This is a genomic window from Staphylococcus sp. HMSC068C09, assembly GCF_001813735.1.
Taxonomy (GTDB): domain Bacteria; phylum Bacillota; class Bacilli; order Staphylococcales; family Staphylococcaceae; genus Staphylococcus; species Staphylococcus hominis.
Genome location: NZ_KV813764.1, coordinates 61,947 through 113,336, shown reverse-complemented (window position 1 = coordinate 113,336; position 51,390 = coordinate 61,947). Strand labels below are relative to the sequence as shown.

Genomic DNA, 51,390 nt, shown 5'->3' with positions numbered 1-51,390 from the left:
TTTTCGCAAATAGGTTTTACTGATGGTCTTACTTTCATTTTTATACCTCCCTATATTATGGAGTGACGATTATTTATAACGATACGTAATTCTACCGCGTGATAAATCATACGGAGACATTTCTACTGTTACTTTGTCGCCAGGTAGAATACGAATATAATTCATTCTAATTTTACCACTTACATGTGCTAAAATTTCATGACCATTTTCTAATTCTACTTTAAACATAGCATTTGGTAAAGTATCAAGTACTGTACCTTCTAATTCTATTACATCTTGTTTCGCCATTGATTAACTTCCCCCTTTTTACAATAGTAAGGTAATCGTCAATAGACAACTTCAACGATACGAATCTAATATAGTGAATAGTTATTATAAGTTTAACAAAATGCGGGAATTATGATCGTCATACGACACTCAAAAAATAAATTCTTGCCAGAGAAACCTAATCAAAGTTCACATAAATCTAGATCGCACATTAGTTGACCTATTTTAATTGATCTAAGATATCAATGACATCTTTGGTTACTTCGTCAATATCTTTCGCACCATCAATGTTTTTCAATACGCCTTTTTCATCGTAATACTCTAAAATTGGCTTAGATTGTTTAACATTAACGCTTAAACGATTAGATACTGTTTCTGGATTATCATCTTTACGTTGATAAAGTTTTCCACCATCGATATCACAAACACCATCAACCTTTGGAGGATTAAATACAAGATGATAAGTTGTACCACATTTCTCACAGATACGACGACCTGTAAGACGATTCATTAGTTCTTCCTCAGGAACTTCAATATTGATAACAGCATCAATATTTCTGTCAAGCTCAGACATAATGTTGTTTAATGCCTCAGCTTGCTCAATTGTTCTAGGGAATCCATCTAATAAGAAACCTTTTTTTGCATCGTCTTCAGAAATTCTTTCTTTAACGATACCTACAGTAACTTCATCAGGGACTAATTCTCCACGATCCATGTATGATTTAGCTTCTTTTCCTAAATCAGTTTCATCTTTAATCGCTTTTCTGAACATGTCACCAGTAGATATATGTGGTATTGGGAATTTCTTAACAATTTCACTCGCTTGAGTACCTTTACCAGCTCCAGGTAAACCCATTAAAATGATATTCATAAATTGCCCTCCTACAAATTATCTACCACCAAAGCCTTTATATTCTTTTTGACTCACTTGTGCTTCAAGTGATTTCATAGTTTCAATTGCTACACCAATAACGATTAATAAACTTGTACCACCAATTTGAATTGATTGAGGTAAATTCATAAATTTTGTCGCTATAATTGGAAGAATAGCAATAACTGCTAAGAAAATAGAGCCTACAAAAGTTAAGCGATAAAGTACTTTAGTAATATATTTTTTTGTTTGTTCCCCAGGTCTAATTCCTGGTACATAACTACCTTGTTTTTTCAAGTTGTCAGCCATTTTTTCAGGATTAACTTGAACAAAGGCATAGAAATATGCAAATGCAATAATTAATATAACATAAACAATCATACCATAAGTGTTTGAAGGGTTAGCATATTCTGCAATACTTTGCGCCCAATCAGCTTTAGGGAAGAACAATGTTAATGTTCTTGGCAATAAGAAGAATGCCATCGCAAAGATGACTGGAATAACCCCTGCAGAGTTTACTTTTAAAGGTAGATATGTTGCTTGTGATCCTAAACGTTGTGCAGATTGTTTTTTAGCATACTGAATTGGAATTTTACGTTTCGCTTCCAATACATAAATCGCTCCAATTGTTAATAAAATTAATCCAACAATTAAACCGATGACTTTTAACCATGCTAACGTTGTATCGTCATTACCAACAAATGCTTGTTGCACAAATTGGATAATTGATGATGGCAACGTTGATAAAATACCTGCAAAGATAATGATTGAAATACCATTACCTACACCAAATTGTGTAATTTGATCACCAAGCCAAATTAAAAATGCAGTTCCAGTTGTTAAAACTACAGCAATCAATAAATAACTCATGACAGATTGATGAATAATCAATTTACCGCCTAAATAGTTATTAAATTGAAATGCCATACCAATTGACTGTATAAATGCCAATATGATAGCGAAATAACGTGTTACATTGCTAAGCTTTCTTTTACCTACTTCACCTTGTTTAGCCCATTCAGTAAATTTAGGGACAATGTCCATTTGTAATAATTGCATTACGATAGAAGCAGTGATGTACGGCATTATACCCATAGCAAAGATAGAAAAGTTCTTTAAGGCTCCGCCACCAAACGTATTAAGAAGAGCAGCGACACCTTGATCAGAACCTTGCTGTTCAAAAGGCTCAGGATTAACTCCAGGAGCCGGAATATAAGTTCCTATTTTGAATATTACTAACATTGCTAATGTGAAGAAAATCTTGTTTCGAACTTCTTTAGTTTTAAAGAAGCTCATAAACGTTTGAAACATTAGATCACCTCGTGTGCTCCACCTTTAGCATCGATAGCTTCAACCGCTGAAGCTGAGAATTTGTGAGCTTTCACTGTCAATTTTTTATCAAGTGAACCATTACCTAGTACTTTAATACCAGATTTTTCATTCTTAACCACACCAGTTTCAACTAATAAAGCTGGAGTTACTTCAGTACCATCTTCAAATTGATTAAGTTGGTCTAAGTTAACAATAGCATATTCTTTACGATTAATGTTAGTGAAACCTCGTTTTGGTAAACGACGGAATAAAGGTAATTGTCCACCTTCAAATCCTGGTCTTACGCTACCACCTGAACGTGCTTTTTGACCTTTTTGACCGCGACCACTAGTTTTACCATTACCTGTACCAGCACCACGACCTACACGATTACGTACACGACGTGAACCTTCAGCTGATTTTAACTCATGTAATTTCATTATTTAGGCACCTCCTTAATTATTTTTCTTCAACTGTTAATAAGTGTTTAACTTTGTTGATTTGCCCACGAATTGCAGGGTTATCTTCAACAACTACTGAACTATTAGTCTTTTTAAGACCTAACGCTTCAACAGTTTTACGTTGTGTTTCAGGACGACCAATAACACTACGAGTGAGGGTAATTTGTAATTTAGCCATTATTTATTTTCCCTCCTTAATTATATAATTCTTCTACTGATTTGCCACGTAATTTCGCAACATCTTCAGCGTTTTTAAGGTTTTGTAAACCATTTAATGTCGCACGTACCATGTTGATAGGTGTATTTGAACCTAATGATTTACTTAAGATATCAGTGATACCTGCTAATTCTAATACGGCACGTACTGGACCACCAGCGATAACTCCTGTACCAGGTGCAGCTGGTTTCATAAATACGCTACCAGAACCATAACGGCCAGTGATAGTGTGAGGAGTTGTTCCTTCTACACGTGGAACTACTACTAAATCTTTTTTAGCTGCTTCTACAGCTTTTTTAATAGCTTCTGGTACCTCTTGAGCTTTACCAGTACCGAAACCTACACGACCATTTTTATCTCCTACTACTACTAATGCAGTGAAACGGAAACGACGTCCACCTTTAACAACTTTAGCAACACGATTAATTGTAACAACGCGTTCTTCAAATTCTTTCGTTTCTTCTTCTCTACGAGCCATGTATTTGTCCCTCCTTTAAATTAAAATTCTAATCCGTTTTCTCTCGCAGCTTCAGCTAACGCTTTAACGCGACCATGATATAAATAGCCACCACGATCAAATACGATTTCTTTGATACCTTTATCTGAAGCTTTTTTAGCGATTACTTCACCAACTTTAGTTGATAAATCAACTTTAGAAGTAGAATCACTAGCGATATCTTTATCTTGAGATGAAGCTTGTACTAAAGTTTCACCTTTAACATCATCAATAATTTGTGCATAAATATGTTTGTTTGAACGGTATACATTTAAACGTGGTTTTTCAGCTGTACCTGATAATTTAGTACGCACACGAGCATGTCTTTTCAAACGCACTTTGTTTTTATCAATTTTACTGATCATTGTATTACTCCTTTCTTTAGAGAGTTATCTATTATTTACCAGTTTTACCTTCTTTACGGCGAACATATTCACCTTGGTAACGGATACCTTTTCCTTTATAAGGTTCTGGAGGTCTTACTGAACGAATATTAGAAGCGATAGCTCCAACTTGTTCTTTAGATACACCAGATACTGTAACAGTTGTATTTTTCTCTACTGCGAAAGTAATGCCATCTTCAGCTTTAATTTCAACAGGATGAGAGTAACCAACGTTTAATACTAAGTCATTACCTTGCATTTGAGCACGGTAACCTACACCAACAAGTTCAAGAGTTTTAACAAAACCTTGAGAAACACCTTGTACCATATTATTTAATAACGCACGAGTTGTACCGTGAACTGTTCTATCTTCTTTAGAATCAGTAGGTCTTACAACTTCTAGAGTGTTTTCATCTTGTTTAAAAGTCATTCTTTCATCAAAAGTTCTAGTTAATTCACCTTTAGGACCTTTTACAGTAGCTGTTTGTCCGTCAAAAGTTACTGTAACGTCACTAGGGATGTCAATAATTTTCTTACCAACACGACTCATGTTATGGCACCTCCTTATTTATTATTACCAAACGTATGCGATGATTTCTCCACCAACGTTACGTTTTCTAGCTTCTTTATCAGTGATAACACCTTCAGAAGTTGAAACTAATGCGATACCTAAACCATTTAATACTTTAGGCACTTCGTTCGCTTTAGCATATACACGTAAACCTGGTTTTGAGATACGTTTTAATCCTGTGATAACACGTTCATTGTTTTGACCATATTTTAAGAATAAACGAATAACACCTTGTTTATCATCTTCAACGTATTCTACGTTTTTAATGAAACCTTCATTTTTTAAGATTTCAGCAATTTGTTTTTTAATATTTGATGCAGGTAATTCTAATTTCTCGTGACGCACCATGTTTGCGTTTCTTACACGAGTAAGCATATCTGCGATTGGATCTGTCATAGTCATTTATTGTTGCCTCCTTTCAAACTCTTTTATCTTACCAGCTAGCTTTACGTACGCCAGGAATTTGGCCTTTATAAGCTAATTCACGAAAACAAATACGGCATAATTTAAATTTACGATATACAGAATGTGGACGACCACAGCGTTCACAACGAGTATATTCACGTACTGCATATTTTTGTTTTTTCTGTTGCTTAGCAACCATAGAAGTTTTAGCCACTTAATTAGCCTCCTTTTAGAGTTTATTTACGAAATGGCATACCGAAGTTTGTTAACAATTCACGAGCTTCCTCGTCAGTGTTAGCAGTTGTTACGATAACAATATCCATTCCTCTTACTTTACTTACTTTATCATAATCGATTTCTGGGAAAATTAATTGTTCTTTAATTCCTAAAGTGTAGTTACCACGACCATCGAAAGCTGTTTTAGAAACACCTTGGAAGTCACGTACACGAGGTAATGAAACTGCGATTAATTTATCTAAGAATTCATACATTCTTTCTCCGCGAAGTGTTACTTTTGCACCGATTGGCATACCTTCACGTAAACGGAATGTTGCAACTGATTTTTTTGCTTTAGTGATTAATGGTTTTTGTCCAGTGATTAATTCTAACTCTTCAACAGCATTATCTAACACTTTAGAGTTTTGAACTGCATCACCAACACCCATATTTACAACGATTTTTTCGATTTTTGGTACTTCCATTACTGAACTATAGTTGAATTTTTTAACTAAGTTTTGAGTAACTTCAGTATTATATCTTTCTTTTAAACGGTTCAAAGTGGATCCTCCTTTCAACTAGTTATTAATTATTAGATTTGATTTCTTCGCCAGATTTTTTAGCGATACGAACTTTTTTACCATCTACAAATTTGTAACCAACACGAGTAGGTTCATTTGTTTTAGGATCTAATAATTGTACGTTAGAAACATGGATTGCTGCCTCTGTTTCTAAGATTCCACCTTCAGGATTTAATTGAGTTGGTTTTTGGTGTTTTTTAATAACGTTAACACCTTCCACAACGACGCGGTCTTTTTTAGGTTCAGTAGCGATTACTTTACCTTCTTTACCTTTATCTTTACCTGCGATAACTTTAACGTTGTCACCTTTTTTGATATGCATGTGGGCACCTCCTTAAATATTATGGTTTTAATAAATTATAGTACTTCTGGTGCTAATGATACGATTTTCATGAAGTTACCTTCACGTAATTCACGAGCAACAGGACCAAAGATACGAGTACCACGTGGGCCTTTGTCATCACGAATAATGACACATGCATTTTCATCAAATTTGATATAAGAACCATCGTTACGACGTACGCCTGATTTAGTTCTAACAACAACAGCTTTCACAACGTCGCCTTTTTTAACAACGCCACCTGGTGTTGCATTTTTAACAGTACATACGATGATATCGCCAATGTTCGCTGTTTTGCGACCAGATCCACCTAATACTTTGATTGTAAGTACTTCACGAGCACCAGAGTTGTCTGCTACTTTTAAACGCGTTTCTTGTTGGATCATTAGTTAAACCTCCCTTATCTCTAATCTTGTATTAAATAATTACTGATTCTTCAACAATTTCTACTAAACGGAAACGTTTTGATGCTGATAAAGGACGAGTTTCTTGAATTCTAACAATATCTCCTAATTTAGCTGAATTGTTTTCATCATGAGTTTTATATTTTTTAGAGTATTTTACTCGTTTACCGTATAATTTGTGTGTTTTGTAAGTTTCAACAAGTACAGTAATTGTTTTGTCCATTTTATCAGAAACAACTTTACCTACATAAACTTTACGATCGTTTCTTTCACTCACTTTTGTAACCTCCTCTTTCCTATACTTTATTGATTAGCTTTACTTTGTTCAATTTCTCTTTCACGAGCAACAGTTTTTAGACGTGCAATTGTTTTTCTAACTGTACGAATACGTGCAGTTTCTTCTAATTGACCTGTAGCTAACTGAAAGCGTAGGTTAAAAAGCTCTTCTTTTGAAGATTTGATTTGTTCTTCGATTTCTGAAGTGGTTAAGTCTCTAATTTCCTTAGCTTTCATTTGTTTCACCACCCAATTCTTCACGTTTTACAAACTTAGTTTTTACTGGAAGTTTGTGACTTGCTAAACGTAATGCTTCACGAGCTACATCTTCAGATACACCAGCGATTTCAAATAAAATACGACCTGGTTTTACAACTGCGATCCAGCCTTCAACAGCACCTTTACCAGCACCCATACGTACTTCTAAAGGTTTTTTAGTGTAAGGCGTATGTGGGAAGATTTTAATCCAAACTTTCCCGCCACGTTTCATGTAACGTGTCATAGCGATACGAGCAGATTCGATTTGACGAGATGTGATCCAAGAAGTTGTTGTAGCTTGTAAACCATACTCACCAAATGTTACAAAGTTACCGCCTTTAGAACGACCAGTTGTTTTTGGACGATGTTGACGACGATATTTAACACGTTTTGGTAGTAACATTATTATTTTCCTCCTTCACTAGTATTCTTAGTAGGAAGAACTTCACCACGATAAATCCATACTTTAACACCTAATTTACCATAAGTAGTGTCTGCTTCAGCATGTGCATAATCAATGTCAGCACGTAAAGTATGAAGTGGAACAGTTCCTTCTGAATATTGTTCAGCACGAGCGATGTCAGCTCCGCCTAAACGACCTGATACTTGAGTTTTGATACCTTTTGCACCAAGTTTCATAGCTCTTGTAATAGCTTGTTTTTGTACACGACGGAATGAAGCACGATTTTCTAATTGACGTGCGATATTTTCTGCTACTAAACGAGCATCCATATCAACTTTTTTAATTTCCACAACGTTGATGTGTACTTTTTTATCAGTTAAGTTATTTAATTTATTACGAAGTTTTTCAATTTCTGAACCGCCTTTACCAATTACCATACCAGGTTTACCAGTGTGGATTGCGATGTTAATACGGTTAGCAGCACGTTCAATGTCAACGTGAGAAACTGACGCTTCTTTTAATTCGTTATCAATGAATTTACGGATTCTTAAATCTTCGTGTAATAAAGAAGCGAAATCTTTTTCAGCGTACCATTTAGCTTCCCAATCACGGATAACTCCAACACGAAGTCCGATAGGATTAATTTTTTGACCCACAGTATTCCCTCCTTAAATAGTTATTAAGCTTCTTTAGCTTCTTCTTTACCGTCACTTACGACGATTGTAATGTGGCTTGTACGTTTGTTGATTGCACTTGCACGACCTTGTGCACGTGGACGGAAACGTTTTAAAGTTGGTCCTTCATTTGCATATGCTTCTTTAACAACTAATTCATCTGTATTCATGTCATAGTTATGTTCAGCATTTGCTAAAGCGGACATTAATACTTTTTCAATTACTGGTGATGAAGCTTTATTAGTTAATTTTAAAATAGCAATAGCTTCTCCAGCATTTTTACCTCTAATTAAGTCAAGAACTAATCTTACTTTACGAGGTGCGATTCTGATTGTTCTAGCAACCGCTTTTGCTTCCATTAGGATATCCTCCTCTACTTATATATATTATTATCTACTAGTTTTTTTATCGTCAGCTGCATGTCCTTTAAATGTACGAGTTGGAGCAAATTCACCTAATTTGTGACCAACCATATCTTCAGTTACATAAACAGGTACATGTTTACGACCATCATATACTGCAAAAGTATGACCGATGAAATTTGGGAAAATTGTAGAACGACGTGACCATGTTTTGATTACTTGTTTCTTTTCACTTCCGTCTTGAGCTTCTACTTTTTTCATTAAATGATCATCAACGAAAGGTCCTTTTTTAATACTACGAGCCATTTGGGCGCCTCCCTTCTTATTGTGTGCGTGCAGCTGTTAAGCCGCACACTCAAATAAGTTGTTATTATTTTCTCTTACGTCCACGAACGATAAGTTTATCAGATGATTTTTTACCGCGACGTGTTTTCTTACCAAGCGTTGGTTTACCCCATGGTGACATTGGAGATGGTCTACCGATAGGAGCACGACCTTCACCACCACCGTGTGGGTGATCGTTAGGGTTCATTACAGAACCACGAACTGTTGGACGGATACCTTTCCATCTTGAACGACCAGCTTTACCAGCGTTAACAAGTTCATGTTGTAAGTTACCAACTTGACCGATTGTAGCACGGCAAGTAGATAAAATCATACGTACCTCACCAGAACGTAATCTGATTAATACATATTTACCTTCTTTACCAAGTACTTGTGAACTTGCACCTGCTGAACGAGCAATTTGTCCACCTTTACCAGGTTTTAATTCGATATTATGAATTACAGTACCAACTGGAATATTTTGTAATGGTAAAGCATTACCAACTTTGATATCTGCTTCAGCACCACTTTCAACTGTTTGGCCTACTTGTAATCCTTTTGGTGCGATAATGTAACGTTTTTCACCATCAGCATATACTAATAAAGCAATGTTAGCTGAACGGTTTGGATCATATTGGATTGAATCAACTTTAGCAGTGATTCCGTCTTTATTACGTTTGAAGTCAATTACACGATATTGACGTTTATGTCCTCCACCATGGTGACGAACTGTTAATTTACCTTGATTGTTACGACCCGCTTTTTTCGGTAGCGGTTGTAATAATGACTTTTCAGGTGTAGTCTTCGTGATTTCAGCGAAGTCTAACGTAGTCATATTACGACGACCATTTGTAATTGGCTTATACTTTTTAAGAGCCATTGTCGCTTACCTCCTTAATGGTAATATTATTTTATTTTAGTTGAATAAGTCGATTGAACCTTCTTTAAGTTTTACAATCGCTTTTCTTCTTTTATTTGTATAGCCTTGATAACGGCCCATACGTTTTTTCTTTGGTTTGTAGTTGATGATATTTACACTTTCAACTTTAACGTCGAAAATTTCTTCAACTGCAATTTTAACTTGAGTTTTGTTAGCACGAGTATCTACGTCAAAAGTATATTTATCTTCAGCCATTGCTTCAGAAGATTTTTCAGTGATTACGGGGCGCTTAAGAACATCTCTAGCTTCCATTATCCGAGCACCTCCTCAACTTTTTTCGCAGCTGATTCAGTAATGATTACACTGTCAGCGCTAGTGATATCTAATACGTTTAATCCTTGAGCAGTACTTACTTGTACACCAGGAATATTACGTGCAGATAATTCAACATTTACATCTTCGTTTTCTGTTACTACTAACACTTTTTTAGGTTGTTCAAGTGTAGTTAAAACATTTTTAAATTCTTTTGTTTTTGGTGCATCAAAACCAAAAGTATCAACGATTGTAAAGTTGTTTTCTTGAACTTTGAAAGATAATGCAGAACGTAATGCTAAACGACGCATTTTCTTAGGCATTTTGTATGAATAGCTTCTTGGAGTTGGTCCGAAAACGATACCACCACCACGCCATTGTGGAGCACGGATTGTACCTTGACGTGCACGTCCTGTACCTTTTTGTCTCCATGGTTTACGTCCACCACCACGAACAGCTGAACGATTTTTCACTGCGTGTGTACCTTGACGTAAAGAAGCACGTTGTAAATTGATTGCTTCGAAAAGAACACTGTTGTTTGGTTCGATTGCGAAAACTGAATCGCTTAATTCAACTGAACCAGATTTTGATCCGTCTACTTTTAATACATCATAATTAGCCATTATGCTTTTTCCTCCTTTCGCTACTTATTATTTATTACCTTTTTTAATTGAAGATTTAATTTCTACAAAACCTTTTTTAGGTCCAGGTACATTACCTTTTACTAAAATAACATTGTTATCAGTATCAACTTGAACAACTTCTAAGTTTTGAACTGTAACTGTGTTACCGCCCATACGTCCAGGCATTTTTTGACCTTTAAATACTCTTGAAGCATCTGAAGCCATACCTACTGAACCTGGTGCTCTGTGGAAATGAGAACCGTGAGCCATTGGTCCACGACCTTGACCATGACGTTTAATTGCACCTTGGAAACCTTTACCTTTTGAAGTTCCTGTAACATCAATAATGTCTCCAGCTTCAAAAGTATCTACTGTGACTTCTTGACCTACTTCGTATTCATCAACATTAACGTTTCTGAATTCACGAATGAAGCGCTTAGGTGCTGCGCCAGCTTTTTTAGCGTGACCTTCAGCTGGTTTATTTGCATATTTATTTGATTTAGCATCTTTTTTATATGCTTGTTTGTCTGCAAAACCTACTTGGATAGCATTGTAGCCATCAACTTCTTCAGTTTTCTTTTGTAATACTACGTTTTGATTTGCTTCTACTACTGTAACAGGGATTAATTCACCGTTTTCTCCGAATACTTGTGTCATCCCAATTTTTCTTCCTAAGATTCCTTTGGTCATCGAAAGTCCACCTCCTAAATTGATCTATTATAATTTAATTTCGATGTCTACACCAGATGGTAAGTTTAAGCCCATTAAAGCATCAACTGTTTTTGGTGTTGGGTTAACAATGTCGATTAAACGTTTGTGTGTACGTTGTTCGAATTGTTCACGAGAATCTTTATACTTGTGCACCGCACGAATAATTGTATAAACAGATTTTTCTGTTGGTAACGGAATTGGTCCAGATACATCTGCACCAGAACGTTTAGCAGTTTCAACAATCTTTTCTGCTGATTGATCAATTACACGGTGATCATAAGCTTTTAATCTGATTCTGATTTTTTGTTTTGCCATAATTTTCCCTCCTTGTTCGTCTACATTGAAGTGATAGACTTCTCCACGAAAACTATCTCACACAACGCCATGGCAAAGCGGCCGGGTGTGTCAGTAACCTTTCGCTTCATCGCTTTCTTCAAGTCCAACATTAAATATGTTACAAGAAAAACACTGATAAATCAAGGTTTTTCTTTAACTTTTTTTATTTACGTCTAACACATACTTAAGTATTGTACTGGAAATTTTTATGTAGTTCAACCATTTTGAGTAAATTTTTTCCCTTTTTTCTATAAACCTTTATAATAGATATAGAGAGTAATGAATTTTGAAATTATAGCTATACATTTTTAATGCTAATTTATTTTAAAATTCATGAACTTTATCGGAGGTGAATATAATATAAATGAAAAGAAATGTGAAACTTACTTTAGCAATTATTAGTATCTTCTTAATAGCTAGTGAATTTTTCTATGGTATTCCTTTTTTAGGAGGCTCAGTTATTCTTGGCTTTGGTTGGCAACCTTTATTATTAAATGCTTTACTTTATCTTATTTTAGGAATCATTCTATTAGTAGATTCTCAAAACACAATTAAGCCAATGGCAATGATTCCATTTATTGGATTAATTGGATCATTTGTTGCTTTTCTACCTATTATTGGTATGTTTACGCATTGGATACTATTTTTCTTAATGGTATTCTTTATATTTGTTGTACTCAACGCCCCAACTTACATTCCTAATAAAGATTCTAAAGTTATTTATACACAATACAAAAAAGATGATAAAAATAATTAATAATTTCAATATTAAAAAGACACATTTAATTCAAAAATTAAATGTGTCTTTTTATGTCTAACCGTGTACAAACACGAAGTATAAAATAAATAATACCATTAATACATACATGATAGGATGAACTTCTTTATGTTTTTTAGTAATTAACATTGTTATTGGATAGAAGATAAACCCACATGCAATACCTGTAGCAATTGAATATGATAAAGGCATCATAATGATTGTAATGAATGCTGGTACTGCTACTTCAAATTTTTTCCAATTAATTTCAGCAAAGTTTGCCGCCATTAAAATACCAACTACAACTAACGCTGGTGTTGTTACTGCACTTGTAACGACTTCGATTAGCGGACTAAAGAATAATGCTAATAAGAAACAAAAACCAGTTATGATACTTGCAAAACCTGTACGTGCTCCTACTGCAACACCAGAAGTAGATTCAATATAAGAGGTTGTTGTTGTTGTACCAAAAATAGCTCCAACAATTGTAGCAAGCGAGTCTGCAAATAATGCTCTTCCAGCCCTTGGTAATTTATTGTCTTTCATTATACCTGCTTGGGTTGCTACTGCTACTAAAGTACCTGCAGTATCAAAGAAATCAATAAAGAAGAACGTTAAAATAACAATAAGAAATTGGATTGTAAATAATTGGCCTGGATCTTTAAATGCTTCAAAAGCTGCTCCAAATGTAGGTGTAATACTTGGAATTTTACCTACAATACCTGATGGTGTATGAATTTGACCCGTAATCATCCCTACAATTGCAGTTATAATCATACCAATAAAGATTGAACCTGGAACCTTTCTAGCATATAAAATGATTGTTATAGCAATCCCAAATATAGCTAAAAGTACTGATGGTTTAGTTAAATGACCTAATGTTACAAGCGTTGAATCATTTTTTACAATAATACCTGCACTTTGTAAACCTACAAAAGTAATAAATAGCCCTATACCTGCCGAAACCGCCATTTTCATTTCATAGGGTATTGCATTAATAATTATTTCCCTCAATCCAGTTGCTGTTAATATCGCAAAGAATATACCTGAAAACAGCACACCTGTTAAACCGATTTGCCAAGGAATTCCCATTGTTAAAACAACTGTAAATGCAAAGAACGCATTTAACCCCATCCCTGGGGCAAGCGCAATCGGATATCTTGCAATCAGTCCCATGAATAAAGATCCTACAAAGGCTGCTAATGCTGTCGCTACAAAAATGGCACCTTGATCCATTTTCATATCACCAGATATACCTTTAACACCTGCTAAACTTAAGACTTGAGGATTCACGGCTAATATATAAGCCATTGATAAGAAAGTTGTGATACCACCGATGATTTCTTTTTTGTAGTTAGTACCATACTCGTCGAATTGGAAGTATTTTTTCACAGCTTTAAACTCCTTTTTTTGAAATACTTTAATAGTTTAATATTACTTACTTAAAAAAACAATACTAAAAACGAACTTTTATCGACTTATTTCATTATAAGTTCGATTTTAGTTAAAATTTTAAGTTCTTTAATGCATCTTTAAAAGGATTATTATCCAATTCATCATGATTATTCATATATTTTTTCATATCTTTTTTAGAAACTTTACCATTATTTTTATTTTTCAATCGTTGATCCATTTGTGCTTGGGTTTCAGTATGACCGCATACACATCGGTAGACCGCTTCTTTTCCTCTTCCAAACAATGTCATTTTCTTTTTACAGTTAGGACAACGTGCATTCGTTTTACGTTGAATATTCTTTTTAGTATGACAGCTAGGATCTTGACACACTAGCATTTGTCCGTTTTTAGTTTTTACTTTTATCATAAATTTACCGCAATTGGGACATTCAGTAGAAGTTAAATTATCATGTTTATATTTTTGATCACTATGTTTGATTTCCCCAACAATTTCTTTAGTAAAATCTTTCATCTCATTAATAAATTGTTTAGCGTTATATTTACCTTTCTCAATAGAAAGTAATTTTTCTTCCCATTCTGCAGTCATTAAAGGAGAAGTCAGCGCTTTAGGAGAAAGCTCTAATATTTGTTTTCCTTTAGATGTCACTTTTAATTTCCCATCTTTTGATTCTATTGCATTAATATTGAATAGTTTTTCAATAATATCTGCACGCGTCGCTACTGTTCCAATTCCTCCCGTCTTATGAAGGGTATTAGCGTACTTTTTGTCATTCAATTGAATATAATTTTGTGGGTTTTCCATCGCCTTAAGTAAGCTACCTTCATTGAAATATTCAGGTGGTGTTGTTTCATGTTCGTTTACTTTGACTTGTTGTACATGATAGGTCTCTTCCTTGCTAAAAGTGATAGCCTTATTAGCAGTTGAATCATTGTTACTAAGTGCTTTAAATCCTAATTTACGTGTGACGTTTTTGGCATGTTTAAATTGATATTCTCCCACTTTTAAAAAAACCTGTGTCGCTTCATACTGATAAGGATCCATTAATGTTTCTAAAAATCGTTGTGCAACCATTAAATATAGTTTTGTTTCTCTGTTAGTTAATGTATCAAAGTTGGGTCTAATTTCAGTTGGGATAATCGCATGATGGTCTGACACTTTTTGATTATTAAAAATATGCATCTTAGTTGTAAATGACTTAGTCAATAACTGACGAGCATGTGATTTATAATCAGTCGCTAATAAGGCTTGGAGACGTTCTTGTATGGTATCTGTCATATCGTTAGACAAGTAGTTAGAATCTGTTCTTGGATATGTTAATAGTTTATGACGTTCATAAAGACTCTGTAAGGTATTTAAAGTTTCTTTGGGTCCCATTTTAAATCGCTGGTATGATGCTTGTTGTAAATCAGTTAAATTATATAAAGGTTTTGCGTAAGATTTTTTTTGCTTAATTGAAACATCTTCAATCTGACCTGATTGTCCTTCTATTTTTTTAGATAATTTTTGTATTTCTTCTTTATTAGTAAATCTTTGATTCGTTTGAATATCAAATATAGCGTCATTTACATTTAAAGAAAGTGTGTAATACTTTTGAGGTTTAAAATGATTAATTTCTTGTTGTCGATGATAAACCAGTTGAATCGTTGGTGTTTGTACTCTTCCTAATGAAAGTTGAGCATCATATTTAGTTGTCAGTGCTCTAGTAGCATTAATACCCACTATCCAGTCCGCTTCACTTCGTGCAAGAGCTGCTTGATACAAGTGATTATATTCACGTCCATCTTTTAAATGTTTAAAGCCTTGTTGTATTGCTTTTTTAGTCACCGAACTAATCCATAAACGTTTAATTGGCTTTTTATTTTTTACTTTATCTAAGATGAGACGTGCTACCAGTTCTCCTTCACGTCCAGCATCTGTAGCAATAATAATGTCTTTCACATCTTTATTTAATATTAAAGATTTTACAATTTTAAATTGTTTACTTGTCTTACCTATGACCACAGTATGCATTTGCTTAGGTAATATAGGTAAATCTTCTAATTTCCATTCTTTATATGTTTTGTCATAATGTTCTGGTTGAGCATTTGTTACTAAATGACCTAAAGCCCATGTCACTATATAGCGCTGATTTGCAATATATCCATTATGTTTTTCTTTAATATTTAGTGCTTCTGCAATATCTCTCGCTACTGAGGGTTTTTCCGCTAGAATTAATGATTTCATTCAAATTTCCTTTCGCATTCTTACTTTTTATTTTCATACGTTTAATATTGTAACATGTATAGCAATAGTGTTACTTTTCATCTCAACTTATTAATTTAAAGTAAAACCCCTATATTAAATTCAGCTTACTAAAATACTTAGGCTATACATTTTTATAATATTAGTCTTTTATATTTTATAAAAAAATGAGCAATTGCGTTTTATATCAATCACAAATAATATAAAATATTCACCAAGTGTTATGGAAAGGAAAGCACTTATTTTTGAAAAGGAGAGTGAGTAATAAATGCAGATTATTAACATATTAATCGCCTTATTACCTGCATTATTTTGGGGAAGTCTCGTATTAATCAATGTATTTGTAGGAGGAGGTCCATACAATCAAATTAGAGGTACAACGTTAGGTACATTGGTTATTGGTTTAATCTTACTTCTTACAGGTCATGCACAATTTGATAACCCTACTGTCATCATTGTAGGGTTAATTTCTGGTGCAATGTGGGCATTCGGTCAAGGAACTCAATTACAATCTGTTAACCTTGTCGGCGTATCTAAAACAATGCCTATTTCTACTGGTTTACAATTAGTAGGTACAACTTTATTTAGTGCTATCTTTTTAGGTGAATGGAGTACTGGATTACAAGTTACTTTAGGACTTATTGCAATGGTTTTATTAGTAACAGGGATTGCCCTTACATCACTAAAAGGAAAAAATGAGCGTTCTACAAAAGATCCTAATTTTAGTAAAGCAATGGTGATTCTAGTTGTAGGTACATTAGGTTATGTAGGTTATGTAGTAATCGGGAATATATTTGGCGTAAATGGTACTGATGCCTTATTCTTCCAATCAGTTGGTATGGCTATTGGTGGATTTTTACTTTCAATGAGACATGAAACAAATATTAAATCTACCACACTTAATATTATTCCAGGGATTGTTTGGGGAATAGGTAACTTATTTATGTTCTATTCTCAACCTAAAGTTGGTGTAGCAACAAGTTTCTCATTATCACAATTATTAGTTATAGTTTCTACTCTTGGTGGTATATTCTTATTAGGTGAGAAAAAAGATCGACGCCAAATGATTGGGATTTGGTCAGGTATTGCGTTGATTATTATCGCAGCAATTATATTAGGAAACTTAAAATAGGTATATTGAGGAGGTCATACAATGTTTTCTGAATTAGAAAATAAAGTTGTTGTTATTACTGGCTCTGGCAGTGGCATAGGAAAAGCAATGGCGGAAGTTTTTGGTAAAGAAAAAGCGAAAGTAGTCTTAAATTATAGATCAGAAAGTCATATGAAAGAACTTGATGCCCTTCAAGAAACAATCCAAAAATCTGGCGGTGACTCAATTACGGTGCAAGCCGATGTTTCAGTCGAAGAAGATGTGAAACGATTAGTAGAAACGGCTGTTAAAGAATTTGGAACAATTGATATCATGATTAATAATGCTGGTTTTGAAAAAGCCACTCCAAGTCATGAAATGTCTATGGCTGAATGGCAAAAAGTTCTTGATATTAACTTAACAGGTGCATTTATTGGTTCACGTGAAGCGGTAAAACAATTTTTAAAAGAAGATAAGAAAGGTATTATTATTAATACTTCAAGCGTGCATGATACCATTCCTTGGCCAAATTACGTTAACTATGCTGCAAGTAAAGGCGGTCTTAAGTTAATGATGGAAACAATGTCAATGGAATATGCCCAACACGGTATTCGTATTAATAATATCTCTCCAGGTGCCGTTGTGACTGAGCATACAAAAGAAAAATTCTCTGATCCAAAAACACGTGCCGAAACATTAGAAATGATTCCAGCTAGAGAAATCGGTGATGCAAAAGATGTAGCAAACGGTGCATTGTTCTTAGCTTCTAATTTAGCTAGTTATGTTCATGGAACAACATTATATGTTGATGGTGGTATGATGAACTATCCTGCATTTATGGGTGGAAAAGGGTGATCATACTATAAAGTAAAAAAGCAAGCGATGATTAAAAATCGCTTGCTTTTTTCATATATATATAGTTTTTATACAAAGATAGCTTGATAAATATATATAATAATAATACTTATCACAATAGAAATATTAGTAACCATTCCAACTAATGGCAATGTTTTATATTTAAACTGAATTGAATATGGAATAATTGCTACACCCACAGGAAGTAACCATGTAATTAATAACGTTGTTTTAATCATATCATCCGATGTTGGTAAGAAAAAGTGGACTAATAAACCAGCAATACATCCAAGTCCGTAATGGACAATTAAATATTTCACTGCAATTGGTAAAAATTGTTTTTCAATTCTGAAGCTCAACATAATTCCAAGTAAAATCATTGATAATGGCATGTTCGCTTTAGAAATAATGGTAAAAAAGTCAATTGAAGCTTTTGGTAAATGAATATTAGCCATATTAAGTATAAACATTACAATATAAGTAACGAGTGGTACTGAAGAAATTAACTTTTTCCCTAAAAATTTGAAATTAAATTGATCGCTTCCTTCACTGTAATAACTACCTACAAAGTAAGTGACTCCAAACATAATAATTGCCCCACCGATATCGGCCATACCAAAATAAATCATACCATTTTTAGGCCAAATTGTTTCTACAAGTGGATAAGCAAATAAACCAATGTTTAATGACGCTGCCATCATACCTACTGAACCCTTGACATGATTATCATATTTTCTAAATAATGCAACCATAATTACTTTGGCTAATATGCCATAGATGAGCATCATAATTGGTAAAATAGAAAATGATAAATCAAGATTCGCACTATTTAAATTGACAATAACTAAAGAAGGTAATGTGACATTCAATACAAGCGTAGACAATACTTGACTATCTGCAGATTTAATAAAGTTAATACGTTTAAGTAAGTAACCTAATGCAATTAACAAAATAATGATTATAAATTGCTCAGTCACAATTCATCCCTTCTTCCCTAATATTCCATTACAACTAATTACTCTAACACAATTAACAGTATTTTTAGAAGTTACTTGTTTCATGCTATAATCATTACTAATCATATTAATAAATAAGGAGTTCGACTAGACATGGACTTAGAATCACAATTAGCTGAGCTTAAATACGATTATATTCGTTTACAAAATGATTTAGAGAAAAAAGAATCACTAAATCAACAGATTGATCCTTTAGTAAAACAATTAGAAGAAATTGAAAAAGAAATTTCAGATATACGTTCAAAATTACGTCAGAAATAATTTTGAACGTATATCTAGGCATTAAAGTTCATGAATGCTATGATATTAGTCGTAATAGAAAGGATGTCATCAAGTGAAAATATACTTAATTTTATTACCCATATTGTATCTTATTGTGAGTTATATCAGTATTTTTAAAATGAAATCAATGTTCGTACATATTTTACGTATTATTATGGGAATATTATTATTATTTGTAGTAGCTATCACTACGATCCAATTTCCTAGTGAAAATTGGTGGGTATTTGTTGTATTGCTTCTTCTTGTAGGAAATGTAGAAGTTACAGCTTTTAAAGCACTTAAAAACGATTATAAAGGTGTTTCAATTTTAAATATTATATCTATTATTATTTTTGTAATATATATTATTTTAACTTTTACTATGTATTAATAAAAAAGCAATTGAACGTATGTGCATACGTCTCAATTGCTTTTTTTGACTTATCCTAAATTTATCTTTATTTACGTGTAAGTTTGTTTTTTAAAGTAAAGAGTATTTCATAGATAACTGGCACTACGATTAAGGTTAGTAGTGTTGATGATACTAATCCACCTATGACTGTAGCGGCCATTCCTTTAGAAATTAGAATTGAACTATTTTGCCCAAATAATAATGGTAATAATGCACCGATTGTTGCAACTGCAGTCATCAAAATAGGTCTAATTCGGGTTCCACCCGCTTCAATTAAAGCTTCTTTCATTAACATACCTTGTTGTTCATTTGAAATCACTCTATCAATTAATACAATTGCATTTGTAACAACAATACCAATTAACATCAACATACCAATTAAACTTGGTACTGAAATGGTTTCTCCGGTAATCAATAATGCAAATACTATACCAATAGCTGTAAATGGTAATGAGAATAGAATTGTAAATGGTGCTAAACCACCTTTGAATGTGATAACCAACACAAGATACACAATAACAATAGCAATAAGCATTGCAAAAGCGAGTTGGCTCATAGCTGTATTAATATCATCTGTTGCACCACCAACATTAAACTTAACGTTATTAGGTTTATCAATTGTATTGATTTCACGCATCACTTTACTAGAAGTTCCACCAACATCAGAAGCGGTAATTTTACCTGAAATTGTTGTAGCATAATCGCCATCTTCTTGAACAAGTTTACTTGGTGTTGTTGTTTTGTTTAGACGTGCAATATCTTTTAATTTAACAGTTTCTCCACTTGGTGCATGTAAGTCGATGTTTTCTAGTTTATTTTGAGACCAATTTGTTTGTTTATTCTGTTTTACTTTTACATCTATATTATTACCATTTTCTTTAACAGTTGTAATTGTTTTTTCTGGTAAGTTCTCATTTAAATTCAATGCTAATTGTGCAGCTGAAATACCTTTATCTGTTGCTTTATTTTGATCTACTTTGATTTCATATTGATCATAGGTTTGTGATAAATCTGAATTGACATCTGCTACACCTTTAATGGATTTCATTTTATTTTCAACTTTAGTTACTGTACTTCTAATTGCATCAGTAGAAGGTCCTTTAACAGTTACGTCCACTGAATTGTTTCCAGCTCCTGTACCTAAGTCTTGATTTTTCCATTCACCTGGGTCTTTCATTTTAGAAAGATGTGTAACCACTTTATCTGGTTCTTCCTCAAAGTGAGGCGTATTCGAATCATATTCCACCATAATAGCCATACTATTCGTGCTTCCCGTTGGATCTGCTGGAGAAGGTCCACCTACAGAAAATTGAACTGTTTTAACTTTATCTTTACTTTGAAGGTATTTTTGAGCTTTTTCAGCATGTTTAAGTACTGCTTCTTCAGTTTCTCCTGGTTTAGGTGTATAAGTTAACGCTAAAAACTTATCTTCCCCTGTAGAAATATAACTTGTTCCTAATTTAGCTGCACCAATTCCTATACTCACAATTAATATAACAATACTAATAATAAGAACAAGCCATTTATGATTAAGTGACCAACCAAGTACTCGTTTATATCCCTTACTAATCCCTCCTAATTTATTTTCTTCATTAACATTGCCCTTTATGTTTATTCCATTTTTAAAGAATGTTGAGGCAAGGGCTGGCACAACAGTAATAGAAACAAGAAGCGAAGCCAGTAAACTAAATGTGATAGCTAACGCAAATGGTCGGAACATTTCACCTACTGAGCCGGAAACAAAAGCTAGCGGTAAGAAAACTATAATTGTAACAATCGTAGAAGATAAAATAGGTTTAAATACCTCTCTCGTTGCACTAATAACTAAATTGTTCCCTTTTAATTGTTCACTTGGATCTGATAATCGTCGATAGATATTTTCTACTACAACAATAGAATCATCTATGACCCGACCAATCGCAATCGTCAATGCACCTAAAGTTAAAATATTAAGTGATACATTACTTAATTTCAGTGCAATAAGTGCAATCAAAATAGATAACGGAATTGAAACGATAGATATCGCTGTTGTTTTAATATTTCTTAAGAATAATAAAATAACAATAATTGCGACGATGGTACCTAATGCCGCTTTTTCAATCATAGTATATAATGAATCTTCAATTGGTTTAGCTGTGTCCATTGTTTTTGTAGCTTTGATATCACTATTATTCTTAACAAACTCGTCTATTTTCTTTTGCGTTGCTCTAGCCACTTGAACTGTATTTGCATCTTGTGCTTTCATTACTTGTACGTTCACTGCGTCTTTACCATTTGTTTTTGAAATAGAATCTCGTTCATCGCCCACAGTGATGTTAGCTAAATCTTTAAGTGGCACGCTTGGCATTTGACCATTTGTTCCTTTTAAAGAGCTATTCGTTTGCGATTGACTTGCACTAGATGATTGACTACCCTCTTGGCCAGTACTACTAATACTATTATCGTTAGAATCACTTGATTGTCCTTGGCCTGCTATAGAAAGCGGGATTTTTAAATCTTTTAATGCACTGACTGATTTAAATTGACCATCCACAACGAGAGATTTTTCATTATTTCCAAATTGGAATAAACCGAGTGGTGTTTCTCTTGTCGCTGTCTTAATGTAATTTTCAACATCATCCGCAGATAACCTTACTTTATCCAATTCTTTTTGTTTAAATTTTAAAGTAACTTGACGGGTAGTTTGTCCATTCAGTTGTGCACTTTGAACACCATCAACAGTTTGAAGTTTAGGTATTAATTGTTCATTAATTTCTTTTGTCGTAGTTCTTAAGTCATTACTTTTATTTGTAAATGAGTAAGCTACAATAGGAAAAGCATCGATGGAATTACGTATTAATTCTGGTTCACTTACTCCATCCTTAAAATCGATTTTGTCTATTTCTTTTTTCAGTACTTCTTCAGCTTTATCCATGTCAGTTCCGTTGTTATATTCAACTTTCACAATTGAAGCATTAGATATCGATTGTGTTTCTACACTTTTTACATAAGCGAGTGATCTGACTTGTTTATCAATTTTCGAGCTAATTTCATCTTGTGTCGTTTGAGGTGTAGCGCCTGGCATCGTCGTTTGGACAGAAATAATTGGGTTTTCAACATCAGGTAATAATTCTAATTTAAGTTTAGCACTTGAATATATGCCACCTATAATGACTAAAAGAACCATTAAGAAAATAGCAAACTTATTACCTAATGAAAATTGAAGCATTTTTTTAATCATTTAATTACTTCTCCTATAATAAGTTATTAATATTGGTAAAAAAATCTGAACGTTTCTTTATAGAATCGTTCAGATTAAATACTGTATCTACAATACTGTAAATTAATTATTTACGTTTTAATTTGCGAGAGAGTTTAATTTTGGCTTTTGTAAGTCTTGGTTTAACTTGTTCGATTAATTGATATAACGGCTGATTTAAGACATAATCAAACTCACCAATTTTTTCACTTAAATAAGTGCCCCATACACGTTTAAAAGCCCATAATCCATAGTGTTCAGAATCTTTTGATGGATTATTATCTGTGCCACCAAAGTCATACGTTGTTGCACCATGATCTCTTGCGTATTTCATCATTTCATATTGCATATGATGGTTCGGTAAGAAATCACGATAATCATTTGAAGAAGCTCCATATAAGTAATATGATTTTTTACCTGCAAACATAAGTAATGCGCCTGATAAATATACGCCTTCTGGATGTTCTTGATTTAATCTTTCTAAATCTTCTTTTAATTCAGTTGTCTTAGAAATCTTATTTTTTACATCATTTAATTTGTTAGCTGTTTTTTTATCATTTGGACGTGCTTCTGACTTCGCTTCTAGTTTAGTTTTTTCTGCTTCTTGAGCTTCTAGATCTTTATTCGTTTCATCAAGCACTTGTTGTGGCTCTAATTTCACTAAGAATAATTCTGCATCCCCATCTTCATGTAATGAGTCATAAATATTCTCAAAATAGCTAATATCACGTGTTAAGAAGCCATCACGTTCACCCGTAATTTGCATTAATTTCGCAAATGTTTTAAGCCCTTCACGATTTGAGTGTTCAACTTTAGTACCTCGTTTAAGCGCTAATCTAACTTTAGAACGATTACGACGTTCAAAGTTTTGAATAATTTCATCATCAGTTTTATCAATAGGTGTAATCATTGTCATACGAGGTTGAATATAGTCTTTTGATAATCCTTCTTTAAACCCTTTATGTTTAAATCCAAGCATTCTTAAATTTTTAAGTGCTTCTGTGCCATGTTCTACTTCAACATCTGGATCAATCTTAATCGCATACGCTTTTTCTTCTTTAGCGATTTTTTTGGTTTCATTTAAAAGTGCTCTCAGTACATCTCTATCATTATAATCGGCTACGAATCCACGTGATACATAGCATAATGTAAATGGTAACTTCGGTATCTTTTTAAATAATAACTGTCCTACACCTTTAATTTCACCATTTTCACCTACTGCCACACGTTTTGAATACCATCCAGTTAAGCGCTTTGTCTCTGCCCACTTTGTCAGTTGCAATAAATCACCATTCGGATGAGTTTTTACAAATTCGTCATGTTCCTGATTTGTGATATTCATCTTTTCCATGCTATATAAAACTCCTTTATCTTTGCATTACTTATCATTATACATTGTAGATTTGAGAGTGTCGACAAACTCATAATAGAAGTTGAATTTTCTTCAAAAAGCTATTCTTTTTGTTATACTTAATGAATGAAAAACACTACTATTTTTTATTAAAGAGGTTTTTAAAATTGAGAAATATAATTTTACTTATATTTATTGTATGTAATGCTATTGCAATAATTTATACAATGGCTCATCCTTTAACTATAAATTTTTTTAGTCTGAGAGTGATGTTTGTCGCTTTATCACTTGTACTTACCATTTTATTTATATTATTAAAAACAAATCGTTTTTCTTTAATACTAAGCTTAATCTCTCTAGTACTAGTTTTTATTCATATTGCTTTTATCGCACATAGTACTTATACCTATCTATTTAATTAGTTCCTTCATTAGGTTCGAAACGATATTTGGCTCCTTTAATAATAATTGAATAAGGAGTCGTAGTTTCATTATCTTTAAAAACAATGGTATTGTATCCAGATTGAGCCGCATCTTGAATCCGATAAACGATAGTATCTCCCTCTAATTTTAAGTCAGTGTAGTTCTCATTTTCTTCTATAATGTCCATATTAAACCAGCTTTGCCACTTAGTTAAGGTTTTAGAGCGTTTAGAACTATCTATAATAATTTTATCAATTTTAAATTGTTTCTGAAAAAACGAATCTAAATTTTGCATATGATCGACTTTATTTTTATTCCACTCAATAAAAAAAGGAGGCCTTACCATATAGTCGGGATCAGCGATGTAGAGTAACTTCCATCTTATCTTTTCACCCTTTTTATTTTCTCTGTCCATATTTATAGGACCAATCGTATCAATATGACGTTCGTTTAAAGATTGTTTTACTCTCTCTATATCTTCCGTTCTAAATGCCATTGTTTTAAATCCTTGCTTAAAATCATCTTGAACAATTTTCGTTGCAAAAGCGACTCTACCCTCTTCAGTTTTAGCTTCTTTCTTTAACTTTTCAACATCTTCAACATCTAAAAGTTCGATGTAATTTTCATTTATATAAGTTAAACGATTGAAAGTGCCATATTGATGATGCTTGCCTCCAGAATGAATTTTTAATAACTCACCTGGATATTTAAATCCTTTTAATTGATCGACGTAATGAATCATATGATCAAATTTCAACTTCATGTATCAATATCCCCTTTACTAATTTAAACTTAATTGTATTTTAACAAATTTCACTATACTTTACTCTATAACTTATATTTAGTGTTGAAAAACGAATGAAATCGGCGTATAATATTTTTCGTCATCAATTAGTTAGCCTTGCTAACTATTTTCGAGGGAGATAATTCAAAATGCCCACAAATGAATTTTTCAATAGTTTTATTGGTATTTATCGTCCTTATATTAAACGTACTCAACCTATATTAGATCAGTTTGGTCTACATACAGGTCAGTGGTTAGTGCTTAAAGATATTGCTACATATGATCAAACGACTTTAGTTCAAATATCTAAACGTCGTTTTATTGAAAAACCAACTGCGCGTAAAATTATTAAAGTACTATTTGAAAAAGATTTACTTTTGGTTACTTCAGGTACTGACAAACGTGAAAAGCTATTAAGTTTATCTGAAAAAGGACAGCAATTATTTGAGGACATTAATGCTTGTATTACACCTATTCAAGAAGATTTAATCCATCAATCTAATATATCTAATGATGATTTGGATCACGTCATAGCAATTATGAAAAAATTACATACCACATTATCGAAGGGGGATCTTCATGAATCAGACTAGTACTACTAAACAACCTATTTTTACTAAAAGTTTTACAATCAATTTTATGATTAATTTCTTTGTTTATTTGTGTATGTACTTATTATTAGTTATCATCGCTGATTATTCTAAAACATTCTATCATGTGTCAGACAGCTTATCTGGACTTGTTGTAGGACTATTTATTATCGGATCATTGATTGGACGTTTTGGAACGGGAAAGTATGTCAATCGTTTTGGTCCTAAAAAGATTTTAATTGCTGGTTTAATTTTTCTAATCATTACTCAGTTACTTTATTTTATCTCTGGATCGATAACCATCTTGATGTTAGTACGACTCCTAAATGGAATTGCTACAGCTATCGCAACGACAGCTACAGGTACAATTGCTGCACATGTTACCCCTGTAGAACGTAAAAGTGAAGGCATTAGCTTATTTTCACTAAGTCTTGTTCTTGGATCAGCCATTGGTCCTTTCTTTGGAATTTTATTATTGAAATCATTCTCAATTAATTTACTATTTCTTATCTGTCTTATACTAGGAATTGCAAGTTTAATTGTTTCAGTCTTTATTAAAATTGACTTTAATCCTACTAAAAATGCAATTGATAGAAAAGTAGCCCAAGCTTCTGGTTTCAACATTCATAATTTCATTGCTAAAGAAGCTGTACCAGTAGCAATTGTGATGATGATTATAGGGTTGAACTATGCTTCAATCCTAACATTCTTAAAATCTTTTGCTGAGCAACGTCATTTGTTAGAAGCATCTAGTTATTTCTTTATTTTCTATGCGATCGCTTCATTAATCACTCGACCTATTGCTGGTAGGATGATTGATGCAAAAAATGAAAATGTTGTGGTTTATCCAGCATTTCTTGCCTTAATTATCACATTTGTTTTATTAGTATTTAGCTATAATGGTTGGGTATTATTACTTGCTGGCGTGTTCTTAGGTATTGGCTATGGAAATCTCTCTTCTTCTATGCAAGCCATTGCAATTAAAGTGTCACCTTCAAGTAAATATGGAATTGCAACTTCAACTTACTTTATTGGATTAGATATTGGTATTGGTTTTGGTCCATCGTTGCTTGGATTATTTACAAGTGCAATCACGTATACTCAAGTTTATTTCATTATGGCTATTGTAGCCGCTTTATGTACGGTACTTTATTTAATTGTTCATGGTAGAAAAGTGAATGGTAATACGTATTAATCTTTCATTTAATATATAAAAAGAAGCACCCCTATGACTCGTTATAGAATATTAGAGGTGCTCTTTTTATTTAATTAATTTGCAATACTAATAGCTTCAATTTCATTTTTCATTTTATCTAATACTTTTTGTTGCGACGCATTAAAGAAATAAAATACTTGTCGTTCATCTGTTTCAGAACGTAATTTAGAAATTAATTCTTTCTTGTAAATTTTGCGGATGATGACGTCAATTTTACTTGTATCCCATAACATTTCAAAATGTAATGTATCGCGTAACTCTTTTCCGCTAATTTTTTTACCTTCATACACTTTAAATAAAACAACAAATTCCTCAATAGAAATTTTATACGTCATTTTCAACCAATGCTTCAATTGACTAAGTTCTCTTTCCGCTTCAATAAAGCGAGTCACTTTATTATTCATAGTACATGCCTCCAAAGTTGATTCTAAGTTGTATAAATACATAATATAATAAAATTGCTTAATTTAATTATATAACATATGCACAATTTAATCTATTACAAATATTAATTTATATCTGTTTAGTGATTAATATAAATTACTTTGAAATTATTAAAATTAATTAAAAATACTATCAAATTAAAATACAGAAGTAAGTGATATCACATATGATTATCACTTGCTTCTGTATAGATTAACCACCAATATAATTCATATTAATTTTCTTTCGTTGTCGATTTCTTACTGTTTGTTCTGTTCGTTCATCTGAATAACGATCATCACGTGCTTGCCATAATGAAATGAGCGTGTCTTTTAATTTTTGATGTGTAGCACCACTACGCAATAATGATTTAATATCAAAACCATCAATCACACTAAATAAACATCCATAAAATTTCCCATCAGATGATAATCTTGCTCTTGTACAAGTAGAACAAAATGAAGCTGAAACACTTGTGATTAGACCAAACTGTGCACCATTATCTTTATGTCTATAATATGTGGCAACTTCACCAAAATATTTAGGTGGAAGAGGTTCTATATCAAACTCTTCTTCAATAGTAGATAGCATTTCTTCTTTCGTAACAACTTTACTAAAATTCCAACCATTATCATTACCTACATCCATAAATTCAATGAATCTTATTTGAATATGTTTATCTTTAAAATATTCAATCATAGGTAGGATTTGATCATCATTAATTCCTTTTTGTATCACTACATTTACTTTTACATGAAATCCAATAGATATTGCATAATCAATTTGTTGCAAGATGGTAGAAGCTTTAATGTTACGGTTATTGATTGCTTGAAATACTTCATCATCAATTGCATCTAAACTTACATTAATTCTACGCAATCCTGCATCATACAACTTTTGACCATGTTTTTTTAAAAGTAAACCATTAGTGGTCATACCAATATCTTCAATACCTTCAATATGATTAAGTTTTTCAATTAATTTATATAAATCACGTCGTAATAAAGGTTCTCCACCAGTGATTCTTAATTTTTTCACGCCTAATTCAGCATAAACTTTGGCAATTGTTGTAATTTCATCAAATGTAAGTAATTCCTCTTTAGGTAAAAAAACAAAATCATCACCAAATATTTCTTTTGGCATACAATAATCACATCTGAAATTACAACGATCTGTTACAGAAATTCGTAGATCTCTTATAGGACGTCCTAATTTATCTTTAATTTGGATCGTCATTAACGTGTCCCCCTTTAATCATTAATCTGATGAAGTAAAGTATTCAAATCATCTTGATAATTAATATTTTTAGACCAATTTTTTAAAGGCTGAACCTCTTTAGTATCTAGAAAACATGTTATCACATTTTTATATACATGCTGTAAACTATAATCATTAGAATTGAGTGCTTTTTCAATATTCGAAATGACTCCTCGACTATAAAAAGCAATGGTCGGTATAGGTTTATCATCGTCTGAATAAGCTATAATATCGGCTTGATGTTCCATACGCTGTGAAATTGTAAATTGATATAGTTGACTTATTGCTTCTTTAGTAATCATAGGAGTATCTACAGAGACCACAAAAAATAATTCTTCATTATTATAATGTTTCATAACTGTGTAGATTCCTGATAACGGGCCTTTATCTGCATGTGTTTCTTCATCTACCATAATATGTTTATACTCAAATTCATTCTTAAGTTGTTTGTTTGTACTTATAATAATATCGTCAAATAAATTCGTTTCTGTTAATGTGTTAATAATTCGTTTATAGAACATTTCCCCGTGAATACAAGCAAATGCTTTAGGACTACCAAAACGTTTAGAGTGTCCCCCAGCTAGAATAATTGCTTTCATATTTAACCACCACTAACTGGAGGTATTAACGCAACAACATCATCTTGCTTTACAATATCATTAAGTTGAACAAATTCTTCATTTACAGCTACTTGAAATTTTTTATCACGAATGGATGGGTGACGTTCAAATAATAATTCTTTAAACGTTTCTACTGTAATATCTTCTATTAAATCAATGTCTTCTGAATTCATTTCTAATATTTCTTTTATTTCTGCAAAATATAATACTCTCATTTAAGCCTCTCCTTTAGTTGCTTGACTATAATCTCCTCTTTGATGTCCTTGCCATTCTGCACCGTCTTCCCAAATTTCTTTTTTCCAAATTGGCACAACTTCTTTAATTCTTTCAATCGCATACTCATTTGCACGATAGGCATCTTTACGATGTGGCGAAGAGACAGCAATCAATACTGCAATATCAGAGATTTGTAGGGGACCAATACGATGTACAATCGTTGTTATCGTTCCTGGCCAACGCTGTGTAATTTCTTCTCCAATTTGTTCTAGTTTTTTTTGAGCCATTGGAACATAAGCTTCATACTCAAGATATTCTGTTTTCACCCCTTTAGTCCATTCGCGAACATGACCTGTAAATACAACAACAGCTCCTTGATGTTCATTTAAAGTAAATGTTCTATATTGTTCGGGCTCAATTGGATTCGTCACGATTTCAAATTGTTTCATTTTTATGTTCATCCTTTCGTTTCATCCATTTTAGTAACCATTGCTCATAGTTTTTTAAAGCATTCTCATTATTATAATTATAAAAATATTGAACATGTGTAAGAAGTCTCAGTTCTTCTAATTCTTCTTGGGTTTTATATACCACTATTTTGTCATAATCCTCATTTTTAAACCCTTCAACTAAAATAACGTCATAACTAATAGTTACACTTTCTTTTATCAGTTGTTCAAGCGACGGCTGATTTCTACGTGTTACTGTTTGTTGATAAGCAGATCCTTGAACAATACTCTGATCTGCACCAGCTTCAAAATGTTTCATATGATCCACATTAGATGATTGAAGTGTAATATCATCTTTTTCATGTCCGTGATGTTTAATCGTCACAATGTGATAGCCTTGAGATTTTAAAAATGTAATAGATTGTTGTAACAACGTTGTTTTACCCGAATCTTTAAAACCAACTATTTGTAAAATCATAATGATAGTTCCTCTTCGAAAACATTCGATTCAGTTAAAATAACATCTACCGTATGGCCGGCTTTAAATCCTCTTGTACCCCCTGGCAGCATAATCATTGCATTACTATGTGCTATTGCTACCACAGCACCCGATTTATTAAATCCGGATGGAACCACAGTCGCACAATTATGAGTAAAAGATGCAGTTGCTCGAATAAATCTTGTAAATGGATTGGCTTTCGCAAAATCTTCCATTAATGTTGCTTTCACAACTTGAGGGTAAACTGCTTTGGCTTGCATCATATGTTGCACTGCTGGTTTAACAAATAATTCAAAACCAGTAAAACAAGCCGATGGATTCCCTGATAAACCAAATAAATACGTCTTATTTGCAACTGCCACAGTTGTCACACTTCCAGGACGCATCGCAATTTTATTAAATAACACTTCTGCTTGAATTGCTTTGTATATCTTTGGTAAAAAGTCATAATCTCCTACCGAAACGCCTCCAGTAGTAATGACAATATCATGATCTTTCATTGCTTTAGTGATGACTTGAATACTACTTTCTAAGTCATCTTGTTGTATACTATAAGGCTCTATCGTTAATCTCATTTTATCAGCTAACGCTTGTATCATCGGACCATTAGAATTTCTAATTTTTCCTGGTTGTAATTCTTCGTCTACATTCAATAATTCGCTTCCAGTAGCAATAACTGCAATACTTGGTTTTAAAAATACAGGCACTTCTGTATAACCATAGGTCGCTAGTACTGCAATAGCTCCAGGATTAATGACTTGTCCTTTTTTTAAAACGATATCTCCTGTTTTAGTTTCTTCTCCTTTTAGCGACACATTTTCATTCTCTTCAAAAGGTTTTCTAATCGTAAATGTATCTCCATTTTCCACAGTTTGTTCAAACATCACTACTGCATCTGCACCCTCAGGAATTTGAGCGCCTGTCATAATACGAACTGCTTCATTTTCTCCAACTGTTTTATGAGATACTGTGCCTGCACCAATATGATCTATCACTTTAAACGTTTTACGATTTTTTGAAAAGGCACCAGCCGAATCTTCACTTCTTATAGCAAAACCATCATACGGCGATTTATTGAAACGTGGTATATCATAAGTTGCTACAATGTCTTCTGCTAAGACATATCCTAAACTGTCCTCTAATGATATATTATTTTGTTGAGTATATATATCTTGTTTTACAATACGTTCAATTGCTTCTTTAATAGGTATTGGTTTTCTTTTTTCAACTACCATTTTATCAACTCCAATTACACGATAAATTCATGCTATACTATTTTATAAACTCAGTAAGATAATGATGTACTCATTAAAAATAAATGTTTATAACTTTATTTATATGTTATGATTTTTTAGATATTTCTATAGGAGGCTATTTATGTCAAATTTTACACATATCAATCATCAAGGTAATGCAAAAATGGTTGATGTTTCTAATAAAAGTATTACAAAACGTATCGCTAAAGCGCATTCAAGCATCACAGTGAATGAGACGATTTACCGTCAAATTATAGACAATACAAATAAAAAGGGTAATGTACTTAATACTGCTCAAATTGCAGGTATAATGGCTGCTAAAAATACATCGACTATTATTCCTATGTGTCATCCATTGCCCTTAACTGGAATAGATATTGAATTCTCTTGGAATCAAGCAAACACACCACGCCACTATCAATTAAGCATTACTGCTACGGTTTCTACTACAGGTAAGACTGGTGTTGAAATGGAAGCTTTAACAGCTGCTTCAGTTACAGCTCTCACAGTATATGATATGACAAAAGCAGCTGATAAAGGAATGATCATTGGTGACACATACCTTGAATCAAAATCTGGAGGTAAATCTGGAGATTATCACCGTCAATTAGATTAATCTTTATGATTTTCTTCTATTATGATAGTCATAAGCAGCATTTTCAATTAGGGAAACCTATGATTTACAATGCTTTTTATGACTATTTTATTTATGGAGTTCATAAACCATATGATTTAATTCCGGAATAATGAGTTTAGTCATTGCTAACTTTACTGCCCCAGTTGATCCTGGCAACGTAAAGATTAATTTACTCATAACTGTTCCCGCTAATGCTCTTGAGAGAAGCGCTTTTGTTCCTACATCTTCCGTATAACTTAAATATCTAAAAAGTTCGCCGAATCCTTCAATTTCTTTATCTAAAAGTGGTTTTACAGCTTCTATAGTCACATCACGTTGTGCTATACCAGTGCCTCCAGTCGTTATAATGACATCAATATCTGATGCTAACCATTCGTCAATTTGAGATTGGATGTCTTCCTTGTCATCTTTAATGATATGATAGTGTTCTTCTGTCACTTCTATATTCAGTTCTTTCAAACACTTTTGAACTAATTGACCGCCTTTATCTGTTTCTTTATTTCGTGTATCAGAAATTGTTAACACTGCACATTGAATTGTTTTTTTAACTTCTTTGTTATCATGCTGATGCATCATCATTCTCTCCTTATCCAAATAGTTGATTGATTAAATGTATTGCTTCAGATTTCTTAGTTGTACCATGAATCAACATTCGCCCACCCTCAAAATATACAATTCTATGTTTTTTAAATTCAAATACTAACATATATTGGTTTTCATGGTAACGAATATCGAGTGCTGTAAGAAAATCAACTAATACTTTTTTTGTAATGTCTTTATTTTCATATTGAACTGTATCTCTACCACACAAAGTTGCATATGAAGTCGAATGAGCATATAAATATGGAAAGCTAGCATTCTTACCACAAGTTGGGCAATCATCACGACGCATTTTACTATAACCAAAAGAACAATGTGTATTCTCCCAAATATCTCCATATGTCAGCTTTGTGGGAATCTGTTTACCAATCAATATCTTTAAAGCATCCCGTAATTGAAAACTTGTGGTCATCGTTACGGCTGGCTGAATCACACCGACAGTATCACATGTCAGATTTATAACTGGTAACTGAGGCATTAAACAATTAAAGCAAGGTGTTTGACCTGGAATAAATGCAGTTTCTACATAGGTACTTTGAACTACTCCACCATAAATCCAAGGAATGCGATATCTATAGGAAAAATCATTGATTAATTGTCTTGTTTCAAAATTATCCGTTGCATCAATAATCAAATCTACACTCGTTGCATATTGCTCTAAAAATTGGGCATCTACATGTTCAATATAAATATTCATTTTTATATCAGAACGAATATGTCTTAAGTGATCTTGTGCAGCAACCACTTTTGGCAACATACGATCTGCATCACTTTCTGTAAACAATGTCTGTCTTTGTAAATTACTATATTCAATATAGTCTCTATCCACAATAGTCAACTCTTGAATACCAGCACGAACAAGTCCTTCAGCTACATGGGTACCCAAAGCGCCCATTCCAACAATCAATACATGTTTCTGATTAATGGTTTGTTGTCCATGTTCTCCAATATCTTTAAATAAAATTTGTCTTGAATAACGTTCTTGAGTCATTATTTGAAACCTCTCTCAACATTCTCTCTTCTTTTTATTATAACGAAATAGGAGTAGGACAGAAATCTAAAACGTTCTAAACTTCGATATCCTACTCCTATTTATTTAATTTGAATAATTTCATCTGCTAATACTTCTGCTTCATAATTAGAGTGCGTTACAAAAATAATAGGTATACACCATTCCTCATGAATTTGCTTAACTAGATGGATGCCTTCATCTCTAGAAATATCATCTAAACTTGAAAAAGGTTCATCAAGTAAAATTAAATTGGGTTTCGTGCTTAAAGTTCGCGCGAGTGCTACACGTTGGGCTTCCCCACCAGACAGTGTCGGCGGAAATTGATTTATTAAATGGCTAATATTTAAACGTTGAATAAGCTCATCAATATGTTTAGACTGTTTAGTCATAAATGTAATATTCTGAAGAACCGTCATGTTAGGAAAAAGTTGATAATCTTGAAATAAATAGCCAATTTGGCGTTGTTGAATCTTTACATTAATATGGTTTTCAGTATCCACTAATAGATGATTATCAATATTGATATAAGCCTCATCTGGTTGTCTTAATCCCGCAATGATATTTAATATTGTCGTTTTTCCAATACCGGAGGGACCTTGTATTGCATATATTTTAGCTTTTGTATCTTCAATGTTAATATGAATCAACGTTTGCTTTAACTGATGTTGTAATTTAACTTGTAACATCTAGTCTACCTCCTGAACTTTATCACGATTCGCAAAATTCAACATACTAATGACTGTAATAGAAAATGCAACGAGTACAAGTACCCATAACCATGCCTGATTCTCTTTTCCTTGTTCTACTAAAAAATAGATTTCCAGTGGCAGAGTATTGGTTTTATTTGGAATATATCCTGCAACCATCAATGTTGCACCAAATTCTCCAATAGCTCTCGCAAAACTCATCATAATACCCGCAATAATTGAGCGTTTAGATAATGGTAGAATTAAACGATAGAAGATTTTACGTTCACTTGCTCCCATTGTTCGTGCAGTATTTAACATTTTAGGATTAATACTTCGAAATCCTTGAATAGTATGTTGGTACATCAGTGGAAAACTAACAATGACAGATGCAATTACTGCACCTGTCATTGTAAATACTACGGGTAAGTGAAGTACATTTTGAAAGAATTGGCCCACAAATGTTCTAGGTGAAAAAACAATAATAAGTATAAACCCTAGTACTGTCGGTGGTAAAACAATAGGTAATAATATTAAGCTTTCAAGAAATTGAGTTGCATGCCCTTTTCTTTTATATAACGTTCTACAAATAAAAATTCCTAATATAGAGACAATTATCGTACTGATAAATCCTACTTTAATAGAAATCCATAGAGGTGTTAAATCAGGCATATGTCATCCCCCTATACTTTAAAGTGATATTCTTTTAAAATATCTTTCGCTTTTTTAGATTTTAAAAATTCTATCCATTCTTTAGCAAATTTGTTATCTGATGTTGCTCCCGCTTCATAAGTGATAGGTTTTTTCAAATCCGCTTTTTTAATCTCATTTACTTTATCTGTTCTTTCATTATTCGTATATAAATCGGTCTCATATACAAATCCCATTTGAGTATTACCTTTTTCAACGTAATTTAATACTTGTTTAACGTCTTTGGCATATACAATTTTATCTTTTACATCACTATATAAATGTTGATTATCTAAATATTGTTTCGCATATTTACCTGCTGGTACAGTTTTCACTTCACCAATAGCTAATTTTTCGTTGTCTTTTAAATCTTTTACTGAAGCTTGATCACTGTTTTTATCACCAATCAATACTAACTGATTATGTGCGTATTTATATGTATTATGAGCTTGATTATGTTTTTTCAACATATCTACATCTTTCGTATTTGCAGACATAAAGACATCAGTTGGCGCACCTTTTTCAATTTGTTGTCTTAATGCCCCTGATCCACCATAATTAAATGTTACATTTACATTTTTATGTGTTTTTTCAAACTCTTTCTTTAATGCTTTACTTACATCACTTAAACTTGCTGCTGCTGAAACTTTCAATTCAGTTTTAGGATTATCACTATTATTTGACTTTGAAGATTGCTTGCTATTGTCATTATCTTTTGAATTTGAACAACCTGCTATAATGATAATGAAAGTCCCTAACACCGCTAATAATCGTTTTACAGTCATTTATTTTTATGCCCCCTATTCAATCAAATATTATACGCTTTTTATATCTTTTGAACAGTTTTACCGTATTTTATATTTATTTCTAAATTTTAAAATATAAAGTTTTATATAATCATTCAATATTGAAATACTTTTTGTGAATATAATGATACAGTATAAAGTAGTTATAACCAAAGGGGAGACATTCATGGATAAAGATGCCGTTCAAAATCAACCAATTATTAGGTATGAAGATGAGCAACTCATCGAAACTGAAGACAGCTATGTAACCGAATTTCCATTAACCATTATGGTAAATGGAAAAGAATTTGCTACAGTAATCTGCAGTCCGACACATTTAGAAGAGTTAGTCATAGGATTTTTAGCATCTGAAGGAGCCATTTATAAAAAAGAAGAAATTAAACATTTACAAATTGATGATAGTAAAGGGTTTGCTCATGTAGAATTAACTAAGTCATTAAGCGACCGTTTTGAGTATTCTACAAAGCGCATGGTTGCTTCATGTTGTGGAAAAAGTCGAGAATTTTATTTTCAAAATGATGCAGCAATTGCTAAAACGTCTATGTCTAATATCATTCTCACTCCAAGACAAATTTTAAATATGATGACAGGTTTACAAAGTGCAAGTACCTTATTTAAACAAACAGGTGGCTTGCATAACGCAGCAATTAGTGATGGTGAGGCATTTTTTGAACATCGTCAAGATATAGGTAGACATAATGCCTTAGATAAACTTTACGGTTTTTGTCTTACTCATCAAATTCCTGTTAGAAATAAAGTACTTATTTTTAGTGGACGCATATCATCTGAAATTTTACTAAAAGCAGCTAAAATCGGTGTCGGTGTTATATTATCGAAATCTGCACCTACCACATTGGCAATAACACTGGCACATGACTTAAATATTACTGCTATTGGTTTTATTAGAGGTGATTCTTTTAACATTTATAGTCATCCAGAACGTATAAAAGGAGTGAAATAGAATTTATTATAAATTCATTTTTCACTCCCTACTTTTATTTATATCGCATCTTCTTTAACTATCTGATATTGAAAGCTTTGAAAAATATAGCCTTGCTTTATATACATGTCTTTTGCTGTATCATCCCCATCTGCCACTAATATGACTGGTCGAGAACCGGCTAAATGGCCTACATAGGACTGCATCGTAGTACCTATTCCTTTATGACGATAGTCTTCTAAAACGCCGAACCCATCAATTTCAACAGTTTCATCTGTAACTATAACATCCAAAATCCCCACAGGTTTATGAAGATAATATGCAACTATACGAGTGACGTCATCTATTTGATTTAATATTGCTTCTCTCGTTCGTTCTTCACTTTCTTTAACAAACGCTTCGCCATACGGTTTTGAAAATTCATTGTAAACACTTAGATAATCTTCCATATTAAATGAAGTTACAGGTTCAATATCTACCTGAATATTGCTCTCAAATTGTTTTAATGTAGCACTGTCTATCGCATACAATTCAAGTAGTTTTAATTGAAATCCTTCATTGCGTATCGCTTCTAACCATGTAGAATGAAGTAATTGGTTTTCTGGAAATGTAAAAGATAAATGAGAAGAATGTTGTTTTTTATGCAAAATTCGTTGTTTCTCCATATCTGCATACCACTGATTAATTGAAGGTAACGTTTTGTACTGCCACTTATTCATGTGATATGTAATTGGATCAGAAGGTGTTAAATATATAATATTCAACTCATTTTCTAAGTATATTTTTCCATTTTCTTTAATCTGCTTCATTGTTATGTGTGTCATAGCAACCATCACCTTACTATGTATATTTTGTACTATTATATCAAATTCTTAAAACGTGAATGGTTAAGTAATGTTGTACCAATCAAGCTTGCAATAATCGCTTTAATGATATCTCCTGGAACAAATGTAAATGACAATAAGAATGCTTTACTTATAGGCATATGTATAATGAACCCCATAATGATTGTTCCTACAATATCTAATAATAAAACACCAAATACAAGCATACCAATAAATAATGTAAAGAAATTAATATGATTTTTAAAACGATCTCTTACTAAACCTATAAGATATGCCACTACTGGATATAAGAATAAAAATCCTGCTGAAGGACCTGCAAACACACCTATTCCGCCACGTCCACCTGATAATAATGGTAAACCTGTGGCTGCTAATAATAAGAAGATAATAACACTGAGTGCGCCATATTTACGTCCTAATATAACTCCTGCTAAAAAGATACCTATATTTTGTAATACAATTGGTACAGGCATAAATGGTAATGGTATTCCGGGTACTAGGCCTAAAATACAAATAACCGCTGTCATTAAAGCTGTATATACTAAATTTTTTGTACTCATTTGATTTCCTCCTTTTATGAAGAAAATTATACCACTTATGTAAACTGTTTTATATAAAAAGTTTACATTTGAAGTTAATGAGATACTTTTTTAGCTAAAGACGTGATATAGTTGAAGAATTCGTCATGATTGACATGATTAACGACACGCACTATACGTCCATCATCACTCTTATATGTACGTCCTTGACTTGGTCCTTTTGTATATACATCTACTTTAAGTTCTATAGAATCTGTTAAGCTTTCTTTACCAATTTGAGCAGTCGTCAATACATCCCATAAAAAATAAGTAGAGTTTGTGACAAAATGAGTAAGAGGAGGTACAGCTGCATAACTGATTCCTAAAAAATCAACTCCTATAAACTGACGTTGATTTGCCCACATTTGACGAATAGCTGGCGTCAATGGTACTTGATTAGTGCTTTCTAACGCTACCATTTCTATCTTGATAGACGTATCAAATATTGTTTTAACAGCTTCAGGATCCCAAAAAGCATTCCATTCAGCTGTGCCATCATGTTCGGGTTCTTCCACATTTCCCTTTTCTAAAAATGTTCCTCCCATCCAAACTAACTTTTCAATATTGTTTACTATTGCTTTATCATGTTTGATTGCTTTGGCTAAATCGGTTAACGGACCAGTAAACAATAAAGTCACCTTTTCTTTACTATTATTTAATACATTAATAATATCCTCATAAGCTTCAAATGTACTCGTTACAGAACGTTTATCAATCCATTTCTCATTTAAAATAGGAAGCGCATCCATAAAAAAGGCATGCATTCTCCAGTCTTTCGGAAAAGGGTTAACTCCTCTTTCATATGAAGGAGCTACATCAATAGATAAATTTGAAAAACGATTTATAATTTTACATGAAGCACTTAGAGAAGGTTCTAAATAACAATCTGCACCGATTGTACTTACACCTACTAATTCAACATTATCCATTTGTAGTAATAAGAATAGTGATATTAAATCATCAACGCCGCCATCATGATTAAAATATATTTTAGTCATTAAATCCCTCCAAAAATATGTAAAAAAGCTATGACTACATTATACGTAATCATAGCTTTCTTTAAACATATTATACATAAAAAATTCATTCTACATTAAATCAAGTATAGATTTTGCAATATTCATATATGCTGCATCTTCCATAGGAGGATTATGTAGGCCCGCACGCATATTACGATAATAGCGTTGTAATGGACGATCCATTTCTAAACTTTTCGCCCCTACTATTCGCATAGCAAGATCCACTACTTCTAATCCTTGATTCATGACTAAAATTTTACTTGCAGATGTTTCATTCCAAATATTAAGTGTTTCATTATATTGATTGTAACCTCTAGCTGTGCTCCATAAAAAATGACGAGCAGATAATAAGAGTGATTCCATTTTTCCAACATTTTGTTGTACAGTAGGTAGCGTAGCAATTGTTCCATCAATACTATTAGGGGAATGCGTTTTGGCAAACTCAATAGCATAATCTCTCGCTGCTTGGGCAATACCTAAATATACACTTGGTATATGTAAAATCCATCCATTGGGTTGCGGTTTATGTTTCGTTTCTACAAAGTTTTCAAATGGAACTATAACATCATTTAATACTAAATCATGACTTTCCGTTGCACGCATCCCTAACATATTCCAATTATCTGCAATTTCTAAACCTTTACTCTCTCTAGGAATTAAAAAGAAGCCTACTTCTTGAATATCTTCTACAAATGCAGCAACAATATAATGTGTCAATGCTTTACTCATAGATGTAAATGTTTTCACACCATTTAATTTATATCCGTCTTTAGTTTTTATTGCATGCGTAGCAGGTCTTCCACCACGAGTAGGACTACCAGTATCCGCTTCACTTACTGCTCTATTTACAAGTGCGCCATTTTTTACTTCTTTTGCAAATTGATCAAGCATAGTTTGACTCCACATATGCTGTTGATATAATTGCCCTACAACGCTTAGATGCCAACCTATAGATAGTGCTGTAGCGCCATCTATAGCTCCAAGATACGATTGTAAAACGACCATATCTTCTATGGTTGCACCTTCTCCACCATATGATTTAGGTAAAGTTAACACACTATAACCTTCCTCTACAAGCCATTTTATATTGTCAAATGGGAATTTAGAGTCAATATCTTCTTTTGCTGCTCTTTGTTTAAATGTATCTTCAATTGTTTTAAATTTTTCAATCCATTTTCTTTGAATATCACTACTTATTAAAAATGAATCTAACATGACTATCACCTATTCGATATTTGATATATTTAATCATAGTTTAACACTCGGTTTTAATAATATAAAGCATCTCATTCACATAGTATAATAGAATTAAAAAAGAGTGGACAGACATTCTGTCTCACTCATTTACCCCATCATCATTCTATTGTATATATTTCTCTAATTCAGCAATTAAAGCATTAATTCTCCCGCGTTGCTCTTTTGTTACATAAACAATAACTGTTCTTTCATCTTGTATACTACGTTTTTTTGATAATAATTGTAAATCTTTTAATTTTTGTAATGCTTTAGTTAAGTAATAAGGTTTGAATTCTGAATACGTTGCAATTTCTTTTGAAGTAATTTCATCTTTTTTACTTTTAACAATATAATTTAAAATATAAATTTCTTCATAATTCAGATTATATTTTTTCTTAGTGTCTTTAAAAAACTTTTTCACTTGAAATGTTGCGTTAACTAAATCATTGATGTCTTTAATTTGTCCCATATTCTAAACCACTCCTCTGATGTACATCTAGTTGCTACAAGGTTCATGTATACTAACTACTACAACACTAAACATTTCTTATGCTATAAAAATTATTTTATAACATTTAAGTATAATATTTCAATATTTTTATGAAATTAAAATGATATTATATATTAAAATCTCATTTGCCAAATTAAATTATACATAATTATTTCATGCGTTATACACCTAAAATAACTAGTAATGTATGAGAATAAGCCTTTCTTACATCACTAGTTATTTTTATTTTTTGAAACAAATTATAATGTTAATTCCTTTTTTATCATTTTACTACAATGACTCAAGATATCATGAATTTCTTTCTTTTTTGACATATTTAACTTTATACATACTCTACGTTCATCTAGATCATCTCTTTTTTTCAAAATATAACCACTTTGTTGTAATCGTTTAATTACTAAATTTATATTTATAGACTGACAACGCGAAAAATAGTTTATCGATTTCAACGAGATATCATTTTGATTCAACCAAATAATGCCTAAAACAAGCAAATCATTTAAACTTAACTGATAGTGCTTAATATTTTTTTCAATCTTACTTAAAACTTTATAAATAGTAATTAGATATGTTAACTTGCAATAATTCATATTCTTGATTGATGTTTTAAGATAGTTATTTTCAAGTAATTCTCCAATTTCTAATAATAAATGATTCATTTTTCTTTCATACATTTCTACAGGCAAGATTCTTAATCTTCGTTGATCATTTGCATCATAAGATTTAAAAATCCAATTTTCGTGATACAAATGGCTCACAAGATAAAGTAAAGTTCGTTTAGATAAATACGTTTTTTTCATTAGTGTTTCAATATCCATACCTTGATGGCTCGTTTTATGATAATCAATAATAGCATATAGTACATTTAAGTGTTCAATATTTAGGTTTTTAGAATATTTTAAAAGTTCATCGACTGCTTTATAAAATAAAAGATAAAATAATAGTACATCCATATCATTTTTTGTCATGATGGTTGCCACCTCGCAATTTATACAACAATTCTAGAAGACAGACTTTAGTATTGCGATACAATTTTAAAGTGTTTTAAGTTTATCTCTATATCATACATATACTTACTTCATATTAAGTATGAGTAAAGGTCTAAATACTTTATCTTTTTACTTATTATTGGACTTAATCCTATTTTAGGTATGATAGTTACTTTTGGCCTCAGCTATAAGTAACTGTGCTTCATAATCTAAAGATATTTCAACCGTTTCGGTAGTCTTATATATTGGAGCAAATTGTTTTTTTCGTGCTTGACCTGGAGTCATCCCATATTTCTTACTAAATAATGCAATAAATCTCGGAAAATGATTAAATCCATGTTTATAAGCAATATCTTGAATAAATTCACTGCTATCTAAAATATCAAGTAAACATAATTTCAAACGAATATCATTAATATATTGAGCAATATTATGATAAGGTGTATGAAATTTAATCACTTGACTTAACTCTTTGTTAGACATATCAAGTGAATTCGCTAATGCTTGTTTATTAATCTTTTCATGATGATGTTCAATAATATATTCATGAACTTCATCTACAAGTGGATTGTCTAGTTTATAGTTTTGACGATGTTTTCTTTGAATGTAACCTAATTCTACACATAAATGTTTAACTAATTTATCCCTTATGTGTGGAAGTCGAGGTTTTCGACTTTCAAATTCAAGAAGATTAATAATAAATGATTCTAATTGTTTTCGTTCAATAGAAGAAAATTTATATCCTTTTTGTCTGATATAATCGTCTGCAAATCTTAAATAATCTGTGAATGAAATTTCAATTATTGCAATAACAGAGTTCGTTTCGCCTTCTATCGAATATAAATCATTTAACATAATAAATACGAGATCTCTTTTTTTCATATTATATGTATCTAAGTCTAAATTTATTTTTCCAGAACCCTTTAACCAATATATAAGTTTGATATTGGATTCTTTTTGTTTTATTATTCTCGTATTTTTTAAAAGCTTTACCGAAAAATTATCTATCATACGTCTTTCCTCTCGTTTGTAATATAAAGACTAGATATAAGCGATGACATTTCTCCCCTTTATTCACCACTTAATTCTATTGAATTATCGCTTCGATACTTGTGTATGCGTATCGGAGATCTATCTTCATATACAATTTTATGTTTTATTTCGGTATTAGCAGTAGCAATATTTTGACTTATTTTATCACTTTATTATCTTATAGTATGATTTTATTATTTTTCAATATAAACTTACTTTATTTATATATAAAGAGGACATATAAAATGATTTTTTAGTATTTGTTTAATCAAGGAATCATTCAATAGGCTAAATTATTTTTCTATTATTTTACAAAAAGATTACAAGAAAATGAATGTTTTTTTCATATTCTTCTGTAAACACTGTCATAGTGGCTTTTTTTATATTAAAAAATATTACTAAGAATTAAATTTACAACCTTTTATATTATCGAAAAATTACAAATCATTAACATTCCCCACAAACTGTAATTTTTTTGATAAAGTATTTCTTGTCGTTAAGTAAAATGATTTAAAGACTAAGTTAACAAATGACTATTAAATATAAAATAATATTAATTTAATTCTCAGGAGGAAATTTATAATGAAAAAAATCGCTACAGCTACAATCGCTACTGCAGGAGTTGCCGCAATTGCTATCGCCGGACAAGGACATGAAGCTCATGCAGCTGAACAAGGATATAATCCAAATGATCCTACTTCATATAGCTACTCTTACACTATCGATCAACAAGGTAACTACCATTACACTTGGAAAGGTAACTGGAGCCCAGATCGTTTAAATCATTCTAACTATAATTACAATTATAACTACAATACATATAATAATTATTCTAATACAAATTCAACTTATAGTTATAACAACTATCATACTAATAACTCAAATCAAGTTGCTAGTAATCCAACACAATCTTACACAACAAATAATCAACACACTGGTGGTTTAGGTTCTGCTTCTACTTCTAATAATAATGTAAAAGTAACTACTGTAACTGCACCGTCATCAACAGGTGTTTCAATTTCTAACTCTGTTAGCTCAGGTAGAAACTACTATACTTCTGGCCAATGTACATATTATGTATATGACCGTGTAGGTGGTAAAATCGGTTCAACTTGGGGTAACGCAAATAACTGGGCAAATGCTGCAGCATCTGCTGGTTACACAGTAAATAACCGTCCATCTGCAGGTGCAATTATGCAATCTACTGCTGGTGCTTACGGTCACGTAGCATATGTTGAAAGTGTAAATAGTAATGGTTCAATCACAGTATCTGAAATGAATTATGGACATGGTGTAGGTGTAGTAACATCTCGTACACTTTCTTCAAGTGAAGCTGCTTCATATAATTTCATTCATTAATTAAATTGATAAAGAAAAAAGATTTAGAATTCAATATGAATTCTAAATCTTTTTTTATGCATACATACAAAAAGCGTTCGAAACTTTAGTGTTTAGAACGCTTTAAGTTATCATATTAATCAAATTCGTTATTATGGATTGAATTCTCGCCACAAAAATCAAATCCACTTTTAATTCATTTTTTAGGATATCTAAAATGAATGTATTTTTTTAAATAACATCGCTACTATGTTTCTCATTAATACTTTAATCCTAATTTGTTATTTCCATATTGTAAGGGAATTAAACATCGAATTAATCATTTAATTTATTTTTTTACGTATTCCAATGCCAGTAAATCCATAAATAATTGCTAATATAGCACATAAATAACATGGTACTGCCCAAATAAAGAATTGATCAACTGAAACTCCTAATTGTTGCGCATAGTAAATACCAGATGTTCCCCAAGGAATTAATGGTAGAACCATAGTACTGGAATCTTCTAATGTACGAGATAAATTACTTCTATCTAAATTCATATCTTCAAACATGTCTTTCATAAGTACCCCAACCATAATAATAACAATTGACGCCACACCAGCAGCAAACACCAACATTAGGGACGATAGCACAGTAATAAGAACGAGGGTACCAACAGATTTAACACCTTTTGCAACAGTTTGTAACATTACATCTAAACAACCAGATTTCTCTACAATACCTGCAAATGCATAACCACAAAAAATGGTCACAATGATTTGTGTCATACTCATCATTCCACCTTGTTCAATCAATGTTTTTGCATTTTCGGTAACATGAGAATGCCCAGTCATAGATGATGTAAAACCATCAAACGTTGCTTTAAAACCATCTACAAATTTAAATCCATTATTAAACTTACCTATCAAAATAGCACTCAACGCTGAAACAAGCATAGATGGAACAGTTGAAATTTTAAATATTAAACAAATGATAATCACAATTAAAGGAATCCATACAAAAAAATTAATATTATAAATACTAGATAGTTCATTTAAAAGTACTTTTATTTGCTTAGTATTTACATTACCTTGGGAATTTAATCCTGCAAAAAACCATACGATAAGTCCAATGATTGATGCTGGAATGGTTGTCCACATCATTGCTCTAATATGAGAAAAAATGTTTACTTTTGTTACGAGTGCAGCAAGATTGGTTGTATCTGATAAAGGTGACATTTTATCTCCAAATACTGCACCTGCAATAATTGCACCTGCTGCCATTCCTTGATTTATACCAAGTTGACTTCCAATAGATATTAAGGCAATCCCAGCTGTAGACGCAGACCCCCAAGCTGTTCCGGTTGCTAAACTACATATAGCCGAAATGATAAATGCTGAAATTAGAAAATAACTAGGATTCAAAAACTTAAGCCCATAGTAGATTAATGCAGGTACAGTGCCTGCGTACATCCAGCTACCTACAATGATACCTACAGCCAAAATAATGAAAATAGCAGGCATAGCTGTTGTCAATCGATGTGTAATTCCTTCTTCTAAGTCCTTCCATTTTAAACCGACACGCATAGCAATAAAAGCAGCGTAGGTTGAAGCGATAAGTAACAATACTTGAATAGGGATATTGAATTTAACAAATCCAATTGTAACAACTATTACCATGACAATAATTGTAGATATTGCTTCTAGAAATGTGGGTTTTCTTTTCATATATCTGCTCCTTTTTCTTTTTTCTTAAGACCTCTTTTCTATACCAAACATTATACTTATTTTAATCCTAATTTATCTAAACCAAGTTCTTCTACTGTTAGCCCTTCATTAAAGAAATCACGTTCGAGAATAGTCGAGGCAATCGTAATTATCGCATCAATATTCGGTGTATCTACACCAATTTCACGTCCTAAACTTGACCATAATACAAGTCCATATGCGATATCTTCAGTAAGATAACGATTTTCTACAGAGTTCGGTCCTGGAATTTGTGAAAATACAGGACTTGTATTAAATAAACGATTTAGCGGTTCATCCTCGTCTTTACGTTCTAGATAACCTCGTTGAATACGCGCTTCTTTAGCAGTTAATAATTCAAAACCTAATTTACGCCCTAAAGTTAGACGTTCTAATTCTACAGCATGTAAAAGTCGCACTGTGTGTTTTGTGATACCTTCTTTATATAATGCAAATGTATCTGCATAATCTATACGACCTACATTTAATAGTGTAGGAGCTGGATGAACTTCAGGATTTCCATTTTCTAGATTCGTTTTCCACAAACTTTCTTCTTTTACTAATTGTGGATACAATTGGCTCACTTTATCAAAACATTCATTTAACTCTCTCTTATTGTACGTTGAGAAAAAGACTTTTCTTACATTAAGAGATAAATCCACTCGAGCCTCTTCAAAATCTACACGTGTTCCGTAAGTAAGGGTATTAGCTTCTGCATATTTAGGTTGAATATTAATATGACGTTCCTCTAATACATTCATAAATCGAATTGATCCCATAGCTGCTGCGATATTAAAGAAAATAATTTGTTCCGCCGTTATATAATGAGACATCACTTTTGCATAATATTCAATGTAAGATGAAGGAATCACTACTTGTATCACTTCTGCATCTTTTAATACATATTCAATATCATCACTAATATTTGTAAAAGGTACAAACGTTTCATGACCTTCATTATTAAAATCAAATCCACCTTTTTCTAACGCTCTATCAAATTTGTGAATTGATGAATTTCGACAATATAATTTGACTTCATGTCCTTGATTGACCATATCTACTGCAGCTGTAACCGCACCATTTCCTGATCCTACTATTGCAATTTTCATAGTTATCATTCCTCATTTCTCTATTTAGAATTTTTAATAGTCATCTAAAAAAATTATTATCAATAAATAAAGATGCAGATATAAATACTGCATCTTCAAAATAGTATTATTTTATTCTATAGCCTAATTTAAATTTTTACAAACACTATTAGTAGTATGATATCACATAAATCTCCATAAATGTAACCGCTTATCCTTTATGTATATATCTTTATATAAAATAAGTTTATTACAAGGTGCTGTAATATAAATTCTATTAATATTTTCAAAAAATTAGAAAATGTATAGCAAACGTGCAGTTTGCAAGAAATATTAAACAGATTTTTATTACATAGTTGTGCAAGAATTTTGAATTTTATTTACGGTAAAGTAACAATGCCCTACTACATGTTTTTATCTGATAAAGTATGACTTATCGTTAATAGCGACAAGTTAATGTTAAAACATATTCAACATATCGCTAAAATTATCCTATTGTTGAATAGTATTTGGGAGGACTTTATTTATGAAAAAATGAATTACATTATCAACACTGACAGCAGGAAGTTTAGGACATGTGGCTTATGTAGAAAGTGTAAATAGTGATGGATCAATTACAATTTCAGAAATGAATTACACAGGTGGCGCATACGTGACTGATACACGTACAATTTCAGCAAGCGAAGTAAGTGCTTATAATTATATTCATTTATCGTAAATATCTAAGATTGATATAACTTGAATATAAATATATTACCGTTTAAGATAACCTTTAAGATTATATTTTCATTAATTTAAAAGTGAGAAAATGAATTCATAATGAATTCTTTCTCACTTTTTTATTTTCTAAAATTGCATAACTCATAATTGTTTGAGAAAATATTTTTACTTATCAAAAATATTATAAGGAGTAATGGATATAATGCAATGGTTAAAGGTCATTTTATCTGGATTGATAGAAGTTGTTTGGGTTACGTGTTTAAATTACGCTCATAATACGTTTACTTGGCTTATCACTTTATTATTTATTGCTTTAAGTTTTTATTTAATGCTTTCTGCGACAAAACAACTTCCAGTAGGTACTGTTTATGCTGTCTTTGTTGGTATAGGCGCTGCAGGAACAGTTATCGTTGATATGTTATTTATTAATCACGTCATTTCACTTATGAAATTATTATTTATTATTTTATTAATTATAGGTATTATCGGATTAAAGCTTTCTACTGATGACCAATCTGAAGGAAGTCTATAAAATGGCGTGGTTATACCTTTTAGTTGCAGGATGCTTTGAGATTTTAGGTGTTGTTTTCTTAAATGAACTGAATCGTACACATAAAAAAATATATATTCTACTAGGTGCGCTTACTTTTATATTTAGTTTTAGTACTTTAAAACTATCTATGCAGACGATTTCGATGGGAACTGCCTATGCAATATGGACAGGGATCGGGACTGCTGGAGGTACCATTGTAGGTATGATTTTCTATAATGAATCAAAAAAATTTATTCGTATATTTTGTATTGGTTTAATCTTAATATCCGTAATTGCTTTAAAAATAATACAGTAACTTTATTCATATAAATTCTTTGTGTCCCTATCTTTCTTCCATTATACTTAATTTGAAAGAATACAAAGGAGTGAGATGGATGGAAAAAGTATATATAGCTGGTAAAATTCCAGAAGCTGGTTTAAATCTACTCAAAGAACATTTTGAAGTAGACATGTATGAAGGTGAAGGTATCATCGATAAAGAAACATTAAAAAAAGGTGTCAAAGATGCTTCTGCTTTAATTAGTATTTTATCCACTAATGTAGATAAAGAAGTAATTGACAGTGGTGAAAATCTTAAAATTATTGCCAATTATGGCGCTGGATTTAATAATGTAGATGTAGATTATGCACGTGAAAAAAACATTGATGTTACAAATACACCAAAAGCATCTACAGCTGCAACTGCTGAATTAACATTCGGCTTAGTATTAGCAATTGCTCGTCGTATTGTTGAAGGTGACAAACTTTCTCGTACAAAAGGATTTGATGGTTGGGCGCCATTATTCTTTAGAGGCCGTGAAGTCTCAGGCAAAACACTTGGTATTATCGGATTTGGAGAAATTGGTAGTGCAGTAGCTAAACGTGCAAAAGGATTTGATATGGATATCCTTTATACAGGTCCTCACCAAAAAAAGGAAAAAGAACGTGAAATTGGTGCTAAATACGTTGATTTAGATACATTATTAGAACACTCTGATTTTATTACAATCAATGCTGCTTACAATCCAGATATACACCACATGATTGATTCAGAACAATTTAAAAAAATGAAATCTACTGCTTATTTAGTCAATGCAGGGCGTGGACCAATCGTTAATGAACAAGCACTTGTTGATGCATTGAAGCATAAAGATATTGAAGGTGCAGCTCTCGATGTGTATGAATTTGAGCCAGATATTACTGAAGGTTTGAAATCTTTAGATAACGTAGTCATTACGCCACACATTGGTAATGCTACGTTCGAAGCTCGTGAAATGATGTCTAAAATTGTAGCTAATGATACAATTAAAAAATTGAATGGTGAAGAACCGCAATTTGTTGTTAATAAAAAATAAGGTTAAATAAAATAAGGAGTTATCATAGAATCCATAGTGAATTCTATGATAACTCCTTATTTGTCTTTTGTTTTATATAAAAATTTAGTTTGACCACTAAAAAATCGTTTTGGCATACGTTTCATGATAGCATTGCGCAATGCAACAACTAGTTTATTATCTTTTTGAGCGATATTTCCGACTTTTCGAGAACGTTTTATTACTTTTTTAGTATGTTTTACACGTAATTTATTATATCGCTGTAATGCTTTTTCTAAGTCATAAGAAGCGATACAATTAGCTAAAACGATAGCATCTTCCATTGCTTGTCCTGCGCCCTGACCCATGTTTGGCGTCATTGCATGGGCAGCATCTCCTAATAAGACTGTACGACGATGTACAAATGAAGTTAAAGGTTTTAAATCATATAAATCGTTTTTAATAATACCTGTTTCACTTTGTTTATCTAACAATGCCCTCACTTGATTAGGATAATGATTAAAATAAGCCTGCAAATGTGGTTTTTCAAATGATACATATTTAGGATCTTTTTCATTTGCATTAATTGTAATAAACCAATAGGCTTGATTATTAATTAGAGGCACAATGCCCACGCGTCCACGTCTTCCCCAATATTCATCTGCTGTATATTGATTCATTATGTCCGCTTCATCTATCATTCCTCTAAAGCACGTATAACCTTGATAAATCACTTTAGAGTCTGGGAATAATGCTTTTCTAACGATTGAATGAATACCATCCGCTCCAATACATAAATCAAACGTCTGACTTGCATGTTTTGAGAAATGAAGCATTGGCAGTTCAGATTGAACATCCACTTTAGTCACTTCATAATCAGTAAATACAGTATTAGGTTTTACATATGAAGATATTAACTCTATTAATGACTGACGAGATAATGTCACATTTAATGTTCCCTCTTTCAACTTAGCAGATGTAAGCAAATCACCTTTATCGCTATAGATATTTAATGATTTTAAATTTTGTCCGGCATTTT

65 protein-coding genes and 1 pseudogene are annotated in these 51,390 nt (G+C 32.1%); 14 read left to right on the top strand and 52 right to left on the bottom strand.

From position 1 onward, the window contains the following. Positions 1-69: 69 nt before the first annotated feature. From infA to rpsJ, 24 genes are all read right to left on the bottom strand, one after another. On the bottom strand, positions 70-288 hold the full coding sequence (gene infA, locus HMPREF2930_RS08100; RefSeq protein ID WP_001829792.1) for a translation initiation factor IF-1: 219 nt from the start codon (positions 286-288) through the stop codon (positions 70-72). A gap of 199 nt (positions 289-487) precedes the next feature. After that, on the bottom strand, positions 488-1,138 hold the full coding sequence (locus HMPREF2930_RS08095) for an adenylate kinase (RefSeq protein ID WP_002448556.1): 651 nt from the start codon (positions 1,136-1,138) through the stop codon (positions 488-490). An 18-nt stretch (positions 1,139-1,156) separates the two neighbouring features. Continuing rightward, the gene (gene secY / locus HMPREF2930_RS08090) at positions 1,157-2,449 is read right to left on the bottom strand and encodes a preprotein translocase subunit SecY (RefSeq protein WP_017174841.1); all 1,293 of its coding nucleotides are present in this window, start codon (positions 2,447-2,449) and stop codon (positions 1,157-1,159) included. Continuing rightward, a complete protein-coding gene (gene rplO, locus HMPREF2930_RS08085; RefSeq protein ID WP_017174842.1) occupies positions 2,449-2,889 on the bottom strand; it encodes a 50S ribosomal protein L15 in 441 nt (146 codons plus the stop codon). Before rplO ends, secY begins: the two co-directional genes overlap by 1 nt. A 19-nt stretch (positions 2,890-2,908) precedes the next feature. Beyond that, a complete protein-coding gene (gene rpmD / locus HMPREF2930_RS08080; RefSeq protein ID WP_001096576.1) occupies positions 2,909-3,088 on the bottom strand; it encodes a 50S ribosomal protein L30 in 180 nt (59 codons plus the stop codon). A gap of 16 nt (positions 3,089-3,104) precedes the next feature. Continuing rightward, complete coding sequence (gene rpsE, locus HMPREF2930_RS08075) at positions 3,105-3,605, bottom strand: 30S ribosomal protein S5 (RefSeq protein WP_002448405.1); 501 nt, start codon at positions 3,603-3,605, stop codon at positions 3,105-3,107. A 20-nt stretch (positions 3,606-3,625) separates the two neighbouring features. Continuing rightward, positions 3,626-3,988 (bottom strand): 50S ribosomal protein L18, encoded by a 363-nt coding sequence (gene rplR / locus HMPREF2930_RS08070; protein WP_017174843.1) that lies wholly within the window; start codon positions 3,986-3,988, stop codon positions 3,626-3,628. A gap of 31 nt (positions 3,989-4,019) precedes the next feature. Then, complete coding sequence (rplF, locus tag HMPREF2930_RS08065; protein ID WP_002448579.1) at positions 4,020-4,556, bottom strand: 50S ribosomal protein L6; 537 nt, start codon at positions 4,554-4,556, stop codon at positions 4,020-4,022. Positions 4,557-4,580: 24 nt separating this feature from the next. Further along, the gene (gene rpsH / locus HMPREF2930_RS08060; protein ID WP_002448514.1) at positions 4,581-4,979 is read right to left on the bottom strand and encodes a 30S ribosomal protein S8; all 399 of its coding nucleotides are present in this window, start codon (positions 4,977-4,979) and stop codon (positions 4,581-4,583) included. A gap of 31 nt (positions 4,980-5,010) precedes the next feature. Beyond that, positions 5,011-5,196 carry a type Z 30S ribosomal protein S14 gene (locus HMPREF2930_RS08055; RefSeq protein ID WP_001140799.1) on the bottom strand — a complete coding sequence of 62 codons (186 nt, stop codon included), beginning with the start codon at positions 5,194-5,196 and terminating at the stop codon, positions 5,011-5,013. Positions 5,197-5,218: 22 nt separating this feature from the next. Continuing rightward, positions 5,219-5,758 (bottom strand): 50S ribosomal protein L5, encoded by a 540-nt coding sequence (rplE, locus tag HMPREF2930_RS08050; protein WP_002448593.1) that lies wholly within the window; start codon positions 5,756-5,758, stop codon positions 5,219-5,221. A 25-nt stretch (positions 5,759-5,783) separates the two neighbouring features. After that, positions 5,784-6,101 carry a 50S ribosomal protein L24 gene (gene rplX / locus HMPREF2930_RS08045; protein WP_002448459.1) on the bottom strand — a complete coding sequence of 106 codons (318 nt, stop codon included), beginning with the start codon at positions 6,099-6,101 and terminating at the stop codon, positions 5,784-5,786. Between the two features lie 35 nt (positions 6,102-6,136). Further along, positions 6,137-6,505, bottom strand: a complete 369-nt coding sequence (gene rplN, locus HMPREF2930_RS08040; protein ID WP_002432661.1) for a 50S ribosomal protein L14 — start codon at positions 6,503-6,505, stop codon at positions 6,137-6,139. A 31-nt stretch (positions 6,506-6,536) separates the two neighbouring features. After that, positions 6,537-6,800: a 30S ribosomal protein S17 gene (gene rpsQ / locus HMPREF2930_RS08035; RefSeq protein ID WP_002448443.1), complete on the bottom strand. Its 264-nt coding sequence runs from the start codon at positions 6,798-6,800 to the stop codon at positions 6,537-6,539. 26 nt (positions 6,801-6,826) lie between these two features. Then, positions 6,827-7,036 carry a 50S ribosomal protein L29 gene (gene rpmC / locus HMPREF2930_RS08030; protein WP_000644737.1) on the bottom strand — a complete coding sequence of 70 codons (210 nt, stop codon included), beginning with the start codon at positions 7,034-7,036 and terminating at the stop codon, positions 6,827-6,829. Then, positions 7,026-7,460, bottom strand: a complete 435-nt coding sequence (gene rplP, locus HMPREF2930_RS08025; protein ID WP_002448374.1) for a 50S ribosomal protein L16 — start codon at positions 7,458-7,460, stop codon at positions 7,026-7,028. The genes rpmC and rplP overlap by 11 nt, the downstream gene beginning before the upstream one ends. Before the next feature lie 2 nt (positions 7,461-7,462). Further along, positions 7,463-8,116: a 30S ribosomal protein S3 gene (gene rpsC, locus HMPREF2930_RS08020; RefSeq protein ID WP_017174845.1), complete on the bottom strand. Its 654-nt coding sequence runs from the start codon at positions 8,114-8,116 to the stop codon at positions 7,463-7,465. Between the two features lie 23 nt (positions 8,117-8,139). Then, complete coding sequence (rplV, locus tag HMPREF2930_RS08015) at positions 8,140-8,493, bottom strand: 50S ribosomal protein L22 (RefSeq protein ID WP_001829734.1); 354 nt, start codon at positions 8,491-8,493, stop codon at positions 8,140-8,142. A gap of 30 nt (positions 8,494-8,523) precedes the next feature. Then, positions 8,524-8,802, bottom strand: a complete 279-nt coding sequence (gene rpsS / locus HMPREF2930_RS08010; protein WP_002448348.1) for a 30S ribosomal protein S19 — start codon at positions 8,800-8,802, stop codon at positions 8,524-8,526. Between the two features lie 64 nt (positions 8,803-8,866). Next, positions 8,867-9,700 carry a 50S ribosomal protein L2 gene (rplB, locus tag HMPREF2930_RS08005; RefSeq protein WP_002448473.1) on the bottom strand — a complete coding sequence of 278 codons (834 nt, stop codon included), beginning with the start codon at positions 9,698-9,700 and terminating at the stop codon, positions 8,867-8,869. 36 nt (positions 9,701-9,736) lie between these two features. Then, entirely contained in the window at positions 9,737-10,012 is a 276-nt protein-coding gene (rplW, locus tag HMPREF2930_RS08000) for a 50S ribosomal protein L23 (RefSeq protein WP_002448403.1), read from the bottom strand. Beyond that, a complete protein-coding gene (rplD, locus tag HMPREF2930_RS07995; protein WP_002448327.1) occupies positions 10,012-10,635 on the bottom strand; it encodes a 50S ribosomal protein L4 in 624 nt (207 codons plus the stop codon). The genes rplW and rplD overlap by 1 nt, the downstream gene beginning before the upstream one ends. Positions 10,636-10,662: 27 nt before the next feature. Next, positions 10,663-11,325, bottom strand: a complete 663-nt coding sequence (gene rplC / locus HMPREF2930_RS07990) for a 50S ribosomal protein L3 (RefSeq protein ID WP_002448523.1) — start codon at positions 11,323-11,325, stop codon at positions 10,663-10,665. A 27-nt stretch (positions 11,326-11,352) separates the two neighbouring features. Beyond that, positions 11,353-11,661, bottom strand: coding sequence for a 30S ribosomal protein S10 (gene rpsJ, locus HMPREF2930_RS07985; RefSeq protein WP_001118667.1), 309 nt, complete (start codon positions 11,659-11,661; stop codon positions 11,353-11,355). 385 nt (positions 11,662-12,046) lie between these two features. Here rpsJ and HMPREF2930_RS07980 point away from each other — a divergent pair, with 385 nt between their 5' ends. Continuing rightward, the gene (locus HMPREF2930_RS07980; RefSeq protein WP_017174846.1) at positions 12,047-12,439 is read left to right on the top strand and encodes a hypothetical protein; all 393 of its coding nucleotides are present in this window, start codon (positions 12,047-12,049) and stop codon (positions 12,437-12,439) included. Between the two features lie 57 nt (positions 12,440-12,496). On the opposite strand, the gene HMPREF2930_RS07975 is transcribed toward HMPREF2930_RS07980, so the two are convergent. Both HMPREF2930_RS07975 and HMPREF2930_RS07970 read right to left on the bottom strand, forming a co-directional pair. Continuing rightward, complete coding sequence (locus tag HMPREF2930_RS07975) at positions 12,497-13,831, bottom strand: NCS2 family permease (RefSeq protein WP_017174847.1); 1,335 nt, start codon at positions 13,829-13,831, stop codon at positions 12,497-12,499. 112 nt (positions 13,832-13,943) lie between these two features. Next, the gene (locus HMPREF2930_RS07970; RefSeq protein ID WP_017174848.1) at positions 13,944-16,079 is read right to left on the bottom strand and encodes a DNA topoisomerase III; all 2,136 of its coding nucleotides are present in this window, start codon (positions 16,077-16,079) and stop codon (positions 13,944-13,946) included. 286 nt (positions 16,080-16,365) lie between these two features. Between HMPREF2930_RS07970 and HMPREF2930_RS07965 the strand changes: the two genes are divergently transcribed. Together HMPREF2930_RS07965 and HMPREF2930_RS07960 are read left to right on the top strand one after the other, a co-directional pair. Next, positions 16,366-17,229 (top strand): GRP family sugar transporter, encoded by an 864-nt coding sequence (locus HMPREF2930_RS07965; protein WP_017174849.1) that lies wholly within the window; start codon positions 16,366-16,368, stop codon positions 17,227-17,229. A 21-nt stretch (positions 17,230-17,250) separates the two neighbouring features. Beyond that, entirely contained in the window at positions 17,251-18,042 is a 792-nt protein-coding gene (locus tag HMPREF2930_RS07960; RefSeq protein ID WP_017174850.1) for a glucose 1-dehydrogenase, read from the top strand. A 68-nt stretch (positions 18,043-18,110) separates the two neighbouring features. On the opposite strand, the gene HMPREF2930_RS07955 is transcribed toward HMPREF2930_RS07960, so the two are convergent. Then, the gene (locus tag HMPREF2930_RS07955) at positions 18,111-19,019 is read right to left on the bottom strand and encodes an AEC family transporter (protein ID WP_017174851.1); all 909 of its coding nucleotides are present in this window, start codon (positions 19,017-19,019) and stop codon (positions 18,111-18,113) included. 132 nt (positions 19,020-19,151) lie between these two features. On the opposite strand from HMPREF2930_RS07955, the gene HMPREF2930_RS11430 reads away from it, so the two are divergent. Together HMPREF2930_RS11430 and mspA are read left to right on the top strand one after the other, a co-directional pair. Continuing rightward, the gene (locus HMPREF2930_RS11430) at positions 19,152-19,319 is read left to right on the top strand and encodes an SE1832 family protein (protein WP_017174852.1); all 168 of its coding nucleotides are present in this window, start codon (positions 19,152-19,154) and stop codon (positions 19,317-19,319) included. 73 nt (positions 19,320-19,392) lie between these two features. Beyond that, entirely contained in the window at positions 19,393-19,710 is a 318-nt protein-coding gene (gene mspA, locus HMPREF2930_RS07950; RefSeq protein WP_017174853.1) for a membrane stabilizing protein MspA, read from the top strand. Between the two features lie 67 nt (positions 19,711-19,777). On the opposite strand, the gene HMPREF2930_RS07945 is transcribed toward mspA, so the two are convergent. The 3 genes from HMPREF2930_RS07945 to HMPREF2930_RS07930 form a co-directional block, all read right to left on the bottom strand. Continuing rightward, the gene (locus tag HMPREF2930_RS07945; RefSeq protein ID WP_017174854.1) at positions 19,778-22,951 is read right to left on the bottom strand and encodes an efflux RND transporter permease subunit; all 3,174 of its coding nucleotides are present in this window, start codon (positions 22,949-22,951) and stop codon (positions 19,778-19,780) included. A gap of 106 nt (positions 22,952-23,057) precedes the next feature. Next, positions 23,058-24,320, bottom strand: a complete 1,263-nt coding sequence (locus HMPREF2930_RS07940) for a lipid II:glycine glycyltransferase FemX (RefSeq protein ID WP_017174855.1) — start codon at positions 24,318-24,320, stop codon at positions 23,058-23,060. Positions 24,321-24,734: 414 nt separating this feature from the next. After that, a complete protein-coding gene (locus tag HMPREF2930_RS07930; RefSeq protein ID WP_017174856.1) occupies positions 24,735-25,505 on the bottom strand; it encodes a VOC family protein in 771 nt (256 codons plus the stop codon). 170 nt (positions 25,506-25,675) lie between these two features. Between HMPREF2930_RS07930 and HMPREF2930_RS07925 the strand changes: the two genes are divergently transcribed. Beyond that, entirely contained in the window at positions 25,676-26,119 is a 444-nt protein-coding gene (locus HMPREF2930_RS07925) for a MarR family winged helix-turn-helix transcriptional regulator (protein WP_017174857.1), read from the top strand. After that, positions 26,106-27,311, top strand: coding sequence for an MFS transporter (locus tag HMPREF2930_RS07920; RefSeq protein WP_017174858.1), 1,206 nt, complete (start codon positions 26,106-26,108; stop codon positions 27,309-27,311). The genes HMPREF2930_RS07925 and HMPREF2930_RS07920 overlap by 14 nt, the downstream gene beginning before the upstream one ends. A gap of 74 nt (positions 27,312-27,385) precedes the next feature. Here the strand turns inward: HMPREF2930_RS07920 and HMPREF2930_RS07915 are convergent, their stop codons facing one another. The 7 genes from HMPREF2930_RS07915 to glp form a co-directional block, all read right to left on the bottom strand. Then, positions 27,386-27,736: a SarA family transcriptional regulator gene (locus tag HMPREF2930_RS07915; protein WP_017174859.1), complete on the bottom strand. Its 351-nt coding sequence runs from the start codon at positions 27,734-27,736 to the stop codon at positions 27,386-27,388. 232 nt (positions 27,737-27,968) lie between these two features. Next, positions 27,969-28,991, bottom strand: a complete 1,023-nt coding sequence (gene moaA, locus HMPREF2930_RS07910; RefSeq protein ID WP_017174860.1) for a GTP 3',8-cyclase MoaA — start codon at positions 28,989-28,991, stop codon at positions 27,969-27,971. A gap of 14 nt (positions 28,992-29,005) precedes the next feature. After that, on the bottom strand, positions 29,006-29,611 hold the full coding sequence (mobA, locus tag HMPREF2930_RS07905) for a molybdenum cofactor guanylyltransferase MobA (RefSeq protein WP_017174861.1): 606 nt from the start codon (positions 29,609-29,611) through the stop codon (positions 29,006-29,008). 2 nt (positions 29,612-29,613) lie between these two features. After that, entirely contained in the window at positions 29,614-29,847 is a 234-nt protein-coding gene (gene moaD / locus HMPREF2930_RS07900) for a molybdopterin converting factor subunit 1 (RefSeq protein WP_017174862.1), read from the bottom strand. Next, a complete protein-coding gene (locus HMPREF2930_RS07895; RefSeq protein ID WP_017174863.1) occupies positions 29,848-30,297 on the bottom strand; it encodes a molybdenum cofactor biosynthesis protein MoaE in 450 nt (149 codons plus the stop codon). It abuts the gene before it with no gap. Then, positions 30,284-30,775 carry a molybdopterin-guanine dinucleotide biosynthesis protein B gene (mobB, locus tag HMPREF2930_RS07890; RefSeq protein WP_017174864.1) on the bottom strand — a complete coding sequence of 164 codons (492 nt, stop codon included), beginning with the start codon at positions 30,773-30,775 and terminating at the stop codon, positions 30,284-30,286. Before mobB ends, HMPREF2930_RS07895 begins: the two co-directional genes overlap by 14 nt. Further along, entirely contained in the window at positions 30,772-32,031 is a 1,260-nt protein-coding gene (glp, locus tag HMPREF2930_RS07885; protein WP_017174865.1) for a molybdopterin molybdotransferase MoeA, read from the bottom strand. The genes mobB and glp overlap by 4 nt, the downstream gene beginning before the upstream one ends. Positions 32,032-32,173: 142 nt before the next feature. Between glp and moaC the strand changes: the two genes are divergently transcribed. After that, the gene (gene moaC, locus HMPREF2930_RS07880; RefSeq protein ID WP_017174866.1) at positions 32,174-32,668 is read left to right on the top strand and encodes a cyclic pyranopterin monophosphate synthase MoaC; all 495 of its coding nucleotides are present in this window, start codon (positions 32,174-32,176) and stop codon (positions 32,666-32,668) included. Positions 32,669-32,755: 87 nt separating this feature from the next. On the opposite strand, the gene HMPREF2930_RS07875 is transcribed toward moaC, so the two are convergent. From HMPREF2930_RS07875 to modA, 5 genes are all read right to left on the bottom strand, one after another. Further along, positions 32,756-33,262 carry a MogA/MoaB family molybdenum cofactor biosynthesis protein gene (locus HMPREF2930_RS07875; RefSeq protein ID WP_017174867.1) on the bottom strand — a complete coding sequence of 169 codons (507 nt, stop codon included), beginning with the start codon at positions 33,260-33,262 and terminating at the stop codon, positions 32,756-32,758. A 13-nt stretch (positions 33,263-33,275) separates the two neighbouring features. Beyond that, positions 33,276-34,280, bottom strand: a complete 1,005-nt coding sequence (locus HMPREF2930_RS07870; protein ID WP_017174868.1) for a ThiF family adenylyltransferase — start codon at positions 34,278-34,280, stop codon at positions 33,276-33,278. Between the two features lie 101 nt (positions 34,281-34,381). Next, on the bottom strand, positions 34,382-34,987 hold the full coding sequence (locus HMPREF2930_RS07865) for an ATP-binding cassette domain-containing protein (RefSeq protein WP_017174869.1): 606 nt from the start codon (positions 34,985-34,987) through the stop codon (positions 34,382-34,384). After that, positions 34,988-35,659, bottom strand: coding sequence for a molybdate ABC transporter permease subunit (modB, locus tag HMPREF2930_RS07860; protein ID WP_017174870.1), 672 nt, complete (start codon positions 35,657-35,659; stop codon positions 34,988-34,990). 11 nt (positions 35,660-35,670) lie between these two features. Beyond that, positions 35,671-36,462 (bottom strand): molybdate ABC transporter substrate-binding protein, encoded by a 792-nt coding sequence (modA, locus tag HMPREF2930_RS07855; protein ID WP_017174871.1) that lies wholly within the window; start codon positions 36,460-36,462, stop codon positions 35,671-35,673. Between the two features lie 187 nt (positions 36,463-36,649). Here modA and fdhD point away from each other — a divergent pair, with 187 nt between their 5' ends. Then, positions 36,650-37,444, top strand: a complete 795-nt coding sequence (gene fdhD, locus HMPREF2930_RS07850) for a formate dehydrogenase accessory sulfurtransferase FdhD (protein ID WP_017174872.1) — start codon at positions 36,650-36,652, stop codon at positions 37,442-37,444. A 38-nt stretch (positions 37,445-37,482) separates the two neighbouring features. On the opposite strand, the gene HMPREF2930_RS07845 is transcribed toward fdhD, so the two are convergent. The 7 genes from HMPREF2930_RS07845 to HMPREF2930_RS07815 all read right to left on the bottom strand — a co-directional run bounded on the left by HMPREF2930_RS07845 (position 37,483) and on the right by HMPREF2930_RS07815 (position 43,483). Continuing rightward, positions 37,483-38,247, bottom strand: coding sequence for a GNAT family N-acetyltransferase (locus HMPREF2930_RS07845; RefSeq protein ID WP_017174873.1), 765 nt, complete (start codon positions 38,245-38,247; stop codon positions 37,483-37,485). 35 nt (positions 38,248-38,282) lie between these two features. Further along, positions 38,283-38,828 carry a biotin transporter BioY gene (locus HMPREF2930_RS07840; protein ID WP_017174874.1) on the bottom strand — a complete coding sequence of 182 codons (546 nt, stop codon included), beginning with the start codon at positions 38,826-38,828 and terminating at the stop codon, positions 38,283-38,285. A gap of 74 nt (positions 38,829-38,902) precedes the next feature. After that, on the bottom strand, positions 38,903-39,844 hold the full coding sequence (locus HMPREF2930_RS07835; RefSeq protein ID WP_017174875.1) for a nucleoside hydrolase: 942 nt from the start codon (positions 39,842-39,844) through the stop codon (positions 38,903-38,905). A 90-nt stretch (positions 39,845-39,934) separates the two neighbouring features. Next, positions 39,935-41,080 carry an acyl-CoA dehydrogenase family protein gene (locus HMPREF2930_RS07830; protein WP_017174876.1) on the bottom strand — a complete coding sequence of 382 codons (1,146 nt, stop codon included), beginning with the start codon at positions 41,078-41,080 and terminating at the stop codon, positions 39,935-39,937. Positions 41,081-41,225: 145 nt separating this feature from the next. Further along, the gene (locus HMPREF2930_RS07825; protein ID WP_017174877.1) at positions 41,226-41,570 is read right to left on the bottom strand and encodes a transcriptional regulator, SarA/Rot family; all 345 of its coding nucleotides are present in this window, start codon (positions 41,568-41,570) and stop codon (positions 41,226-41,228) included. A gap of 281 nt (positions 41,571-41,851) precedes the next feature. Then, complete coding sequence (locus tag HMPREF2930_RS07820) at positions 41,852-42,580, bottom strand: transcriptional regulator, SarA/Rot family (RefSeq protein ID WP_017174878.1); 729 nt, start codon at positions 42,578-42,580, stop codon at positions 41,852-41,854. Between the two features lie 177 nt (positions 42,581-42,757). Then, positions 42,758-43,483 (bottom strand): helix-turn-helix domain-containing protein, encoded by a 726-nt coding sequence (locus HMPREF2930_RS07815; protein ID WP_228451891.1) that lies wholly within the window; start codon positions 43,481-43,483, stop codon positions 42,758-42,760. A 732-nt stretch (positions 43,484-44,215) separates the two neighbouring features. Here HMPREF2930_RS07815 and HMPREF2930_RS07810 point away from each other — a divergent pair. Beyond that, complete coding sequence (locus HMPREF2930_RS07810; RefSeq protein ID WP_017174880.1) at positions 44,216-44,992, top strand: CHAP domain-containing protein; 777 nt, start codon at positions 44,216-44,218, stop codon at positions 44,990-44,992. Between the two features lie 302 nt (positions 44,993-45,294). Here the strand turns inward: HMPREF2930_RS07810 and nhaC are convergent, their stop codons facing one another. Together nhaC and HMPREF2930_RS07800 are read right to left on the bottom strand one after the other, a co-directional pair. Beyond that, positions 45,295-46,680 carry a Na+/H+ antiporter NhaC gene (gene nhaC, locus HMPREF2930_RS07805; protein ID WP_017174881.1) on the bottom strand — a complete coding sequence of 462 codons (1,386 nt, stop codon included), beginning with the start codon at positions 46,678-46,680 and terminating at the stop codon, positions 45,295-45,297. Between the two features lie 56 nt (positions 46,681-46,736). Beyond that, positions 46,737-47,807, bottom strand: a complete 1,071-nt coding sequence (locus tag HMPREF2930_RS07800; protein WP_002448510.1) for an NAD/NADP-dependent octopine/nopaline dehydrogenase family protein — start codon at positions 47,805-47,807, stop codon at positions 46,737-46,739. A 541-nt stretch (positions 47,808-48,348) separates the two neighbouring features. Between HMPREF2930_RS07800 and HMPREF2930_RS11280 the strand changes: the two are divergent. From HMPREF2930_RS11280 to HMPREF2930_RS07785, 4 genes and pseudogenes are all read left to right on the top strand, one after another. Further along, positions 48,349-48,504 (top strand): annotated as a pseudogene (locus tag HMPREF2930_RS11280) (CHAP domain-containing protein); the annotation flags it as partial. Between the two features lie 204 nt (positions 48,505-48,708). Continuing rightward, positions 48,709-49,038: a DMT family transporter gene (locus tag HMPREF2930_RS07795; RefSeq protein ID WP_019835272.1), complete on the top strand. Its 330-nt coding sequence runs from the start codon at positions 48,709-48,711 to the stop codon at positions 49,036-49,038. A gap of 1 nt (position 49,039) precedes the next feature. Beyond that, a complete protein-coding gene (locus HMPREF2930_RS07790) occupies positions 49,040-49,354 on the top strand; it encodes a DMT family transporter (RefSeq protein ID WP_017174884.1) in 315 nt (104 codons plus the stop codon). Between the two features lie 79 nt (positions 49,355-49,433). Beyond that, positions 49,434-50,393 carry a 2-hydroxyacid dehydrogenase family protein gene (locus HMPREF2930_RS07785; RefSeq protein WP_017174885.1) on the top strand — a complete coding sequence of 320 codons (960 nt, stop codon included), beginning with the start codon at positions 49,434-49,436 and terminating at the stop codon, positions 50,391-50,393. Positions 50,394-50,449: 56 nt separating this feature from the next. Here HMPREF2930_RS07785 and HMPREF2930_RS07780 read toward each other — a convergent pair. Continuing rightward, positions 50,450-51,390, bottom strand: a 941-nt coding sequence (locus HMPREF2930_RS07780) for an FAD-dependent monooxygenase (protein ID WP_070597288.1), incomplete at its 5' end; no start/stop codon positions are given.

Coding starts and splice junctions, on each gene's coding strand:
- moaC (WP_017174866.1), top strand. CDS start 32,174: ATGTCAAATTTTACACATATCAATCATCAAGGTAATGCAAAAATGGTT.
- moaA (WP_017174860.1), bottom strand. CDS start 28,991: ATGACGATCCAAATTAAAGATAAATTAGGACGTCCTATAAGAGATCTA.
- HMPREF2930_RS07930 (WP_017174856.1), bottom strand. CDS start 25,505: ATGAAGTTGAAATTTGATCATATGATTCATTACGTCGATCAATTAAAA.
- rplW (WP_002448403.1), bottom strand. CDS start 10,012: ATGGAAGCTAGAGATGTTCTTAAGCGCCCCGTAATCACTGAAAAATCT.
- HMPREF2930_RS07970 (WP_017174848.1), bottom strand. CDS start 16,079: ATGAAATCATTAATTCTAGCGGAAAAACCCTCAGTAGCGAGAGATATT.
- rplO (WP_017174842.1), bottom strand. CDS start 2,889: ATGAAATTACATGAGTTAAAATCAGCTGAAGGTTCACGTCGTGTACGT.
- HMPREF2930_RS07925 (WP_017174857.1), top strand. CDS start 25,676: ATGCCCACAAATGAATTTTTCAATAGTTTTATTGGTATTTATCGTCCT.
- HMPREF2930_RS07820 (WP_017174878.1), bottom strand. CDS start 42,580: ATGACAAAAAATGATATGGATGTACTATTATTTTATCTTTTATTTTAT.
- rpmC (WP_000644737.1), bottom strand. CDS start 7,036: ATGAAAGCTAAGGAAATTAGAGACTTAACCACTTCAGAAATCGAAGAA.
- HMPREF2930_RS07865 (WP_017174869.1), bottom strand. CDS start 34,987: ATGTTACAAGTTAAATTACAACATCAGTTAAAGCAAACGTTGATTCAT.
- rpsS (WP_002448348.1), bottom strand. CDS start 8,802: ATGGCTCGTAGTATTAAAAAAGGACCTTTCGTTGATGATCATTTAATG.
- HMPREF2930_RS07800 (WP_002448510.1), bottom strand. CDS start 47,807: ATGAAAATTGCAATAGTAGGATCAGGAAATGGTGCGGTTACAGCTGCA.
- rplD (WP_002448327.1), bottom strand. CDS start 10,635: ATGGCTAATTATGATGTATTAAAAGTAGACGGATCAAAATCTGGTTCA.
- rpsE (WP_002448405.1), bottom strand. CDS start 3,605: ATGGCTCGTAGAGAAGAAGAAACGAAAGAATTTGAAGAACGCGTTGTT.
- HMPREF2930_RS07815 (WP_228451891.1), bottom strand. CDS start 43,483: ATGAAAAAAAGAGATCTCGTATTTATTATGTTAAATGATTTATATTCG.
- rplP (WP_002448374.1), bottom strand. CDS start 7,460: ATGTTACTACCAAAACGTGTTAAATATCGTCGTCAACATCGTCCAAAA.
- secY (WP_017174841.1), bottom strand. CDS start 2,449: ATGTTTCAAACGTTTATGAGCTTCTTTAAAACTAAAGAAGTTCGAAAC.
- HMPREF2930_RS07960 (WP_017174850.1), top strand. CDS start 17,251: ATGTTTTCTGAATTAGAAAATAAAGTTGTTGTTATTACTGGCTCTGGC.
- HMPREF2930_RS07870 (WP_017174868.1), bottom strand. CDS start 34,280: ATGACTCAAGAACGTTATTCAAGACAAATTTTATTTAAAGATATTGGA.
- mobB (WP_017174864.1), bottom strand. CDS start 30,775: ATGATTTTACAAATAGTTGGTTTTAAAGATTCGGGTAAAACAACGTTG.
- glp (WP_017174865.1), bottom strand. CDS start 32,031: ATGGTAGTTGAAAAAAGAAAACCAATACCTATTAAAGAAGCAATTGAA.
- HMPREF2930_RS07795 (WP_019835272.1), top strand. CDS start 48,709: ATGCAATGGTTAAAGGTCATTTTATCTGGATTGATAGAAGTTGTTTGG.
- HMPREF2930_RS07840 (WP_017174874.1), bottom strand. CDS start 38,828: ATGAGTACAAAAAATTTAGTATATACAGCTTTAATGACAGCGGTTATT.
- nhaC (WP_017174881.1), bottom strand. CDS start 46,680: ATGAAAAGAAAACCCACATTTCTAGAAGCAATATCTACAATTATTGTC.
- HMPREF2930_RS07810 (WP_017174880.1), top strand. CDS start 44,216: ATGAAAAAAATCGCTACAGCTACAATCGCTACTGCAGGAGTTGCCGCA.
- HMPREF2930_RS07915 (WP_017174859.1), bottom strand. CDS start 27,736: ATGAATAATAAAGTGACTCGCTTTATTGAAGCGGAAAGAGAACTTAGT.
- fdhD (WP_017174872.1), top strand. CDS start 36,650: ATGGATAAAGATGCCGTTCAAAATCAACCAATTATTAGGTATGAAGAT.
- HMPREF2930_RS07845 (WP_017174873.1), bottom strand. CDS start 38,247: ATGACACACATAACAATGAAGCAGATTAAAGAAAATGGAAAAATATAC.
- HMPREF2930_RS07830 (WP_017174876.1), bottom strand. CDS start 41,080: ATGTTAGATTCATTTTTAATAAGTAGTGATATTCAAAGAAAATGGATT.
- rplV (WP_001829734.1), bottom strand. CDS start 8,493: ATGGAAGCAAAAGCGGTTGCTAGAACAATCAGAATCGCACCTCGTAAA.
- mobA (WP_017174861.1), bottom strand. CDS start 29,611: ATGAAAGCAATTATTCTAGCTGGGGGACACTCTAAACGTTTTGGTAGT.
- infA (WP_001829792.1), bottom strand. CDS start 288: ATGGCGAAACAAGATGTAATAGAATTAGAAGGTACAGTACTTGATACT.
- HMPREF2930_RS07790 (WP_017174884.1), top strand. CDS start 49,040: ATGGCGTGGTTATACCTTTTAGTTGCAGGATGCTTTGAGATTTTAGGT.
- rplF (WP_002448579.1), bottom strand. CDS start 4,556: ATGAGTCGTGTTGGTAAGAAAATTATTGACATCCCTAGTGACGTTACA.
- HMPREF2930_RS07920 (WP_017174858.1), top strand. CDS start 26,106: ATGAATCAGACTAGTACTACTAAACAACCTATTTTTACTAAAAGTTTT.
- rpmD (WP_001096576.1), bottom strand. CDS start 3,088: ATGGCTAAATTACAAATTACCCTCACTCGTAGTGTTATTGGTCGTCCT.
- HMPREF2930_RS07980 (WP_017174846.1), top strand. CDS start 12,047: ATGAAAAGAAATGTGAAACTTACTTTAGCAATTATTAGTATCTTCTTA.
- HMPREF2930_RS07945 (WP_017174854.1), bottom strand. CDS start 22,951: ATGATTAAAAAAATGCTTCAATTTTCATTAGGTAATAAGTTTGCTATT.
- moaD (WP_017174862.1), bottom strand. CDS start 29,847: ATGAGAGTATTATATTTTGCAGAAATAAAAGAAATATTAGAAATGAAT.
- rplX (WP_002448459.1), bottom strand. CDS start 6,101: ATGCATATCAAAAAAGGTGACAACGTTAAAGTTATCGCAGGTAAAGAT.
- rplB (WP_002448473.1), bottom strand. CDS start 9,700: ATGGCTCTTAAAAAGTATAAGCCAATTACAAATGGTCGTCGTAATATG.
- rplN (WP_002432661.1), bottom strand. CDS start 6,505: ATGATCCAACAAGAAACGCGTTTAAAAGTAGCAGACAACTCTGGTGCT.
- HMPREF2930_RS07785 (WP_017174885.1), top strand. CDS start 49,434: ATGGAAAAAGTATATATAGCTGGTAAAATTCCAGAAGCTGGTTTAAAT.
- modB (WP_017174870.1), bottom strand. CDS start 35,659: ATGCCTGATTTAACACCTCTATGGATTTCTATTAAAGTAGGATTTATC.
- rplC (WP_002448523.1), bottom strand. CDS start 11,325: ATGACCAAAGGAATCTTAGGAAGAAAAATTGGGATGACACAAGTATTC.
- HMPREF2930_RS07835 (WP_017174875.1), bottom strand. CDS start 39,844: ATGACTAAAATATATTTTAATCATGATGGCGGCGTTGATGATTTAATA.
- HMPREF2930_RS11430 (WP_017174852.1), top strand. CDS start 19,152: ATGGACTTAGAATCACAATTAGCTGAGCTTAAATACGATTATATTCGT.
- HMPREF2930_RS08095 (WP_002448556.1), bottom strand. CDS start 1,138: ATGAATATCATTTTAATGGGTTTACCTGGAGCTGGTAAAGGTACTCAA.
- HMPREF2930_RS07965 (WP_017174849.1), top strand. CDS start 16,366: ATGCAGATTATTAACATATTAATCGCCTTATTACCTGCATTATTTTGG.
- HMPREF2930_RS07895 (WP_017174863.1), bottom strand. CDS start 30,297: ATGAAACAATTTGAAATCGTGACGAATCCAATTGAGCCCGAACAATAT.
- HMPREF2930_RS07825 (WP_017174877.1), bottom strand. CDS start 41,570: ATGGGACAAATTAAAGACATCAATGATTTAGTTAACGCAACATTTCAA.
- rplR (WP_017174843.1), bottom strand. CDS start 3,988: ATGATCAGTAAAATTGATAAAAACAAAGTGCGTTTGAAAAGACATGCT.
- modA (WP_017174871.1), bottom strand. CDS start 36,462: ATGACTGTAAAACGATTATTAGCGGTGTTAGGGACTTTCATTATCATT.
- HMPREF2930_RS07940 (WP_017174855.1), bottom strand. CDS start 24,320: ATGGAAAAGATGAATATCACAAATCAGGAACATGACGAATTTGTAAAA.
- HMPREF2930_RS07875 (WP_017174867.1), bottom strand. CDS start 33,262: ATGCATCAGCATGATAACAAAGAAGTTAAAAAAACAATTCAATGTGCA.
- rpsJ (WP_001118667.1), bottom strand. CDS start 11,661: ATGGCAAAACAAAAAATCAGAATCAGATTAAAAGCTTATGATCACCGT.
- rpsH (WP_002448514.1), bottom strand. CDS start 4,979: ATGACTATGACAGATCCAATCGCAGATATGCTTACTCGTGTAAGAAAC.